The sequence below is a fragment of the Mesorhizobium sp. SEMIA396 genome, assembly GCF_024518615.1.
Lineage (GTDB): Bacteria > Pseudomonadota > Alphaproteobacteria > Rhizobiales > Rhizobiaceae > Mesorhizobium.
In genome coordinates, this window is record NZ_JANIFC010000005.1 from 1 (window position 1) to 56,155 (window position 56,155).

At 63.0% G+C, this 56,155-nt stretch carries 55 protein-coding genes and 1 pseudogene (1 of these 56 cut by a window edge); 25 read left to right on the plus strand and 31 right to left on the minus strand.

What is annotated here, in order from left to right:
• Nucleotides 1–150 precede the first annotated feature (150 nt).
• From NP503_RS13830 to NP503_RS13840, 3 genes are read right to left on the minus strand one after another with little or no spacing between them, the layout of a single operon-like run.
• Nucleotides 151–567 carry a cupin domain-containing protein gene (locus tag NP503_RS13830; protein WP_127268329.1) on the minus strand — a complete coding sequence of 139 codons (417 nt, stop codon included), beginning with the start codon at nt 565–567 and terminating at the stop codon, nt 151–153.
• A gap of 7 nt (nt 568–574) precedes the next feature.
• Entirely contained in the window at nt 575–1,438 is an 864-nt protein-coding gene (locus NP503_RS13835; protein ID WP_127268330.1) for a phosphoenolpyruvate hydrolase family protein, read from the minus strand.
• Nucleotides 1,439–1,451: 13 nt separating this feature from the next.
• A complete protein-coding gene (locus tag NP503_RS13840) occupies nt 1,452–2,648 on the minus strand; it encodes a Tm-1-like ATP-binding domain-containing protein (protein WP_127268331.1) in 1,197 nt (398 codons plus the stop codon).
• A gap of 111 nt (nt 2,649–2,759) precedes the next feature.
• Here NP503_RS13840 and NP503_RS13845 point away from each other — a divergent pair, with 111 nt between their 5' ends.
• From NP503_RS13845 to NP503_RS13875, 7 genes are all read left to right on the plus strand, one after another.
• Nucleotides 2,760–3,455, plus strand: a complete 696-nt coding sequence (locus NP503_RS13845; RefSeq protein WP_127268332.1) for a TetR/AcrR family transcriptional regulator — start codon at nt 2,760–2,762, stop codon at nt 3,453–3,455.
• Between the two features lie 360 nt (nt 3,456–3,815).
• Entirely contained in the window at nt 3,816–5,132 is a 1,317-nt protein-coding gene (locus NP503_RS13850) for an ABC transporter substrate-binding protein (protein ID WP_127268333.1), read from the plus strand.
• 70 nt (nt 5,133–5,202) lie between these two features.
• The gene (locus NP503_RS13855) at nt 5,203–6,108 is read left to right on the plus strand and encodes a carbohydrate ABC transporter permease (protein ID WP_023812446.1); all 906 of its coding nucleotides are present in this window, start codon (nt 5,203–5,205) and stop codon (nt 6,106–6,108) included.
• Between the two features lies 1 nt (nt 6,109).
• Entirely contained in the window at nt 6,110–7,069 is a 960-nt protein-coding gene (locus tag NP503_RS13860; RefSeq protein ID WP_127268334.1) for a carbohydrate ABC transporter permease, read from the plus strand.
• Nucleotides 7,066–7,287, plus strand: a complete 222-nt coding sequence (locus tag NP503_RS13865; protein ID WP_127268335.1) for a hypothetical protein — start codon at nt 7,066–7,068, stop codon at nt 7,285–7,287. The genes NP503_RS13860 and NP503_RS13865 overlap by 4 nt, the downstream gene beginning before the upstream one ends.
• Nucleotides 7,284–8,387, plus strand: a complete 1,104-nt coding sequence (locus NP503_RS13870; protein ID WP_127272298.1) for an ABC transporter ATP-binding protein — start codon at nt 7,284–7,286, stop codon at nt 8,385–8,387. The genes NP503_RS13865 and NP503_RS13870 overlap by 4 nt, the downstream gene beginning before the upstream one ends.
• Nucleotides 8,388–8,493: 106 nt before the next feature.
• Nucleotides 8,494–9,579, plus strand: a complete 1,086-nt coding sequence (locus NP503_RS13875; protein WP_127268316.1) for an ABC transporter ATP-binding protein — start codon at nt 8,494–8,496, stop codon at nt 9,577–9,579.
• A 116-nt stretch (nt 9,580–9,695) separates the two neighbouring features.
• Here NP503_RS13875 and NP503_RS13880 read toward each other — a convergent pair whose 3' ends face one another.
• From NP503_RS13880 to NP503_RS13890, 3 genes are all read right to left on the minus strand, one after another.
• Nucleotides 9,696–10,127 carry a DUF4437 domain-containing protein gene (locus NP503_RS13880; RefSeq protein ID WP_127268317.1) on the minus strand — a complete coding sequence of 144 codons (432 nt, stop codon included), beginning with the start codon at nt 10,125–10,127 and terminating at the stop codon, nt 9,696–9,698.
• A gap of 170 nt (nt 10,128–10,297) precedes the next feature.
• On the minus strand, nt 10,298–11,269 hold the full coding sequence (locus NP503_RS13885; RefSeq protein ID WP_164748935.1) for an AraC family transcriptional regulator: 972 nt from the start codon (nt 11,267–11,269) through the stop codon (nt 10,298–10,300).
• A 515-nt stretch (nt 11,270–11,784) separates the two neighbouring features.
• Complete coding sequence (locus NP503_RS13890; protein ID WP_236383011.1) at nt 11,785–12,363, minus strand: TetR/AcrR family transcriptional regulator; 579 nt, start codon at nt 12,361–12,363, stop codon at nt 11,785–11,787.
• 99 nt (nt 12,364–12,462) lie between these two features.
• Between NP503_RS13890 and NP503_RS13895 the strand changes: the two genes are divergently transcribed.
• On the plus strand, nt 12,463–13,371 hold the full coding sequence (locus tag NP503_RS13895; protein WP_127268320.1) for an SDR family oxidoreductase: 909 nt from the start codon (nt 12,463–12,465) through the stop codon (nt 13,369–13,371).
• A gap of 60 nt (nt 13,372–13,431) precedes the next feature.
• Here NP503_RS13895 and NP503_RS13900 read toward each other — a convergent pair whose 3' ends face one another.
• Nucleotides 13,432–13,779 carry a GFA family protein gene (locus tag NP503_RS13900; protein ID WP_127268321.1) on the minus strand — a complete coding sequence of 116 codons (348 nt, stop codon included), beginning with the start codon at nt 13,777–13,779 and terminating at the stop codon, nt 13,432–13,434.
• Nucleotides 13,780–13,899: 120 nt separating this feature from the next.
• Here NP503_RS13900 and NP503_RS13905 point away from each other — a divergent pair, with 120 nt between their 5' ends.
• Nucleotides 13,900–15,195 (plus strand): amidase, encoded by a 1,296-nt coding sequence (locus NP503_RS13905; protein WP_127268322.1) that lies wholly within the window; start codon nt 13,900–13,902, stop codon nt 15,193–15,195.
• A gap of 18 nt (nt 15,196–15,213) precedes the next feature.
• Here NP503_RS13905 and NP503_RS13910 read toward each other — a convergent pair whose 3' ends face one another.
• The 5 genes from NP503_RS13910 to NP503_RS13930 form a co-directional block, all read right to left on the minus strand.
• Nucleotides 15,214–15,360, minus strand: coding sequence for a hypothetical protein (locus tag NP503_RS13910; protein WP_236383014.1), 147 nt, complete (start codon nt 15,358–15,360; stop codon nt 15,214–15,216).
• A 282-nt stretch (nt 15,361–15,642) separates the two neighbouring features.
• Nucleotides 15,643–16,623, minus strand: coding sequence for a hydroxyacid dehydrogenase (locus tag NP503_RS13915; protein WP_127328209.1), 981 nt, complete (start codon nt 16,621–16,623; stop codon nt 15,643–15,645).
• Between the two features lie 5 nt (nt 16,624–16,628).
• Entirely contained in the window at nt 16,629–17,345 is a 717-nt protein-coding gene (locus NP503_RS13920) for a FadR/GntR family transcriptional regulator (RefSeq protein ID WP_013529506.1), read from the minus strand.
• Between the two features lie 2 nt (nt 17,346–17,347).
• On the minus strand, nt 17,348–18,517 hold the full coding sequence (locus NP503_RS13925) for a mandelate racemase/muconate lactonizing enzyme family protein (protein WP_127272205.1): 1,170 nt from the start codon (nt 18,515–18,517) through the stop codon (nt 17,348–17,350).
• A gap of 60 nt (nt 18,518–18,577) precedes the next feature.
• Entirely contained in the window at nt 18,578–19,465 is an 888-nt protein-coding gene (locus tag NP503_RS13930) for a sugar phosphate isomerase/epimerase (protein ID WP_027037785.1), read from the minus strand.
• A gap of 399 nt (nt 19,466–19,864) precedes the next feature.
• Here NP503_RS13930 and NP503_RS13935 point away from each other — a divergent pair, with 399 nt between their 5' ends.
• From NP503_RS13935 to NP503_RS13945, 3 genes are all read left to right on the plus strand, one after another.
• Nucleotides 19,865–20,920: a sugar phosphate isomerase/epimerase gene (locus NP503_RS13935; RefSeq protein ID WP_127269536.1), complete on the plus strand. Its 1,056-nt coding sequence runs from the start codon at nt 19,865–19,867 to the stop codon at nt 20,918–20,920.
• Between the two features lie 150 nt (nt 20,921–21,070).
• On the plus strand, nt 21,071–22,258 hold the full coding sequence (locus tag NP503_RS13940) for a Gfo/Idh/MocA family protein (protein ID WP_127269535.1): 1,188 nt from the start codon (nt 21,071–21,073) through the stop codon (nt 22,256–22,258).
• Between the two features lie 38 nt (nt 22,259–22,296).
• On the plus strand, nt 22,297–23,151 hold the full coding sequence (locus NP503_RS13945) for a sugar phosphate isomerase/epimerase (protein ID WP_127272206.1): 855 nt from the start codon (nt 22,297–22,299) through the stop codon (nt 23,149–23,151).
• Nucleotides 23,152–23,225: 74 nt separating this feature from the next.
• On the opposite strand, the gene phnE (NP503_RS13950) is transcribed toward NP503_RS13945, so the two are convergent.
• The 12 genes and pseudogenes from phnE (NP503_RS13950) to phnG form a co-directional block, all read right to left on the minus strand.
• Nucleotides 23,226–24,776, minus strand: a complete 1,551-nt coding sequence (phnE, locus tag NP503_RS13950; RefSeq protein ID WP_127272207.1) for a phosphonate ABC transporter, permease protein PhnE — start codon at nt 24,774–24,776, stop codon at nt 23,226–23,228.
• A gap of 4 nt (nt 24,777–24,780) precedes the next feature.
• The gene (gene phnE / locus NP503_RS13955; RefSeq protein WP_127271835.1) at nt 24,781–25,755 is read right to left on the minus strand and encodes a phosphonate ABC transporter, permease protein PhnE; all 975 of its coding nucleotides are present in this window, start codon (nt 25,753–25,755) and stop codon (nt 24,781–24,783) included.
• 74 nt (nt 25,756–25,829) lie between these two features.
• Nucleotides 25,830–26,738, minus strand: a complete 909-nt coding sequence (gene phnD, locus NP503_RS13960) for a phosphonate ABC transporter substrate-binding protein (protein ID WP_127272208.1) — start codon at nt 26,736–26,738, stop codon at nt 25,830–25,832.
• Nucleotides 26,739–26,822: 84 nt separating this feature from the next.
• Nucleotides 26,823–27,680 carry a phosphonate ABC transporter ATP-binding protein gene (gene phnC / locus NP503_RS13965; protein ID WP_127267986.1) on the minus strand — a complete coding sequence of 286 codons (858 nt, stop codon included), beginning with the start codon at nt 27,678–27,680 and terminating at the stop codon, nt 26,823–26,825.
• Nucleotides 27,681–27,992: 312 nt separating this feature from the next.
• Nucleotides 27,993–28,610: pseudogene (locus NP503_RS13970) on the minus strand (DapH/DapD/GlmU-related protein).
• Entirely contained in the window at nt 28,607–29,314 is a 708-nt protein-coding gene (phnL, locus tag NP503_RS13975; RefSeq protein ID WP_127267987.1) for a phosphonate C-P lyase system protein PhnL, read from the minus strand. Before phnL ends, NP503_RS13970 begins: the two are co-directional and overlap by 4 nt.
• Nucleotides 29,315–29,351: 37 nt before the next feature.
• On the minus strand, nt 29,352–30,128 hold the full coding sequence (gene phnK, locus NP503_RS13980) for a phosphonate C-P lyase system protein PhnK (RefSeq protein WP_127267988.1): 777 nt from the start codon (nt 30,126–30,128) through the stop codon (nt 29,352–29,354).
• Nucleotides 30,125–31,024 (minus strand): alpha-D-ribose 1-methylphosphonate 5-phosphate C-P-lyase PhnJ, encoded by a 900-nt coding sequence (locus NP503_RS13985; RefSeq protein ID WP_127267989.1) that lies wholly within the window; start codon nt 31,022–31,024, stop codon nt 30,125–30,127. Before NP503_RS13985 ends, phnK begins: the two co-directional genes overlap by 4 nt.
• Nucleotides 31,021–31,440 carry a FosX/FosE/FosI family fosfomycin resistance hydrolase gene (fosX, locus tag NP503_RS13990; RefSeq protein WP_127267990.1) on the minus strand — a complete coding sequence of 140 codons (420 nt, stop codon included), beginning with the start codon at nt 31,438–31,440 and terminating at the stop codon, nt 31,021–31,023. The genes NP503_RS13985 and fosX overlap by 4 nt, the downstream gene beginning before the upstream one ends.
• Nucleotides 31,437–32,549: a carbon-phosphorus lyase complex subunit PhnI gene (locus NP503_RS13995; protein ID WP_127267991.1), complete on the minus strand. Its 1,113-nt coding sequence runs from the start codon at nt 32,547–32,549 to the stop codon at nt 31,437–31,439. Before NP503_RS13995 ends, fosX begins: the two co-directional genes overlap by 4 nt.
• Before the next feature lies 1 nt (nt 32,550).
• Nucleotides 32,551–33,162, minus strand: a complete 612-nt coding sequence (gene phnH, locus NP503_RS14000; protein ID WP_127267992.1) for a phosphonate C-P lyase system protein PhnH — start codon at nt 33,160–33,162, stop codon at nt 32,551–32,553.
• Complete coding sequence (phnG, locus tag NP503_RS14005) at nt 33,162–33,623, minus strand: phosphonate C-P lyase system protein PhnG (protein ID WP_127267993.1); 462 nt, start codon at nt 33,621–33,623, stop codon at nt 33,162–33,164. Before phnG ends, phnH begins: the two co-directional genes overlap by 1 nt.
• A gap of 131 nt (nt 33,624–33,754) precedes the next feature.
• Here phnG and phnF point away from each other — a divergent pair, with 131 nt between their 5' ends.
• Entirely contained in the window at nt 33,755–34,507 is a 753-nt protein-coding gene (gene phnF / locus NP503_RS14010; protein WP_127267994.1) for a phosphonate metabolism transcriptional regulator PhnF, read from the plus strand.
• A 251-nt stretch (nt 34,508–34,758) separates the two neighbouring features.
• Here phnF and NP503_RS14015 read toward each other — a convergent pair whose 3' ends face one another.
• From NP503_RS14015 to NP503_RS14040, 6 genes are all read right to left on the minus strand, one after another.
• The gene (locus tag NP503_RS14015) at nt 34,759–35,778 is read right to left on the minus strand and encodes a zinc-binding alcohol dehydrogenase family protein (RefSeq protein WP_127272464.1); all 1,020 of its coding nucleotides are present in this window, start codon (nt 35,776–35,778) and stop codon (nt 34,759–34,761) included.
• Between the two features lie 66 nt (nt 35,779–35,844).
• Nucleotides 35,845–36,810 (minus strand): ABC transporter permease, encoded by a 966-nt coding sequence (locus NP503_RS14020; RefSeq protein ID WP_023812479.1) that lies wholly within the window; start codon nt 36,808–36,810, stop codon nt 35,845–35,847.
• The gene (locus NP503_RS14025; RefSeq protein WP_127269847.1) at nt 36,807–38,360 is read right to left on the minus strand and encodes a sugar ABC transporter ATP-binding protein; all 1,554 of its coding nucleotides are present in this window, start codon (nt 38,358–38,360) and stop codon (nt 36,807–36,809) included. The genes NP503_RS14020 and NP503_RS14025 overlap by 4 nt, the downstream gene beginning before the upstream one ends.
• Nucleotides 38,361–38,515: 155 nt before the next feature.
• Nucleotides 38,516–39,508, minus strand: a complete 993-nt coding sequence (locus NP503_RS14030) for an ABC transporter substrate-binding protein (protein WP_127272465.1) — start codon at nt 39,506–39,508, stop codon at nt 38,516–38,518.
• 300 nt (nt 39,509–39,808) lie between these two features.
• Nucleotides 39,809–40,807: an aldo/keto reductase gene (locus NP503_RS14035; protein WP_127272466.1), complete on the minus strand. Its 999-nt coding sequence runs from the start codon at nt 40,805–40,807 to the stop codon at nt 39,809–39,811.
• A gap of 60 nt (nt 40,808–40,867) precedes the next feature.
• Nucleotides 40,868–42,373 (minus strand): UxaA family hydrolase, encoded by a 1,506-nt coding sequence (locus NP503_RS14040; protein ID WP_127272467.1) that lies wholly within the window; start codon nt 42,371–42,373, stop codon nt 40,868–40,870.
• Nucleotides 42,374–42,601: 228 nt separating this feature from the next.
• Between NP503_RS14040 and NP503_RS14045 the strand changes: the two genes are divergently transcribed.
• From NP503_RS14045 to gndA, 7 genes are all read left to right on the plus strand, one after another.
• Nucleotides 42,602–43,504 (plus strand): GntR family transcriptional regulator, encoded by a 903-nt coding sequence (locus NP503_RS14045; RefSeq protein ID WP_127270817.1) that lies wholly within the window; start codon nt 42,602–42,604, stop codon nt 43,502–43,504.
• 196 nt (nt 43,505–43,700) lie between these two features.
• Nucleotides 43,701–44,057, plus strand: a complete 357-nt coding sequence (locus NP503_RS14050; RefSeq protein ID WP_127270815.1) for a DUF2946 family protein — start codon at nt 43,701–43,703, stop codon at nt 44,055–44,057.
• Nucleotides 44,058–44,154: 97 nt separating this feature from the next.
• Nucleotides 44,155–44,694 (plus strand): copper chaperone PCu(A)C, encoded by a 540-nt coding sequence (locus tag NP503_RS14055; RefSeq protein ID WP_127270813.1) that lies wholly within the window; start codon nt 44,155–44,157, stop codon nt 44,692–44,694.
• Nucleotides 44,695–44,735: 41 nt separating this feature from the next.
• Entirely contained in the window at nt 44,736–45,254 is a 519-nt protein-coding gene (locus NP503_RS14060) for a YcnI family protein (protein WP_127272468.1), read from the plus strand.
• A 53-nt stretch (nt 45,255–45,307) separates the two neighbouring features.
• Nucleotides 45,308–46,945, plus strand: coding sequence for a copper resistance CopC/CopD family protein (locus NP503_RS14065; RefSeq protein ID WP_127276181.1), 1,638 nt, complete (start codon nt 45,308–45,310; stop codon nt 46,943–46,945).
• A 182-nt stretch (nt 46,946–47,127) separates the two neighbouring features.
• Nucleotides 47,128–48,273 (plus strand): serine protease, encoded by a 1,146-nt coding sequence (locus NP503_RS14070; RefSeq protein WP_127272125.1) that lies wholly within the window; start codon nt 47,128–47,130, stop codon nt 48,271–48,273.
• A 230-nt stretch (nt 48,274–48,503) separates the two neighbouring features.
• Nucleotides 48,504–49,931: an NADP-dependent phosphogluconate dehydrogenase gene (gene gndA, locus NP503_RS14075; RefSeq protein ID WP_127272128.1), complete on the plus strand. Its 1,428-nt coding sequence runs from the start codon at nt 48,504–48,506 to the stop codon at nt 49,929–49,931.
• Nucleotides 49,932–49,940: 9 nt separating this feature from the next.
• Here the strand turns inward: gndA and NP503_RS14080 are convergent, their stop codons facing one another.
• Nucleotides 49,941–50,996 (minus strand): LacI family DNA-binding transcriptional regulator, encoded by a 1,056-nt coding sequence (locus tag NP503_RS14080; RefSeq protein ID WP_127271211.1) that lies wholly within the window; start codon nt 50,994–50,996, stop codon nt 49,941–49,943.
• Nucleotides 50,997–51,400: 404 nt separating this feature from the next.
• Here NP503_RS14080 and NP503_RS14085 point away from each other — a divergent pair, with 404 nt between their 5' ends.
• The 5 genes from NP503_RS14085 to NP503_RS14105 form a co-directional block, all read left to right on the plus strand.
• A complete protein-coding gene (locus NP503_RS14085) occupies nt 51,401–52,639 on the plus strand; it encodes an ABC transporter substrate-binding protein (protein ID WP_127272131.1) in 1,239 nt (412 codons plus the stop codon).
• 81 nt (nt 52,640–52,720) lie between these two features.
• Nucleotides 52,721–53,608 (plus strand): carbohydrate ABC transporter permease, encoded by an 888-nt coding sequence (locus NP503_RS14090; RefSeq protein ID WP_127322195.1) that lies wholly within the window; start codon nt 52,721–52,723, stop codon nt 53,606–53,608.
• A gap of 2 nt (nt 53,609–53,610) precedes the next feature.
• Entirely contained in the window at nt 53,611–54,543 is a 933-nt protein-coding gene (locus NP503_RS14095; protein ID WP_372337953.1) for a carbohydrate ABC transporter permease, read from the plus strand.
• 5 nt (nt 54,544–54,548) lie between these two features.
• On the plus strand, nt 54,549–55,646 hold the full coding sequence (locus NP503_RS14100; RefSeq protein WP_023812494.1) for an ABC transporter ATP-binding protein: 1,098 nt from the start codon (nt 54,549–54,551) through the stop codon (nt 55,644–55,646).
• 52 nt (nt 55,647–55,698) lie between these two features.
• A protein-coding gene (locus tag NP503_RS14105) for a sugar phosphate isomerase/epimerase (RefSeq protein WP_127268555.1) crosses the window boundary here: on the plus strand, nt 55,699–56,155 show its 5' portion. Its footprint extends 290 nt past the window's final position; 457 of the gene's 747 nt are visible here — the first part of the coding sequence; the start codon lies at nt 55,699–55,701; its stop codon lies beyond the right edge, outside the window.

The window sequence follows — 56,155 nt, forward strand, 5'->3', positions numbered from 1 at the left end:
AAGCTCATTGACGGTTGTAGCCGGAGGGGCAGCGGGCGACTTCGCCAAGCCTCGGGCCGGATGGCCATCCGGCCCGAGGCTCAATCGCTTCCATCGCACATAATCATCTCGTGCAGATACAAGGGGCAGCGCTACCCTAGAACAAGTTCATCACTGCCCCGGCGCGATCAGCCTGAAATCCGGCAGCTCGCGCAAAACCAGTTCAGGCCCGGCCGGCGAATAGACGACGAAAAGCTGCATCGGCCCGTCGCCGGTGTTCAGCGTCGAATGAAAGCGGCTTTCCGGGACATAGATGGTACAGCCGGGGCCGACTTTTGCGACCACCGGATTGCCCTTTTCGTCCTCGACCATCTGCTCGCCATGACCGGAGATGACGAAGATGATTTCTTCCGCGCCCGGATGGTTGTGGCGCGTGTGGCCCTTGCCGGAGGGCAGGTCGACCACGCCGCCGGAAAAGCGGGTCGCGCCATTCACCTCCGGCGCCACCGTCAGTGCCAGTTTTCCCCAGTCGAAACCGAAGGCGCTGACGTCCTTCGGGTAGACAAATACCTTGCTCGTGTCGGTCATCGTCTCATCATCCCTTCTTTTTCTTCGTGGTCTTGTCACCACCAAGTGTCACCGCCTTGAAATCGGCCGTCTGTTTGGCGATCGCGGCTTCCGCCGGCAGCCGTTCCATCGAGCTGGCGCCATAGAAGCCGTGCAGGCCCTTGGCATGGGAGAGGATGTAGCGGGCGTCGTCGGGCATCGAGATCGGCCCGCCATGGCAAAGCAGGATGACGTCCTTGCGCACCGAGCGCGCGGCGTCGGCGATGGCATCGATCTCGACGATGCAGTCGTCGAGCGACTTGGCCGAGGTGGCGCCGATCGAGCCGCCTGTCGTCACACCCATATGGGCGACGACGATGTCGGCGCCGGCTTTTGTCATGGCGCGGGCCTCGTCGGGGTTGAAGACATAGGGCGTGGTCAAGAGATCGAGCTTGTGCGCCTCGGCGATCATGTCGACCTCGAGCCCGAAGCCCATGCCGGTTTCCTCGAAGCTTTGCCGCATGCTGCCGTCGAACAGGCCGATGGTGGGAAAGTTCTGCACGCCGGAAAAGCCCATGGTCTTCAGCTCTGCCAGCAGCAGCGGCATGATGACGAACGGGTCGGTGCCGTTGACGCCGGCCAGCACAGGCGTGTGTCTGACCACCGGCAGCACCTCGTAGGCCATTTCCTTGACGATCTCGTTGGCATTGCCATAGGCGAGCAGGCCGGCGGCCGAGCCGCGCCCGGCCATGCGGTAGCGGCCGGAATTGTAGATGATGATGAGGTCGATGCCGCCAGCCTCCTCGGCTTTCGCCGACAGGCCGGTGCCGGCGCCGCCGCCGACGATCGGCACGCTCTTGGCGATCATTCCCCTGAATTTCTTCAGTATATCCTTGCGCGGTATGGCGGGCATCTTTCTGGATCTCTCACTGTCTGGCGATGTCGAGGAAGGCTGATGTTGCAGCCTTTGCGAATTCCGGGTCGTTGATATGCAGCGGCAGGCGCGTCACGCGGCGCTTGCTGTTGGGTTCGATGGTGCGCTCGATGGCATCGAACAGAACGGCGTCGGCTTCCGGGTTGAAGAAGGCGCCGCCTTCGATGTCGAGCGCCGAGACGCCTTTTTCCGGGATGAGAAAATGCACCGGCCCTCCGCAGCGGGCGAGTCTGGTGCCGATCCACTCGCCGATCGCGCGGCATTCGTCCGCCGTGGTGCGCATCAGCGTGACATTGGGATTGTGTTCGTAGAACAGCCGATCGCGATAGGGCTCCGGAATGGTCGAAGGCGCCCAGAAGTTCACCATGTCGAGCGCGCCGACGGAGCCGACATAGGGCAGCCCCGTGCGAACTATGGCGCCGAAACGATCCTCCGTCGCCGGCAGCACGCCGCCGAACAGCAGATCGCAGACTTCGGTCGTGGTGATGTCGACGATACCGGACAGCAAGCCGCTGTCGGCCAGCTTTTCCATGCTGCGGCCGCCGGTGCCGGTGGCGTGGAAGACCATGCAGTCATATCTGGAACGGAGCTGGTCGGCGATGGCGGTCACGCAAGGCGTTGTGACGCCGAACATGGTGAGGCCGATCGATGGTTTGCCGTCGGGTGGCGGCGCCGGCTTGGTTGCCATGCCTACGATCGCCTGGGCGGCATTGTGCAGCACGACACGGGAGATCCGGTTCAGTCCGGCCATGTCGGTCACCGCAGGCATCATGATGATGTCGGAGACATCGACATAGGGTGCGGTATCGCCGGAGGCGAGCGTCGAGACCATGATCTTGGGCAGGCCGAGCGGCAGGGCGCGCATGCCCGACGTGATGATCGAGGTGCCGCCGCCGCCGCCAATGCCGATGATGCCGGAAATGTCGGCGCGCGACTGGACGAAGCGGGCGAAGGCGATGCCCATCGCGGCGACCGCGGCGCCACGGTCATTGCCGCCGAGCACGGCGTCACGGCCGCCGGGATGATGGTCGGCGATTTCCCTCGCGCCGATATCGACGGGGATGGTTGCGTCGCGCGTTCCGACATCGACACGACAAACGAGGGCGCCCGCAGCAGTGATCGCATCGGCCAGGAAGGCGAGCTCCTCGCCCTTCGTGTCCGCGGTACCCGCCACATAGATACGCTTCATTGCGCTCCCCCGATCCTGGCAGGCGCGATGCCGCCCCCATTGCTCATTGCCCGGGCCACTCGACGATGCGGACACCATTGCAAATTTTTGAGACGCGCGTATCGTATTGGTATGAATGTCTCACGTCAACAATCCACTGCGAGCGACGACGCTGAACGGGCAACCGGCCCGGTGCCCGAACGTGGGCCGCGCGCGCGGACCAAACGGCTGATGCTGGAGACGGCAACGAGGCTGATGCAGGCGGGCGTCACGCCCTCGGTCAGCGAGGTCGCCGAGGCGGCCGAGGTTTCCCGTGCCACCGCCTATCGTTACTTCCCGAGCCAGTCGGCACTGGTGCAGGCCGTCGTCGACGAGGGGCTGGGGCCAATCCTCACCTGGCAATCGACCTCCGCCGATGCCGAGCGCCGGGTCGCGGAGCTGTTCGATACGGCCATGCCGCGCATCGAGGCCTTCGAGGCCACGTTCAAGGCAGCACTGAAGCTGTCGCTCGATCAATGGGCGCGGCGTCAGGCCGGCACGCTGGGCGCTGAGCCCGCCTTTACGCGCGGCCATCGCATCGACTTGCTGAAAGATGCGATCGCGCCGCTCAAGAGCCGTTTGCCGCCGCGCGACTTCAAGCGGCTGGCGCAGGCGCTGTCGCTGATCTTCGGCGTCGAGGTGCTGATTGTGCTCAAGGATATCTGGGGACTGGACAGCCGCCGGACGAGGGCGGTCGCACAGTGGGCAGCCGGGGCGCTGGTGCGTGCGGCAGTCGCGGAATCGGTCGATGAAGGAGGCAGCCCCGATCCGAAGGCAGTCATGAAATAGAGCCTATCTGGTTCGACCAGATTGGCATGCACGCTACTGATCTTAGCCGTTGAGTGGGGTGTCGGACAATACCCAATCATATCACTGAGTAGGAAAATCTTGGTAAAACAGGCAGATAAAGCCGGAATCCGATGGCAATGGCCACGTCAAGCTGTCAAGAAAGGGCTTGACGCGCATGCAAAATTGGTAATACCAGATTGGATCAGAAAAGCGGATCGAAAGTGAGGGCTGCGATCCATTTTCCGGCAGGGGCGAGGAGGCTCGAAACCGGGAAGGTGCGATCACGGGAGGAACTACCAGGGCCGGCCCCGTTGCCGGCTCGCACGATAAGGTAGAACGCGCACAAGGGAGGAAATCATTATGCGCAAGTTAGTGACCAGCGCACTTGCTGGTATCGGCTTAACGCTTGCCTGCGGAACGTCCGTTTACGCGCAGGACAAAGAACTCACCATATTCTGGGCGGAATGGGATCCGGCGAACTATTTGCAGGAACTCGTCAATCTCTACGAGGCCGAGACCGGCGTGAAGGTCACGGTCGAAACCACACCTTGGTCCGACTTCCAGACCAAGGCATTCACCGAGTTCAACGCTAAGGGCAGCGCCTACGACATGGTGGTCGGCGACTCGCAGTGGATCGGTGCCGCATCCGAGGCGGGCCACTATGTCGACCTTACCGACTTCTTCAACAAGCATAATTTGAAGGAGGTGATGGCGCCGGCGACTGTCAAGTACTACGCCGAATATCCGTCGGCCTCTGGCAAGTACTGGTCGATCCCGGCCGAGGGTGACGCAGTCGGCTGGTCCTACCGTAAGGACTGGTTCGAGGACCCCAAGGAAATGGAAGCCTTCAAGGCCAAGTATGGCTACGATCTCGGCGTGCCGAAGGATTTCAAGGCGCTGCGCGACATTGCCGAATTCTTCCACCGTCCCGACCAGAAGCGCTACGGCGTCGCCATCTACACCGACAATTCATATGATGCCCTGGTGATGGGCGTCGAGAACGCCATCTTCTCCTACGGCGGCGAACTTGGCGACTATGCCACTTACAAGGTCGACGGGATCATCAACTCCGATCAGAACGTCAAGGCGCTCGAGGTCTACAAGGAACTCTATTCCTTCACACCTCCTGGTTGGGCCAAGAGCTTCTTCATCGAGGACAACCAGGCGATCACCGAGAATCTGGCTGCGATGAGCATGAACTACTTCGCCTTCTTCCCGGCGCTCATCAACGAAGCCTCGAACCCGAATGCCAAGAACACAGGCTTCTTCGCCAACCCTGCCGGCCCGAACGGCGACCAGTTCGCCGCGCTCGGCGGCCAGGGCATCTCCGTCATCTCCTATTCCAACAACAAGGAAGAGGCGATGAAGTTCCTGGAATGGTTCATCAAAGACGAGACGCAGAAGAAGTGGGCGGAACTCGGCGGTTACACGGCAAGTGCCAAGGTGCTCGAGTCGCCTGAATTCCAGAACGCCACGCCTTACAACAAGGCTTTCTACGAAACCATGTTCAAGGTGAAGGACTTCTGGGCGACGCCGGAATATGCCGAGCTGCTCATCGCGATGAACCAACGCGTCTATCCGTACATCACCGGCAATCAGGGCACGGCCAAGGAAGTGCTCGATGCGCTCGCCGCGGACTGGAACGCGACGTTCAAGAAGTACAACCGCGTGAAGTAAGCGGTACTAACGCTCGGAAGGGGTGGGAGCCCACCCCTTCCGTTTTCTTTTCTCAAGGAAGGAACTGGCCTTGGCCACTGCAGTCATGACCACGCTGGATCCCAACTCGCGCTCCGCCACCCGCGGCATGAGCGATCTCACGATCCGAAATCTCTTCATCATTCCGACGATCGTTTTCCTGATCGTCTTCAACATCTTTCCACTGCTCTATTCGCTCGGCTATTCGTTCACCGACTTTCGCGCGTCGAGCCCGGCGGCGGCCAATTTCGTCGGACTGCAGAATTACCGCGAACTGCTGAACGACCCGTTCATCTGGTCGAATTTCGCCATCACCGCCAAATATGTCATCGTCTCCGTGGTCGGTCAGGTCATCGTCGGCTTTGGCGTGGCGTTGCTGCTCAACCGCGATATCCCGCTGAAGGGCCTGCTGACGACACTGCTGCTGTTGCCGATGATGCTGTCGATGGCCGTCGTCGGTCTGTTCTGGAAACTGCTCTATGATCCATCATGGGGTGTCATCAACTATGCACTCGGCCTCGGCAATTTCGAGTGGCTGTCCAACCCTGACATGGCGCTCTACGCGGTTGCCATCACCGACATCTGGATGTGGTCGCCCTTCGTCATGCTGCTGTCGCTTGCCGGCCTGTCGGCAGTGCCGAAGCACCTCTACGAGGCGGCGGCGATCGACCGCGCCGGCTCGTTCTATACCTTCTTTCGCATTACGCTGCCGCTGGTCGCGCCGATTCTGATGATCGCGATCATCTTCCGCACCATGGAGGCGTTCAAGACCTTCGATCTCGCCTACATCCTGACCAGCCAGCCAACCACCGAGGTGATCTCGATCCGGCTCTACAAGATGGCGTTCCAGGAATGGCAGACCGGGCGCTCCTGCGCGCTTGCCTACATCGTGCTGATCATGGTGCTGGCTATCACCAACATCTACGTCAAATACCTCAACAAGGTGAAGGAGCGCTGAGATGGCCGCCGTCCGCACTTCTTCCGAAATCGGCTTCAATCGCGTCGCCATCGTCGTCGTCCTTTTGGTGACGATCATCTTCCTGGCGCCGATCTACTGGATCGCCTCGACGGCGTTCAAGCCGCGCAATCTTGCCACGACCATCCCGCCGACGGTGGTGTTCCAGCCGGAGATATCGCCCTTCGTCAAACTGTTCACCAAGCGCTCGCAACTGCGCAGCGCGCCGACGCCGGAAGAGTATGCGGCAGCGCCCTGGTGGGAGCGCGTCGTCTTCGACGGCGGTGAAAAGATCGTGCGCGACGGCAAGGGCCAGGTGCAATGGTCCGGCTATCCGAGCCGCTTCATGAACTCGCTGATCATCGCCATCACCTCCACGGTGCTGGCGGTCGGCATGGGCACCTTCACCGCCTATGGCTTTTCGCGCTTCAAGGTGAAGGGGGAGGCTGACCTGCTCTTCTTCATCCTGTCGACACGCATGCTCCCGCCGGTGGTGGTGGCGATCCCGATGTTCCTGATGTACCGGGCGGTCGGCCTCAACGACACGCATGTGGGCCTGATCATCCTCTACACCGCGTTCAACCTGTCCTTCTCGGTGTGGCTGATGAAGGGTTTTATGGATGAGATACCGAAAGAGTATGAAGAGGCGGCCCTGGTCGACGGTTACACGCGCATGGAGGCCTTCTTCAAGATCGTGCTGCCCGAGGCGGCCACCGGCATCGCCGCCACCGCGGTGTTCTGCTTCATCACCGCGTGGAACGAATATGCCTTCGCACTGATCATGACCAACCGCCGCGCCCAGACCGCACCGCCCTTCATCCCGAGCCAGGTCGGCTCGGGCCTGCCGGACTGGACGGTGATCGCCGCCGGAACCTTTCTATTCCTGCTGCCGGTCGCGATCTTCACGTTCCTGCTCCGCAACCATCTGCTGCGCGGCATGTCCTTCGGAGCGATTCGCAAATGAGCTTTCGTGCCATCAACCAGAAATATCTGGAGCCCGGTTCGCAGGTGCTGATGGTGCTCGGCATCATAGCACTCTGCCAGCCCTGGAACCTGTTGTTGCACACATATGGCCTGACCATCATCCTGATCGGGCTGGTCGGCTTCAACGTAACCTCCAAGATCGCGCCTGAGGAAAAGGCCGGCACCGGCCAGGTGCGCAATCCGGGAGCACAGCATTGACCCAGATCGAGCTTCGCGGCGTCCAGAAATTCTTCGGCGCCGTCCAGGTCATCAAGGACCTGAACCTCAAGATCGCCGACAACGAGTTCATCGTTCTGCTCGGCCAGTCGGGCTGCGGCAAGACGACGACGCTGCGGGCCATCGCCGGGCTGGAAACGATCGACGAGGGCGACATCCTCATCGACGGCAAACCGATCCAGCATCTAAAGGCCGCCGACCGCGACATTGCCATGGTCTTCCAGTCGTTCTCGCTCTATCCGCATATGAGCGTCTACGAGAACATCGCCTTCCCCTTGCGCGCCACGCGCAAGAGCAAGACGGAGATCGACAGCGAGGTTCGCTCCGTCGCCAAGACGCTGCAAATCACCGATCTGCTGGACAAGAAGCCATCGGCGCTCTCGGGTGGCGACATGCAGCGCGTCGCCATTGGCCGGGCGCTGGTGCGGCGGCCGAAGGCCATGCTGATGGACGAGCCGATCGGCGCGCTCGACGCCAAGCTGCGCGAGGAGATGCGCGCGGAAATCAAGCGGCTGCACATCAAGCAGGGGTCGACAACCATCTATGTGACGCACGACCAGATCGAGGCGATGAGCCTCGCCGACCGCATCGTCATCATGCATGAAGGCGTGCTGCAGCAGGTCGGCTCGCCCGACGAGGTCTATTCGCACCCGGCCAATCTGTTCGTGGCGCAATTCGTCGGCAGTCCGGTGATGAACGTCGCCGATGCGGCAGTCGCCGAGACGGCGTCCTCGGTCTCGGTGACGGTCGGCGGGGCTCCCGCCGGCTTCGAGTTCCCGCGGGCGCTGCTGTCGAAGCTCAACGGCCATGCAGGCGGCCAGCTCGCGCTCGGCATCCGGCCGGAAGGCGTTCTCATCCGCCGCGAGGCGACGGAGGGGTTTTTGCCGGTCGAGACGCAGATCGTCGAGCCGCTTGGCTCCTTCGACATTGTCGATCTCAAGGTCGGCTCAAAGATGCTGCGCGCACGCACCAAGAGCGGCTTCGTCGCCGGTCCCGGCCAGAAGGTGTTCGCCAGGATCGATCCGGCCCAAGCGCATTTCTTCGACACGGCAAGCGGCAAGTCGCTGGGAGTGAGATTGTGATGGCCGAAGGACACGAAAGGCCAATGACTTGGCCTTTCGAACAATCGAACGCCCGGAGCTATAGCGGAGGGCAGACACCCTCGAAAAAGAGATCGGGACGATAGACATGGCCCATATCCAGCTCAAGAACATCTCGAAGACTTTCGGCAACCACACTGCGCTCACCGGGCTCGATCTCGATATTGCCGATGGCGAGTTCTTCGTGCTGCTGGGCGAGACGGGCGCCGGCAAGACGACGACGCTGCGGCTTATCGCCGGCCTGGAAAAGCCGAGCGAAGGCCAGGTCTTCATCGACGGCGTCGACGTCGCCGACTGGGGTGCGGCCGAGCGTGACGTGGCGCTGGTGCTGCAGCAATACTCGCTCTATCCGCGCTACACGGTGCGCGAAAATCTCGAATTCCCGCTGAAGCCGAAAATTCGCCGGCTGCCCGACGCCGAGATCAAGGATCGCGTCGACCGTGCCGCCCGTACGCTGCGGATCGAGCACCTGCTCGACCGCAAGACGGATCGGCTGTCCGGCGGCGAGATGCAGCGCGTCTCGATCGGCCGCGCCATCGTGCGCAAGCCGCGTGTGTTCCTGATGGACGAGCCGCTGTCTGCGCTCGACGCCAAGCTGCGCGAGGCGCTGCGGACTGAACTGAAGAACCTGCAGATGCAGCTCGGCGCCACCTTCCTGTTCGTCACCCACGACCAGATCGAGGCGATGTCGATGGGCGACAAGGTCGGCGTGCTCAACCATGGCCGCATCGTTCAGACCGGCACGCCGCACGAGATCTACAACAATCCGCGCGATACCTATGTGGCGAGCTTCGTCGGCTCGCCGCCAATGAACCTCATCGACGGCAAGCTTGTGAACGGCCGCGCGGTGATGGCGCCGTTGAACTTCGAACTGCCTTTTTCGGGGGGAGCCAAAGCGGGCGGGGCGACCGACGGTCGCCCGCTCGTCTTCGGCATTCGTCCCGAGGACGTCTATCTCGAGAGCGGCGCGCCGGTCGAGGCGCATGTCCACGACGTCGAGAACCACGGCGTCGAAAAGATCCTGACGCTGCGCGTCGGCGACGCGACACTGCGTGCCACCGTGCCGGCCAGGACCGACGTCGCCATCGAGCAGGCGGTGCGCTTTGCCTGGAACCCCGACAAGGTGGTGCTGTTCGACAAGGGCAGCGGCGTCAGCTTGCGGCACGCCTCATAAAGCGCGTCGCGCTGAAACGGATTCATGCGACGCGCTTTAGGTCTTTGTTTTTGTGCATGTCGTTCTCCCAAAACCGAGGTCACTTTTGGGCGACATGCGTGAGGCCGCATCCCAGCCTATTTCTGGAAGTAGGTTTCGTAGGGCGTGTCGTTGATCAGCAGGATCACGCATTCCGTGTCGGAGACGCAGGCGTCGTCATGCATCTCATTGGCTTTCTGGGTCCAGTAGGATCCAGGAGGCAGTTCGACCTTGGTCGCCTCGCCGCCATCCATCTGCCAGTGCGCCCACAGCCCCTTTATGACCACCGCGCGATAATCCGCGGTGTGCGCATGGACCGGTGCACGCCAGTTGCCGGGAACCTTCAGCAACGTGCCTGCCGGGCCCTTGGCCCGCTCGCCCCACAATGGGCCAAGACGATGCGGCTGGTCGGGTACTTCCGCCACATAGGGGATCTTGTCGGCCGGCAGGTAGCTGTCCTCGAGGGCAAAGGCGCGCCCGGGAACCGCAAGCATGACGGCGAGTGCGATGACCTTCAGATGATCTGGCATGGTTCTCCTCTTCGGACCGACTGGACGCCGGCCTCTGGCTGCCTGGTTATGGCAAGCTATTGCATGCGGGTGGCCCGGCAATGGCATTGCGTCCGGAAGGCTTGGCAATTCATCCAGACCCGGCAATTCATCCAGACCCTGCGATCCATGGCCGCGGATCCGGGATCGCCTCAGCGGTTTTCGGAGCTGCCGTCGACGGTGCGCAGGTGGCTGGGCGCGATGCCTATGATGCGCTTGAACGCCCGGCTGAACGACGCTTCGGAATCGTAACCCAGTCTGGCGGCGACCACCGAAACCCGCATCCGATCATCGATCAGCCATTGCCGCGCCTGGTGCATGCGTATCCGGGCGACATATCTCGCCGGTGTTTCGCCAACGACGGCCGTGAAGCGTTCGGCGAAGGCCGATCGCGAGGCGCCCATTTCGCGCGCCAGCGCTTCGACAGTCCAGTTCCTGTCGGGCTGCAGATGAATGGCGGCAACTACGCGGCCGATGTCGCGATCCCTGATCGCCGCGATCCAGCCTCTGGTGTCGCCGCCGCTGTTTTCCACCCATGAACGGATGATGCTTGCAGCCAGTACGTCGGCCAGCCGCGCCAGCATGCCGCCGGAACCGGCGCGGTTCATGGTGATCTCGCCGGCCATGGCTTGCAGCAGATGCGGAATACCTGGCTCGCCAGCCATCAATTCCTTGGCGCGCATCATGTCCGGCATCATGCCCAGCAAGGGGTGCGATCCGTCCAGGTTGAAGTGCATGCTGCCGCAAAACAGCAAGATTTTCGGGCCGTGGCCGCCATTGGAGACATTGAAGACATTGTCCTGCAAAGGCTCGACAGTGTAGCTTTCGATCGGCACGGCAGGAATGCCAGGCGCGCTGGCAACGACATGCTCGGCGCCGCGCGGCAAGAGCAACGCATCGCCGGGTGTCAGCTCAATCCATTCTCCGGCTGGCGAGAACAGCCAGCATCCGCGGCGGCCAATGAAGTGAAATCTTGCTGCCTTCTGGGCAGGAAACAACACGGCCCATGGCTCTGAAAGTTCGCAGCGGCCATAGTCGACGCCATCAAGCCGCAATCCGCGCAAGATGTCGGTGAGCGGACCCTCCGAGGCCGGCAAGGCAGTCTTGGGCGAGGTGAAAACCATGCGGATTTTTCTAGAGCAGTTCATCGTTTAACGGAAACGTTGAACCGCTCTATCTCTTTGTTTTGACGCAATTCCGGACGGAAAAACCGCTTCACACTTTTCCTGGAATTGCTTTAGCCTGGAATCACCAGTCCGTCACGGCCTCCATGCGTCGGCTCAGGGCAACGAACTCGGGTCAACGGGTTCCTTCGGAGCTTTCGCCAGGCGTAGGGACGGAGCATCAAACGAAAAACCCGCCTGTGCGGCGGGTCACTGGCGCAAATCAGCACCATAGACAGAAATGTAGCATAGCTGAGGTCACCGAGTCAAGAAAAAATTCCTATCGCGAAAAGCTGCCGGGACCACCGAACTGGCTGCTGCCTTTGGCAAGCTGAGTTCGAAACCCTGTGCGTCAGCTGGCCTGGCGGATATCGGCCTGTTCCTCGGCCCGGAGATGGCTGCGCGCCGAGCCGATGACGCGCTTGAAGGCGCGGCCGAAGGCGGCATCGGATTCATAGCCGAGACGCCAAGAACCATCACGGTTTTCGGGCCGGCGCCGTTGTGATGGCAGCGACGAAGCGGTTCAGGCTGTCCTCGACATAGGCGGCCACTTCGATCGCCGGGTCAAAGCTCCACCACAGCAACGAGCCTTGCCAATGCGAGGCCATCAGCAGGCCGATGTCGCGTGGCGGGTTGGGCGTCTTGGCAAAACAGGCTGCAAGTGTGTCGCACAGGAACGCCTTCCAGGCCGCACCCCGCGCCCTGAGCACGGGATCGCGCAGATCCTCGCGCAGGACAAGCAGGCCTTCGGCATAGGATTCGATGCCGCCATAGGATTGCGACAGCGCCACCAGCAACGCGACCGCACCGGTGGGGGTTCTGGGAACGGTGGCTGCCAGCTTTCTGGTGTTCTCGTCGAGACCGTCCCAGGCGTGCAGCAAAGTGCGCTGTTTCAGCTGCACCTTGTTCTTGAAGCGCTGCACCAGCGTTGCACCGGAGAGACCGCAGGCCTTTGCCAGACGCTCGAAGGTGAGTGCTTCGGGACCATGCTCGTGGATTAGCCGGTGCGCGGTCTCCAGCACCTGCTCGTCGGACTGGGTTTTTGGCCGTGTCATCTTGACATCCCGATATAACCGAATGATCATTTATATATATGGCGCGAACAGCACAAGCCAGCCTTGTCTGATCGATGAGTCCGTTTTTGGGAGAGTTCAATGACGCTGCAAGGGAAAGTTGCTCTGGTCGCCGGCGGGACGCGCGGCGCCGGACGGGGCATAGCGATCGAACTCGGCGCAGCCGGCGCCACCGTCTATGTCACCGGGCGCAGCACGCGCGCCCAGCAATCCGAATATGCCCGGCCCGAAACCATCGAGGAAACAGCGGAACTGGTCTCGGCGAACGGAGGCAAGGGCATCGCCGTTCAGATCGATCATCTGGTGGCCGACGATGTGCGCAAACTGGTCGAGCGCATCCGCACCGAACAAGGCCGGCTCGACATACTGGTGAATGACATCTGGGGTGGCGAGAAACTGTTCGAGTGGGACAAACCGGTCTGGGACCACAATCTGGACAATGGCCTGCGCATGCTGCGGCTCGGCATCGACACGCATCTGATCACCGCGCACCATGCGCTGCCGCTGTTGATCGAACGTCCGGGCGGGCTGCTCGTCGAGGTCACAGACGGCACGGCCGAATACAATGCCGATCACTACCGGCTGTCGCCATTCTACGATCTCGCCAAGGTCGCGCTGACGCGCATGGCATGGGCGCATGCCCAGGATCTCGCAAAACACGACGCAACGTCCGTGTCGCTGACGCCCGGCTGGCTGCGTTCGGAGATGATGCTGGAAGCCTTTGGCGTGAGCGAGGGCAATTGGCGCGACGCCACCACTGAGGTGCCGCATTTCGTCATTTCCGAGACGCCACGTTTCGTCGGCCGCGCCGTTGCGGCTTTGGCGGCGGATCCGGACCGCTCGCGCTGGAACGGACAGTCGCTGTCCAGCGGCGGGCTGGCGCAGGTCTACGGCTTTACCGACCTCGACGGCTCACGGCCCGACGCCTGGCGTTATGTTCCCGAGGTTCAGGACGCCGGCAAGCCCGCCGATGCGACGGGCTATCGATAGGTAATTGGTTCCTGCGCAATTCCGGACGGAAAACCGCTGCGCACTTTTCCTGGAATTGCGTCAGGCGGACCGCCCGTCGAAATCGAAGACCGACAGGGTCGAGGGATCGAGATCGGCCACGCAGTTGATATTGATGTAGGCGCTGCGTTCACGCCCTTCGCGGACATCCTCTGCAAAGGGATGGATGCCGCAGGCCCGGCAGAACCGGTGCGCGATGGCATGGTTGCCGAATGTGTAGGTGCCCAAATCGTCGCCCCAGGCCAGGACCCGCAAGGTCTCATGCGGAATGGCACACAGCAGGGCGCCCTTGCGCGTGCAGATCGAACAATTGCACCTGATGGCACCGGTCAGTTCGGCCTTGAATTCGAAGGCCACCTTGCCGCAGTGGCAGCTGCCTTTGTAGAGCATCGGGCTTTTCCTCGTATTCGACAGGGTGCAAAACTGCCTGCGCCGGGTTAAGTCTGGGCAAGCCATGCACTGGCCGCACCCCCTTAAGACGTTCGAGGCGTCCGGAGTCCGACACCGAAAATGCAATCCGTTCGTGATCATCTGGAAATCATTCTTGCGCGCCTCGCCGCCCGTGCCGGCGAAGAGCACGTGTTCACGAAGCTCTATGCCGAAGCCGCACGGGCCGCGGCTGATGCCAGCGATGCCCGCAAGCGGGCAAGTGTGACGCTAGGGCCGCTCGACGGCACCGTCGTCTCGATCAAGGACCTGTTCGATGTCGCCGGCGAGCCGACCACGGCCGGTTCGCTGATGCGCAAGACCGCGGCGCCCGCCCAAAGCGACGCGGCCATCGTCAGCCGGCTGCGGCAGGCCGGCGCGGTCATCATAGGCAAGACCAACATGACCGAATTCGCCTTCACCGCGATCGGCGACAACAGGCATTTCGGCACGCCTGGCAATGCCGTGGACGCCAGCCGCATTCCGGGCGGCTCTTCCTCGGGCGCAGGCGTTTCCGTCGGCGAGGCGACAAGCGAAATATCGATCGGTTCCGATACCGGCGGTTCGATACGCATACCGGCTTCACTCAACGGTGTCGTCGGCTTCAAGCCGACAGCGCGACGTGTGCCGCTCGCCGGCGCGTTCCCATTGTCCGCCACGCTGGACTCGATCGGGCCGCTTACCCGAACCGTCGCCCAGTGTGCCGCCGCCGACGCCGTGATGGCCGGCGAGGTGCCGACCGCGCTGGCGCCGATTGCCCTTGCAGGGCTTCGCATAGGCATTCCGCGCGGCGTCCTTTTCGAAGAGACGGAAGACGAGGTGGCGACCGCGTTCGACCGCTGCCTTGGCAAGATCGAGCAGACAGGCGCGCGGATCGCCGACCTGTCGATCGACGATCTGCTCGCCGATTTGCGCGCGGCGACCAAGCGTGGCTCGATCGCTGCGATGGAAGGGGCCGAAGTGCATGCCGACTGGCTGGCGACAGGAGCGTCGGTGCCGGTCGACCCGCATGTCAGCGGACCTTTGTCGCGGGCGGCAATGCTGCCGACGCCTGTCTACATCAGGGCAATGCGTCGTCGCGCAGCACTTGCCGCCGCCATGGACGAGCGGCTGGCATCGGTCGATGTGCTGGCTCTGCCGACCACGCCGGTGACGGCGCCGACCATCGTCTCGATGGCTGACGACGCCGAGCTGCGCGACCGCACCGAGGGCCTGCTGCTGCGCAACACGCAGGTCGCCAACCAGTTCGATCTCTGCGCGATCTCGCTACCGATGCCGGGCACTCCGCTGCCCGCCGGATTGATGCTGGTGGCGCGCAACGGGCATGACCGGCGCCTGCTGCGGATTGCTGCCGAAATAGAGCAGCTGCTTGGCGCGTGACCAGGGCTGAACTGCCTATCAGTGCGACGAACAGTGCTTGCGTTCGCTGTCCTTGGCGGTCCGCACGATACGGGTCGCGACCAGCCAGGGCAGATTGTACTTCTCGCCGGTGATGGTCTGGGGTGCGGTGCTCGATCGAGCCCCTGACGACGATCTTGCCGGCATAAAGCGCGTCGGAAAGATCGGTTATCGCCTTGTCGGCCTGCGGCAATCCGCTTGGATCGATCGAGACGCCCTTGATGATCGCCCCGGTGGCAAGGTCGAGCACGCTGTTCGACGGGCAGGGCGCCTTGAAGCAGCGCAGTCCGTTGTCGCAATAGACATAACTGCTTTCGGCCGCGAATGACGGCATGGCGCAGAGCGAACAGACGACGACTACCAGGAATGCGAGCCGTGGATCGGCATGGCTCTCAACGTCGCGGAGAATTGGGGCGAAACCGCGATGTGTTACGGGCTCGCCGGAAACCGCCGCCGATAGTGATCGACCACTTCCGGATTGCGCAGATTGACCGGCAGCTTGTTGGCCAGCACCAACAAGGCTTCACCCGCCGCGCCGACGCCCATGCGCATCATCGATTCCTCGGTGATCCCGGCCAGGTGCGGCGTGATGATGACATTGTCGAAGCCGAAATAGGGATGGTTCGACGGCAGCGGCTGTGTCGCAAAAACATCGAGCGCGGCACCGCCGATACGGCGTTTCTGCAATGCCTCGATCAGCGCATCGTCATCGATGACCGGTCCGCGCGACACGTTGATCAGCAGCGCATGCGGCTTCATGCGGGCGATCCGCTCACGGTTGATCAGGCCGCGCGTTTCCGGCGTCAGCGGGCAGCACAGAACGATGATGTCGCTCTGCTCGACGAGAGCGTCGATCGACAGGAAGCCGACCTTGTCCGGCGCCGGCTGCATGCTGCGCGTCGTTGCCACCACCTTCAGGTCGAAGCCGTGCGCCGCGATATGGCCGACCGCCTGGCCAACGGCGCCGAGGCCGACGATGCCGATCGTCTTGCCGGCAAACTCGCTGTTGGAATTGGCGTGCTCGCGGCCGGCAAGCCAGCCTTTGGTGCGCAGGTCGCGGTCAACGACGCGGAAGTTGCGCAGCAAAGCCAGCGCCGCGAACATGACGTGCTCGGCAACCGAGCGGGCATTGACCGCCGGCACATTCGCCACCAGCACGCCGGCGGCCGTCGCTGCTTCCATGGGGATCATGTCGAGCCCGGCGCCATGACGGATTGCCGCCCGCAGCAGCTTTGCGCCGTCGAAAAGCTGTGGTGGCAGCGGCGCGCGCACGATGACGATGTCGGCATCCTTCGCCTCGGCGGCCAGCGTGGCCGGATCGATGGCGGAGGCGACGACGAGTTCTCCGGCGCCGGCCAGCATGGCCGAGGCGCGCGGGTGCAGGGCGTGGGTGGTGAGGATTCGGGTCATGTCGGTCAAGCTTTTTCGAGCGCCGGGCTTTGAGGTTCCTCGCCATGGCCCTCGATCAGGCCTTTCCAGTAGCTCTCAGCCCCTTGCAAATGGGCGCTCATCAGCGCCTGGGCGAGATTGCCATCGCGGCGCAGCAGCGCCTCATAGATCTGGATATGCTCGGCATGCGAGCGCACGTTGCGCTCGGGGTCGTTGAAATAGATCGGCAGGCGCTGCTCGCCCATCATATAGTAGACGCTGCAGACATTGTGGAAGACGCTGTTCTTGGTGGCGCGCACGATCTCGAGGTGGAATTCACGGTCTTCCCTGGCAAGCCCTTCGCCGGCGGCAATGCGCTCTTCCGAAGCTTTCAGTATCTCGCGCAGCCGCTCGAAATTCTCCTCTGTGGCGCGCGAACAGGCAAGTTCGGCCGCCTTGATCTCGTGGATCTTGCGCAGTTCGACCGTTTCGTAGATCTGGATCGGGTCGAGCGGCAGGCCCGCGCGGGCAAAGAGCGCCATGGCCTCCACGCTGGCCTGCTTGGTGTCGATGTAGATGCCGGACTTGGCCCGGCGCTCAACGATGCGCATGGCCTCAAGGATGGCCAGCGCCTCGCGGATCTGGCCGCGGCTGACAGCGAAATGCTCCGCCAGTTCGCGTTCCGAAGGCGTACGGCCGCTCTCCTTGTCCGAATGGGAGAACAGGTAGGCAGCGAGTTCCGCGAGGAGGTTCTTTTCTTTCATCGTCAACCGCGCTGCGCGTGCGCCTCCAGGAATCGCTCCGAAATGGTGAATCCCAGACCCGGTTTTTCCGGGATCGCTATCATGCCGTCCCTGGCTTCGACAGTCTCTTCGACCAGATCGTGGATCATCGGGTTGGCGCCGAGCGAATATTCGACGGTAAAACTCGACGGCGAGGCGGCGCAGACATGCAAGCCTGCGAAAAAACAGGGCGCGCCGGCCCACAGATGCGGCGCAAAGCGCAGATTGAAGGCGCTGGCGATGGTGCCGATCTTCATCGCCTCGCTGATACCGCCGCAGAAGGCGGGATCCGGCTGGAAAATATCGGCGGCTTTCAGCACCGCGAGATCGCGGAAGGCATAGCGTGTCGCCTCGCTTTCGCCGGTGGCGATCGGGACGGCACCTGACGCCCGCACTTCAGCCATGCCGGGCTTGTCGTCGGCGATGATAGGTTCCTCGAACCAGGCGAGGTCCAGATCGTTGACAAGGTGGATGAAGCGCTTGGCCTCGGCCACCGTGTAGGTGCCGTGCGCGTCGACCATCAGTTCGACATCGGGGCCGAGCGCCTGCCGTGCGGCCCGCACGCGGCCGGCCGAAATGTGCGCCGCGCCATCCATGGCGCCAACCCGCATCTTCAGTGCCCTGAAACCGCCCTTGGCGATGTAGGATTTCAACTGCTCGCCGATGGCGTCGGCAGCCGCCCAGCCGCCGGACGCGTAAGCCGGCATGCGATCGAGCTTGCGGCCGCCCAGCAGCCGCCAGACCGGAACGCCAAGCGATTTGCCAAGAATGTCCCACAGCGCGATGTCGACGGCGCTGATGGCAGCGATGCTCATGCCGCGCCGCGCCAGTTGCGGCATGGCGTGGCCGCCGCGCGCGGCGCTGTCGTGGCGCACGCCATTGTAGAGCATCTCCCATATGACGCCGATATCCGCCGGATCGCGGCCGACCAGCTGAGGCCCGACCTCATGGTTCAGCATGTGGACGAGTGCACCGTAGCTGCCGGCACTGCCGGCGGCGTTCTTGCCTTCGCCCCAGCCGACCAGCCCGTCATCGGTTTCGATGCGCAGGATGGCGGCGTCGAAGGTCGTCACCTGACCGAAGTCGCTGCGGTGCTGCCGAGCGGCTTCGATCGGAACGCGGATCCACCAGGCTTGGACGGACTTGATACGCATATTCTTCCCCAGCCCCGCCGCCGGTCAGGGCGGAAGGGCGAATTTCCCAGAGGCAGTCGGCTACTTGATCAGCGGCAGCAACGTTTCGGCGTTGATGCGCATCTGGTCGGTGTAGAATTTCTCGGTGAGCACGCTGGAGCCGTGGTCCTGGATGAACTTCAGCTGCTCGGGCGAGATGTCGACCGGATTGCGCTCGACCATGTCGGGATAGGGGGCTGCCGGCGTCCGGTCGACGGGCGCGACGAACTCATTGGTCAGCGCGCCGTCGTAGCCGATCTCGCGCAAGGTGGCGACGATCTTCGGCCAGTCGATCTGGCCGAGGCCGGCGGCAAACCGGTTGTTGTCGGCGACGTGGAAGTCGAACAGGCGCTTTCCGACCTGCCGGATCGCGTCATGGACGTTAAATTCTTCCATGTGGATGTGGTAAGCGTCGAGGCACACGCCGCATTCGGGGCTGACCGCGTCAGCCAGCGCCAGTGCCTGGGCGCCGCGATTGAACAGATAGGTCTCGAAGCGGTTGAGGGGTTCGACAGCGATCTTGACGCCGACCTTCTTGGCGTGGGTGAAGCATTCACGGGTGGCGTCGACGACCCACTTCCATTCCTCTTCTTCGGTCCCGTCAGGCACCACCTTGCCGACGGTGGCCGGAACCAGCGTGATGATCTCGCCATCGAGTTCGCTGACCATGGTCAGCACGTCCTTGACATACTGAACGGAACGCTCGCGCTGGCCCTGGTTCCTGGCGGCAAGGTTGCGCTCGCCCAGCATCAGGGTCACCGCGCCCCAGCAGCGAATACCATGCTCCTTCAGCAGCGCCCGGGTCTCCTTGGTCTTGTACTGCTCGGGCTCGCCGGAAATCTCGATCGACTCATAGCCGAATTTCTTGATGCGCTTGAGCGTCGTCTCCAAGGGTTCCGCGCGCATCCAGTTGTGCGTCGAAAGATGCATGGTCTGTCCTTCCCAAATCGTCTCTATGGTTCGCCTGCGACATGCATCGCCAAAAGGCGACACAAAGGTTCCTCCCCAAGGCGTTCCCAGCCTTTTTTCGCAAACTGGTTCGACCAATTGGGCCTGAGGCGAGGTCTACAGCAAATTCTCCAGATCGGCAAGAAGCGCTGGGGTGCAACTTTCTCTGTAGATTATTTCATTGATTATATTGAGATATATAGGCCTGCAACAGGTGATTTTGGGGTCTTGATGGCGCATTGCGCGGCTTGACCAAATTTCCACATTTGGTAATACCAGAATGGCGGTGCGTGCAAGCACCCGTTGAGAAAAGACCAAAGTGGCTGGCCCTGCTTCCAATCGGCGCTATGCTCGGTCGAGAGAGAAATGAGGGAGGATGCGATGCCGACGACAATGAAGGGCCCTGGGCTGTTTCTGGCGCAGTTCGCGGGCGACGCCGCGCCGTTCAACTCACTGGCGTCGATCACCAAATGGGCGGCCGGTCTCGGCTACAGGGGCGTGCAGATCCCGACCTGGGACGCGCGGCTGTTCGACCTCAAGAAGGCGGCTTCTTCCAAGGCCTATTGCGATGAGGTGAAGGGCATCTGCGCTGACGCGGGCGTCGAGATCACCGAACTGTCGACGCATCTGCAGGGGCAGTTGGTCGCGGTTCATCCAGCCTATGACGCGCAGATGGATGGCTTTGCGCCGCCGTCGGTGCACAACAATCCCGCAGCCCGGCAGGAGTGGGCTGTCGAGCAGATGAAGTTCGGCGCTAAAGCATCGCGCAATCTGGGCCTGAATGCTTCAGTGTCGTTTACCGGCTCGCTGGCTTTCCCTTACCTCTATCCGTTCCCGCAGCGACCGGCTGGACTCATTGAGGAAGCGTTTGGCGAGCTCGGCAAACGCTGGAAGCCGATCCTCGACGTCTACGAGGACAACGGCGTCGATGTCGGCTATGAAATTCACCCCTCTGAGGACGTGTTCGACGGCGCCACTTTCGAGATGTTCCTCGACGCGGTCGGCGGCCACAAGCGCTGCAATATCAACTACGATCCGTCGCACTTCCTGCTGCAGCAGCTCGACTATCTAGAATTCATCGACATCTATCACGAGCGCATCAAGGCGTTTCACGTCAAGGACGCCGAGTTCAACCCGACCGGCCGGCAAGGCGTCTATTCCGGCTACCAGAGCTGGACCAACCGCGCCGGGCGCTTCCGTTCGCTGGGCGATGGACAGGTGGATTTCGGCGGCATCTTTTCCAAGCTGACGCAGTACAATTATGATTCCTGGGCGGTACTGGAGTGGGAGTGCTGCCTGAAGCATCCGGAGGATGGTGCGGCCGAAGGCGCGCCTTTCATCGAGCACCATATCATCCGGGTGACCGAAAAGGCATTCGACGACTTCGCCGCCGGCACCACCGACAAGAAGATGCTGCGCGCCATGATGGGCATCTAGCGCGGTTTCCCCTCCCCCTCGAGGGGAGGGTGGCCCGAAGGGCCGGGAGGGGTCGGTTCATGCCGAGCTCTGCCTCAACGACCCCACCCGATCCGCTGCGCGGATCGACCTCCCCTCAAGGGGGAGGTGAGCAACAGCGAGGAGCAAGATATGGTCGGCGCATCGAAGTCGGAAACGGGAGGCGGCCCGATCCGCTACGGCATGGTCGGCGGCGGGCAAGGCGCGTTCATCGGCGCGGTGCACCGGATCGCGGCGCGGCTGGACAATGATTTCGTGCTGGTTGCCGGTGCTTTGTCAGCCGACCCGGCCCGTGCCAAGGCCTCGGCCGCCGAACTGGGGCTCGACCCCGCACGCAGCTATGCATCCTATGCCGAGATGGCCAAGGCCGAGGCGAAGCGCCCCGACGGCATCGAGGCAGTGGCCATCGTCACGCCCAACAATGTCCATGTGCCGGCAGCAAAAGCTTTCCTCGAGGCCGGCATCCACGTCATCTGCGACAAGCCGTTGGCGACGACGCTGGCCGAGGCGAAAAAGCTTGCGGCGATAGTCGAGAAGACCGGCAAGGTGTTCGTGCTGACGCACAACTACACCGCCTATCCGATGATCCGGCAAGCACGCGAAATGGTCGCCAAAGGTGTTCTCGGCGACATCCGCATCGTGCAGTCCGAATATCCGCAGGACTGGCTGACCGAGGATTTGGCCGCGACAGGCCAGAAGCAGGCGGCGTGGCGCTCCGACCCCAAGCAGGCAGGCGCCGGCGGCGCGCTGGGCGATATCGGCACGCATGCCTACAACCTCGCCCGCTTCGTCTCGGGGCTGGAACTGGACTCCCTGTCGGCCGATCTCGACGCCTTCGTGCCGGGCCGGCTTCTCGATGACAACGTCAACGTCATGCTGCGCTTCAAGCCTATCGGCAAGACGCATCCGGCCAAGGGCATGATCTGGGCAAGCCAGGTGGCGCCCGGCCACGAGAACGGGCTGAAGCTGCGCATCTATGGCTCCAAGGGTGGGCTGGAATGGGTGCAGGCCGACCCGAACTATCTCTGGTACACGCCGTTCGGCCAGCCGAAGCAATTGATCACCCGCAACGGCGCCGGCGCACTGCCGGTGGCGGGCCGTGTCAGCCGCGTGCCGTCGGGCCATCCCGAGGGCTACCTCGAAGGTTTCGCCAACATCTACCAGGAGGCCGCACGCGCCATCCGGGCGGCACGCCGCAAGGGTGGCAAGCCGCCCAAGGATGTCGTCTTCCCGACCATCCAGGACGGCGTAGAAGGCATGGCCTTCATCGAGGCCTGCGTGAAGTCGTCGAAGAAGAATGGGGCGTGGACGAAGCTCTGAAATAGAGGCGGCCGGGGGATTCAAGGGGAGGGGCGTCGATGAAAATCGGCATGTGCATGTTCTTGTGGACGACGGCCGTGTCGAAGAAACACGAGCCGCTGTTGCGCGACATCAAGGCAACGGGCTTCGATGGCGTCGAGATACCGATCTTCGCCGGCGCGCCGGACGATTATAAAAAACTCGGCGATCTGCTCGACCGCATCGGACTGGAGCGGACCTCGGTTTCGGCCATGGGCGATCCGGCGATGAATTTGATCTCGGCCGACGCGGCGACGCGCAAGGCCGGTGTCGACTATATGAAATGGGCGATCGACTGCGCGCAGGCACTTGGCGCCGACACGCTGAGCGGCCCGCTGCATTCGACGCTCGGGTCGTTTTCCGGCTCCGGACCGACCTCTGCCGAGAAAAAGCGCTCCGTCGCCTCGCAACGCGCGATCGGCGACCATGCCGGCAACAAGGGCGTCACCATCGGGCTCGAGGCGCTGAACCGCTTCGAATGCTATCTCCTCAACACGATGGCGGATTTGTCGGAGCATATCGACGCCATCGACCGGCCGCACATCAAGGCGATGTACGACACCTTCCACGCCAATATCGAGGAGGCCGACCCGATCGGCGCCTACACGAAACACCGCAGGAATGTCGTGCATATCCATATTTCGGAGAATGATCGCGGCGTGCCGGGGCGCGGCAACATTCCCTGGACCGAAACGTTTTCCGCCATCCGCAAGAGCGGCTATGACGACTGGCTGACGATCGAGGCGTTCGGCCGTTCGCTCAAGGATTTGGCGGCGGCAACGAAGGTGTGGCGCGATTTTTCCGAGAGCCCTGAAGCGGTTTATCGGGATGGGTATAAGCATATCAGGAACGGGTGGAAGAGGGCCGGCGCCTGAGACGCGAGCCGAAGGTCGGCGAAGCAAAACCGGTACCACCTTTGCTTCGTCGACCTTCGATTCAGGATCGTGGTCTAAGCCGCCGGCAGCAGGCGGGCGGAGGCGCCCCGCGCGCGCTCGTCGTTGCCGTTTCCGACGGTCCCCATCAGTTTGCGGCGGAGATAGTTGGAGATATTGTCGAAGACAAAAACGACAATCAGGATCAACAGCACCATGTAGAAAACATTGGCCCAGTTGGTGCCGGTGCGCATGGCTTCCCATAATTTCAGACCGATGCCGCCGGCACCGACGGCGCCGATGATTGTCGCCGAGCGGGTGTTCGATTCCCAGAAATAGAGGGATTGGCTAAGGAACACTGGCAGAACCTGAGGCAGCACGCCGTAGCGTTGCACCATTGTTGGTGTGGCGCCCACCGAGCGGATGCCTTCGCGCTGCTTGTCGTCGATGTTTTCCAGCGCCTCGGAATAGAGCTTGCCCAGGGTTCCGGTATCGGTGAAGAAGATCGCCGACATGCCGGCCAGCGGCCCCGGACCAAAGCCGCGGGTGAAGAACAGCGCCCAGATCAGCATGTCGACAGACCGCAGGAAGTCGAAGAAGCGTTTTGTCGCCTGGTTGGTCAACCAGTTCGGCGTGATGTTGCGCGCAGCCAGGAAGGCGAGCGGAAAGGCGACGACCGAGGCCAACACTGTGCCGACAAAAGCCATGACGATGGTTTGCAGAAGCTTCAGCCACACGTCGCCGTGTTGCCACTCGGCATTGTAGAGGATGTTGTCCCAGGCAAGCGCTGCGTTTGACCTCGACGGATCGATGCGTTCTCCGGAGACGATCAATGAAGCGACCTCGCCAAACGATTTTCCCCAGAATGGCGAATTCGTGTCAAACACAAAATTCGCCCAACCAAAAAACCGCCTCCAGGCGATCACCTCGTCATTTTGCACTTCAGCGCGGCCCAAAAATCCGAACGAGACATAGGCTGTCGAACCTGGCTTGCGTTGCTCTATCCAGTCAGGCAGCGGTGTGCGCGGCGTGACAGACCTGTCCTTGGCAATGTCGAAGACGACGCTTTCGGCGCCGCGCGTCACCGTGACAAGATTTGGCGCAATGGCGATCTGGCCGCTGCCAAGGACGACGGTCGCCGCCACCACGGCCTTTTCGCGCACCGTTTTGGGCGCGGCCGGAACTGGTTTGTCTGGCGAGGGGGCCGGATTCTCGGCCGTTGGCGCGCCAGCCGCCATGAACGAACCCTGCGACGACTTGTCGGTCGCGGTCGCCGGTGCCGGTGCGGCGTCGACCCGCCGCTCGACCTCGGCAATCTGCTTGATAACCCAGTCGGGATTTGGATTGGATCCCAGTTTGGAGAAACGAGAGTAGTCGATGGTCAGATAGCCGTCCTTGAATTCGATGTCCGGGCGGATTTCGTAAGACACCCAGTCGGCGAGATAAGCGCCGGCCAGGTTCCAGTTCGCCTTTCCGAGAACGATGCCGATCGAGAAGAACCACGAGCAGTAAAAGGTGTAGAGGATGCATAGAAGGATGCCGAACGGGGCGGCATAGCGCTTCCATAAAGGCCGCTGAAACGCATCGGGATAGCGAGCGGCGATGTCGTTGATGGCGTCGGCGTTCATTGCGTTACTCTCCGCGCCCGTATGCGAACGCCTGCCTGCCGACGAGACGTTGTCTCAGCCATGCCGAAAACTGGTCAACGGCGACAATCGTGCAGAACAGCAGAAACACGATGGCTATGGTCTTGGCCTCATGGCCCCGGCTGATCGAAAGACGCAGGGATTCGCCGATGCCGCCGGCGCCGACGGCACCGAGAATGGTCGAAGCGCGCACATTGATCTCGAAGCGGAGCAGGAAATAGCTCATGAAGTTGGGCAGAACCTGAGGCACCATGCCGAACCACACCCGTTCGACCCAGTTGGCGCCAACGGCCCGCAAGCCTTCGTCAGGCTTCATGTCGGCGTTCTCGACCACTTCGTAGAACATTTTTCCGAGCGCGCCGACGGTGTGGATGCTGACCGCGAGGATCGCTGGAATGGGCCCAAGCGAGAAAATCGCCAGAAAAAAGCCGGCAATGACGATTTCCGGAAAGGCGCGGACAATTTCGAGGAAGCGGCGCGTGGTGAAGCGGAGCCAGCGGCTGGCCGTCACGTTGCTTGCAGCCAGGAAGCAGAGCAGGAAACCGAAGGTGGAGCCGACCAGGGTCGAAAACAGCGCAATGTTCAGGGTCTCGATCATCCGGTAGAAATACTCCGGAATGTAGATGCCTTGGGTCAGGTAGACCCGGCCTTCGGGATAGTCGAATTTGAGGCTGCCATCGTCATAGGGCGACGGCAGGTCGAACAGCGCGCGCACCGGGTCGAACCAGTCGCGCGGCTTCAATTCGACGAAAAAGTCGGCGATGTGGGGAAGGCGGTCGAAGAACTTTCCGGCGTTGGTCTCATTGGCGAACCAGAGCGAGCCCGAGAGCGCAAGCAACAGGAAAACCAGGCCTCCGATCGTGTAGAGGCGCCGGCGAGCGGCGAGGTCGCGCCAGTGCCGCTCGGCTAACGCTCCTTCCGTGGAGAGCGCAGGCGCGCGGTAAATTTCGGTCGCACTCATCGATGGTTCCCCAGCCCGTGACGCGGCAACGCCGCCGGCGGCACTTTGGCCCCGGCGGCGTCGTGCCTTTTGGCTTACGAGCCGATCTTCGCCTTACGAGCGTCGATGATCGCCTGATAGAATTCCGGGGTGACCGGCGAATAGCTCTTGAAGTCGCCGCCTTGCACCGCCGCGAAACAGGCCGGGTCGGTCTGCGGAAGCTTGGTCAGGAAATCGGTGATCTTCTGCTTGGTGTCGGCGTCGAGCGAGGTGCGTATGACCAGCGGGCCGTTCGGGATCAAGGGGGACTGCCACAACTCTACGAGGTCGTCCATCTTGAGGACACCCTTGTCGACCATCTTGCGCAGATTGCCGGAGCTGTAGCCATCCTTGAAGTCGCCGACGCCGGAGGCCCAGGTGGTGCCGGCATCGAAGGTGCCCTTCAGAACTTCAAGGACAAGCTGTTCATGGCCGCCGCCGAAACCGGTCGACGCGAAATAGCTCTTCACATCCATGCCGATGTCTTTGGGCAGCGAGGTGACCGGGACCAGGTAGCCGGAAGTCGAATCGGGATCGGCGAAACCGAGTTTCTTGCCCTTCATGTCAGCGAGTGTCTTGATGCCGGAATCCGCACGGGCGACCATAACCGAATGGTAGCCGGTCGAACCGTCGGTCTGGACCGTCGTCAGGATCGGCTGAACCGCGTCCTTGTTCTCGAGGTAGACCTTGGCGTAGGCGGAAGCGCCGAGTTCGGCATAGTCGAGCGTGCCGCCGAGCAGACCCTGGATGACGCCGTCGTAGTCGGCGGCCGGGAACAGCGAAACTTTCTCGACGCCGAGAACTTGCTTGATGTGGTCGGCGAAGCACTGGTAGTTGCGCAGACGGTCGGCTTCGTTCTCGCCGCCCAGAATGCCGACGCGGAATTCCTTCAGATCCTGTGCCTGGACCGAGCCCATCGCCATGGCCATGACGGAAACGGCACCGAAAAGTATCTTTCTAAACATCTCGTCTCTCTCCTGTTGGTCCCGGCATCGCGCCGGCTGCGTTGGGATATGATGCCCTTGACGCGGGCTGGCGATCCAGGTCGCTCAGTAACCAGGAAAGGCTGGCTCAAGCGGTCCGGCGGATGCGGCGATTTTTTGCTTGATGATGACACTGGTCGAGGTGATGGCCTCGGAGATTTCGCCGCCGCTGCTGTCGGCGCCGTAGACCATGCGCACGGCCTCGCGGTTGAGCTCTTCCGGCGGGCCGTCGAAGACGACCTTGCCGGCAGCCATGCCGATGATACGGTTGCAATAGGTGCGGGCCGTGTCCAGCGTGTGCAGGTTGGTGATCACGGTGATGCCTTCGCGCAAATTGATATCCTGCAGCGAATCCATAACCACCTTGGCGTTGAGCGGATCGAGTGACGCGATCGGCTCGTCGGCGAGGATCACCTTCGGCTGCTGCATCAACGCGCGGGCAATGGCGACGCGCTGCTGCTGGCCACCCGACAAGGTGCCGGCGGCCTGCAGCGCGGTGCGGGCGATATCGAGACGCTCCAGCGCTGCTATCGCCTCGGCTCGTTCCTCGCGGGAGAAGATGCCGAGCAGGTTCGACATGGTGGAGCGGTGATTCAGCCGGCCGAGAAGCACATTGGTCAGCACGTCGAGGCGCGGCACCAGGTTGAACTGCTGGAAGATCATGGCGCAATCGCGCTGCCAGCGCCGTAGTGGCGAACCGCGCAGCTGGGAGACCTCGGCGCCGTCAAAAAAAATCGACCCCTGGCTGGGATCGATGAGACGGTTGATCATGCGAAGAAGGGTCGATTTGCCGGCGCCCGAACGGCCGATGACGCCAACCATCTGACCCTGCGGGATCGCGATGTTGATGTCGCTGACGGCAGTGTTCTTGCCAAATCGTCGGGTGACACCGCGGATTTCGAGCGTGGCGGAATTTGCTGGCATGGGGGCAGGTTCCAGGTCCGGACCATTGATCGTCAGGCTCTCGCCTAGCGCAGCCACATGAACCTGCCGTGTCGCGGTGATGTCAGTTTTGTTACGCTCCACAGGCTGGAGTCTAGTGTCGACCCTGGGTCAGCAGTCGAAGGTGATTTGGAACGCGGGCCTGGCGAGCTGGTGCCATCAAGCGTTCCAGACAAGGGCCGTCATGGCGCCGATGCTGGTGTCGAGAGGCATGTCATGCGGATAGTAGGGGCCGGGGCGGTTTGTGATAATGCCCCGCTGCCCCGCGTCAGTGACCGCCATTCCTGGACGTCGCTATCCACCATATTTCTCTAGGAACGTCTCGGCCTCAAGCTCCCGGAAATCATCCAACGCGGCGCGCAGCCTTGCATGGTCCCAGTCTCACCAGGCGAGCGCCTGGTAGCGTTCGGCCGTGCGGCGATCGAAGCGCTCGCGGATCGGTTTGGCCGGCACGCCGCCGACAATGGTATAGGGCGCGACATCTTTCGAGACCACCGCACCCGCGCCGACCGCGGCGCCATCGCCGACGGTGACGCCGGGCAGGATAGTCGAGCCGTGACCGAGCCAGGTGTCGTGGCCGATGGTGACGCGTTTGGCGCGGCGCTGGGCGAAGAATTCTGTCTCGTGCTCGGCATCGTCCCAGTAGTCCGAGGCGCGATAGGTGAAGTGATGCAGCGTCGGCCGCCAGGTCGGGTGGTTGGTGGCGTTGATGCGAACGCTGGCCGCGATGTTGGCGAACTTGCCGATCGTCGCGCACCAGACGGAGCAGTCCTGCATCATGTAGGAATAGTCGCCGAGTTCGCTTTCCGAGACCCGGCTGCGGTCGGCGATCTCGGTCCAGCGGCCGAGCGTCGAATTCTGTACATCCGCCGTCGGGTGGACCAGCGGCGTCTCGGACAATTTCCTGGTCATGCGGCGATTTTTCCGGACGCGAACGCGGTGACGTCGATGATGCGGTCGGCAACCGCCTCGCGCACGTCGTGGTCATGGAAGATGCCGAGCAGGGCGACATCAGCCGCCTTCTTGGCGGCGATGAGTTCGATCACGACGTCGCGGTTCCTGGCGTCGAGCGAAGCGGTCGGTTCGTCGAGCAGCAGGATCGGATGCTCGGTGATGAAGCCGCGCGCGATGTTAACGCGCTGCTGCTCGCCGCCGGAAAAGGTCGCAGGCGGCAAAGCCCAGAGTTTCTCCGGCAGGTTGAGCTGTGCCAGCAAGGCGCGCGCCTTGCCGCGGGCAATCTCGCGATCCTCGCCGCGCTCGACCAGCGGTTCGGCGACGACATCGAGCGCCGAAACGCGCGGCACGGTGCGCAGGAACTGGCTGACATAGCCGATCGTTTGCCGGCGCACCGCAAGCACGGTGCGAGGGCTGGCGGTGGCCAGGTCGATCAGCCCGTCATCATGCGTGACGATGATCTGGCCTTCGTCGACGGCGTAGTTGCCGTAGAGCATCTTCAGGATCGAGCTCTTGCCGGCACCGGACGGGCCGCCGAGCACGGTGCATTCGCCGGCCCTGATCGAGAACGAGACACCGGCGACAACAGGCAGTTTGATGCCGTCACGCAGATGCATGGTGAAGCTCTTGGCAACGCCGGAAACAACGAGCGGGGTTGCCATCAGAAGGTTCTCCAATCGTCAGTCGTTTGCGTCATCGTCAAACCTGCAGAATCGAGGAAACAAGCAATTGCGTGTAAGGCGCGCGCGGGTCGTCGAGCACGCGGTCGGTGAGACCGCTTTCGACGACGCGGCCGTCCTTCATCACCATCATGCGCTGCGACAAAAGCCGCGCCACGGCAAGGTCATGGGTGACGACGATGGCCGCCAGACCAAGATCGGTGACCAGACCGCGCAGCAGGTCGAGCAGGCGCGCCTGGACCGAGACGTCGAGGCCGCCGGTTGGCTCGTCCATGAACACCAGACGCGGGCCGGTGACGAGGTTGCGGGCAATCTGCAGGCGCTGGCGCATGCCGCCGGAAAAGGCGCGGGGCTCGTCGTCGATGCGGTCCTCGTCGATCTCGACGCGCGATAGCCAGTCGACGGCGGTGGCGCGGATCTTGCCGTAGTGGCGGTCGCCGACCGCCATCAGCCGCTCGCCGACATTGGCGCCGGCCGACACCGTCATGCGCAGGCCGTCGGCCGGGTTCTGGTGGACAAACCCCCAGTCGGTGCGCATCAGGAAGCGGCGCTCGGCCTCACTCATGCGGTAGAGCTCGCGGAACTGGCCGTCGCGCATGCGGTAGCTGGCGCTGCCGGAGGAGGGCAGCAGCCGCGTCGACAGGCAGTTGAGCAATGTCGTCTTGCCGGAGCCGGACTCGCCGACCACAGCCAGGACTTCGCCCGGCCACAGGTCGAAGGAGACGTTGTCGCAGCCGACGCGCGAGCCGTAGAATTTGGAGAGCGCCGAGACGCGCAGCAGCGGTTCGTCGGTCATTGCGCCGGCTCCATTTTTTCCGAGGCAAGATGGTTCTCTGAAGCAAGGTGGCCGTGATGGCCGTCCGCCCGCCGCTTCTCGCAATGATCCGTGTCGGAGCAGACGAACATGTGGCCTCCATGGTCGTCGAGGATGACCTCGTCGAGATAGACATTCTCGGCCGCGCACAGCGCGCAGGGCTGGTCGAAGGTCTGCACCTCGAACGGATGATCCTCGAAGTCGAGGCTGACCACTTCGGTGAAGGGCGGCACCGCATAGATGCGCTTTTCGCGCCCGGCGCCGAACAGCTGCAGCGCCGGCGAGCGGTGCATCTTGGGATTGTCGAATTTCGGCGTCGGCGACGGGTCCATCACATAGCGGCCCTCGACCTTGACCGGATAGGCATAGGTGGTGGCGATGCGGCCGTGTTTGGCGATGTCCTCGTAAAGTTTCACATGCATGAGGCCGTATTCTTCCAGCGCATGCATTTTCCGCGTTTCGGTCTCGCGTGGCTCGAGGAAGCGCAAGGGTTCCGGGATCGGCACCTGGTAGACCAGCACCTGGCCCGCCGTCAGCGGATGCTCGGGAATGCGGTGACGGGTCTGGATGATGGTGGCGCTGGCGGTGTCGGTCGTCACCGCGACGTTGGCGACCTTCTTGAAGAAGGCGCGGATCGAGACCGCGTTGGTGGTGTCGTCGGCGCCCTGGTCGATCACCTTGAGCACATCGTCTGGGCCGATGATCGAAGCGGTGACCTGGACGCCGCCAGTGCCCCAGCCATAGGGCATCGGCATTTCGCGCGAGGCGAACGGCACCTGATATCCCGGGATGGCGATGCCCTTGAGGATCGCGCGGCGGATCATCCTTTTGGTCTGTTCGTCGAGATAGGCGAAGTTGTAGGTGGCGATGTCGGTCATGATGCGACCTCAAATCCCTTGGCGTAGCGCGCCAGCCGCTCATTGAGCGTGCCCGTGTGCAGTTCGAACATGTGGTTGTCGTCGTCGTAGAAATAGATCGAGCGGCCCTCGCCCTCGACGCGCGGGCGCGGCGGGCGCATGTCGAGGCCGAGCTTGCCGATGCACTCGGCATAGTGGTCGAAATCGGCGTCATCGATCTTGAAGGCGATGTGGTTGTAGCTGCGCTCCGGCAAGGGCTCGCCCTCCATGATGGCGACCCAGATGTCGCCGATCAGGAAGAATTTTTCGCGCGACACCGAGAACTGCTCGGCATCGCTGGCATAGATTTCGCGTGCGTCGAATACGCCCTCGAGGATCTTGGTCATCCGCTCGAGATCGCGGACGATGAAGGTCATGTGGGAAAGCCCTTCGATCATTCCGCGGCCTCCCGCTTCTCTTCGACCTTCACGGGGTTTTGGTGGGCGTCGTGTTCGGCGCGCATGCGGCGCACGAGGTCGAGTTCGGCCTGGAAATCGACATAGTGCGGCAGCTTCAGATGCTCGACGAAGCCGGTCGCCTGGACATTGTCGGAGTGTGAGATGACGAACTCCTCGTCCTGGGCCGCGGCGACGACATCCTCGCCGAGCTCCTTCGCGCGCAGCGCCCGGTCGCAGAGCGCCATCGCCATCGCCTTGCGCTCGCTCTGGCCGAAGACCAGGCCGTAGCCGCGGGTGAACTGCGGCGGCGCCTTGGCCGAGCCTTTGAACTGGTTGACCATCTGGCATTCGGTGATGCGGACAGTGCCGAGCGGGACAGCGAAGGGCAGTTCGGGAACGTCGAACTCGAGCTCGACCTCGCCGATGCGGATCTCGCCGACGAAGGGATGGTTGCGGGCATAGCCGCGCTGGGTGGAATAGCCGAGCGCCAGCAAAAAGCCCTCGTCGCCGCGCGACAGCGCCTGCAGGCGGATGTCGCGCGCCATTGGGAATTCCAGCGGCTCGCGGGTGATGTCGCCGGGGACATGGTCCTGCGGCATGTCGCCATCCGGTTCGATCAAGCCTTCGCGGGCGAGGATGGCCGAAACGCGCGGCATGGCTTGCGCTTCCGTCTCGCGCAGCAAGGGCTCGGCGACCTCGGCCCCCGCGGCAAGCTCGGGATCGAGCAGTCTGTGCGTGTAGTCGAAGGTGGGCCCGAGCAATTGGCCGCCGGGCAGATCCTTGTAGGTCGCCGACACGCGCCGCTCGACCAGCATGGTGGCGGTGTCGATCGGCTTGGAGTAGCCGAAGCGTGGCAGCGTGGTGCGATAGGCGCGCACCAGGAAGATCGCCTCGATCATGTCGCCGCGCGCCTGGACGATGGCGAGCGCGGCCAGCTCCCGATCGTAGAGCGAGCCTTCGCTCATCACCCGGTCGACGCCGAGCGCCAGCTGCTCGACGATCTGGTCGAGGCGAAGCGCCGGCACCGAACGGTCGCCGCGCCGGCGGTCGGCAAGCAGGCTGTGGGCGTTGGCGATTGCGGCTTCGCCACCTTTTACCGCGACATACATCTTACGCCTCCATCGTCTTGATGCGCGTCGTGCGCGGCAGGCAGGCAATGCCGCCTGATGTGACGAGGATGATGTCGACGCCACGCGGAAAGCGCTTGATGTTCTGTTTCCACTGCTCGACGAAATGGCGCGGCATCTGTGCCGGCGCGATCGTGGCGCTGGTTTCGATGCCGGGACCTTCGAGCAACAGCGGCGTGCCGGAGACGAGATCGCCGACTTGCAGGATCAACGTGGTCGAACGGTCGGGATAGTCCTGCGTGCCCTGCGAAAAACCATCAAGCGACATCATCTCGGCCGGGGCCGCGATGAAGGCGAAATGCGCATCGGCCGGTGTGTTGGCCACGGGCGCGCCAGTGTGGAACCCAAGCCAGGATCTGATCGCGGCGGAAGCTTGCAGGGCCTGGTCGAGCCAGAGCGGGGTGTCGTTATCGCACAGCGCCAGTGCGATGGCGCCGGCGGTCGCCGAGAGCGGCGCCGGCGGGCGGGCGAAGGCCGGCAGCGGCTGCACGCTGCCCGGCCGAGCCATTGCGTCCATGACGGCGCGGAACACGGTCTGGGCGTCGAAGACCGGATCGGCGAAACCGCCCTCGATCGATTGCGCTGCAATGTCCATCAGTCTTCTCCGCGAACCATGGTGAAGAAATCCACCTTCGTTGCCGCCGTCTCGGCGCGGCGTTTTTCATGCGCTGCGGTTAGAGCCGACCGCAGGGGCGCTATCAGCCCGGTCTCGACCTCATTGCGGCGGGCAGGGTCCTGCCACAGCGCGTCGGCGATGGCCGCCAGCTTCGCCTTCTGCTTGTCGCGGCCAAGCGCATAGCAATGGCCGACCTGACCGGAGGGCAGCCGGACGGTGGCGCGGGTAACGGTCGCCTCGCCGACATTGAAAGGGGCGCCGCCGCCGCCGATGCGGCCGCGCAGGGTGACAAGGCCGGTTTCGGGGCCGCGCAGCAACTCGGCGTCCGAAGGCAGTCCGGCCTCATTCCAGAGCCGTACGATGTCATCGCCGCTGGATTGCGCAAGGGTTGCCATGGCGGCCTTGCGCTCGGCCTGGTCGCGGGCTTCCTGTCCTCGCATAAGCTATCGTCCTCGTGGCTAAATTTGTCTATTGATATAGACAACTATACAAATTATACCTATTATCTAGCGCGTGTCCATGACGGGTGGATGACAGCGATAGAAGACTGGGCGCTGGAAGGTGGGGGGCAATGAGGGTCGGGCGGCTGTCAGCGGACGGCATCGAGCGGCGCAGTGGCGTTTCGCTGTGGCGGCAGATTGCCGACAAGATCCTGCATGCGATCGCCATCGGCGATTTCACGGAGAATGCAGCGCTGCCGCCGGAGGTGGCGCTGGCAGAACGCTATGGCGTCAACCGTCACACGGTGCGCAGCGCCATATCGGCCCTTGTAAGGGAAGGCGTGCTGCGGGCCGAGCAGGGGCGCGGCACCTTCGTGCTGTCGCGCAAGCGGCTGTCCTATCCGATCGGGGCGCGCACACGCTTTTCGACAGGACTGCAAGGGCAGACGACGGAACGGCACATCGTCCTGCTCGCCTCGTCGGTCGAGCCGGCCAGCCAGCGCGTCGCCGAGGGACTGGGTCTTCCCAAGGGAGCCGATGTGATCCGGTTGGAAACGCGCGGCGAAGCCGACGGACGGCCGGTGTCGCGCGCTGCCGGCTGGTTCGAGGCCCGGCGCTTTGCCGGCATCGATGCCGCGATGGCGGAAACAGGCTCGATCACCGCATCGCTGGCGCGGTTCGGCATAGACGACTATCTCAGGCAATCGACCGTGCTGTCGGCGCGCCATGCCGATGCGGCGGACCTTGCCGACCTCGACCTGCAGCCGGGCGCCATCGTGCTGGTCACGGTTGCCGTCAACGTCACGCCGGACGGCCAGCCGATCCAGTTTTCCGAGTCGCGGTTTCCGGCCGAACGGGTGGAGCTGAAGCTGTCGGCGCTGTAGGGAGTGGACAGCTCGGTCGCGCTTATTTTTCAGCGACTTGGCGTTTGAGGACCGCCTTCCCCCACTCCGTCTCGGCTTCGCCGAGCCACCTCTCCCCCCTCCGGAGGGAGAGGAAGGAGCCCGCCTTGCTAAGCTCGCACCCTTCCTCTACCCCGTCGATCGGGGGAGAGGTGGCTCGGCGAAGCCGAGACGGAGTGGGGGTCGACCTGCGCGGGCGTCTTCAATTCGGACCGGCTTCGCCGTCTGCCATGTTATGATCCGACCTCGATCACAGCCTTGATCAGGCCCGATTTCTCATGTGCCCAACGAGCCAGATCGCGCGGCGTGCCGGCGAGTGTGGTGCGGTGTGTGACGAGCTTGGCCAGGGGAACGGCGCCGTTGCGGATCGAGGCGGCGACGTGATCGAAGTCGGCGCGCAAGGCGTTGCGGCTGCCGATCAGCGTCATCTCGCGCTTGTGGAATTCCGGATCGGAAAAGCTGATGTCGTCCTTGACAACAGAGACCAGTACCAAGGTGCCGCCATGCGCGACATGGGCAAAGGCCGACTGCACCGACTGGGTGTTGCCGGTGGCGTCGAAGACCACATCGAAGCCTTCGCCTGATGTCGCTTGCCTGACCAGATCGGGCACCGCGCCGCGCGAGCCGTCGAGGGTCTGGAAACCAAGCTCATTTGCGGCGAAGGCGAGCCTTTCACTGCTCATGTCGAGCAGCGTCACGTCGAGTTCGGCGATGCGGGCGAAGATGGCGGTGCCGAGCCCGATCGGGCCGGCGCCGATGACCAGCGTGCGGGCGCCGGGGTCGGCGCGGGCGCGCCGCACGGCATGCGCGCCGATGGCCAGGAACTCGACTGCGGCGGCGTCGGCCAGCGACAGGCCGTTGGCCGGATAGAGATTTTGCGCCGGCACCAGGATCTGTTCGCACATGGCGCCGTCGCGATGCACGCCCAGCACCTCGATCCTGAGGCAGCAATTGGGCTTGCCGTGCCGGCAGGCGATGCACTTGCCGCAGGAAAGATAGGGGTTGATCACCACGGGCTCACCAACGGCAAGATCGACGCCGTCGCCGGTCTCGACGATCGTTCCCGACACCTCATGGCCCATGATGCGAGGATAGGCGAGGAACGGGTGCTTGCCCTCGAAAATGTGGTAGTCGGTGCCGCAGATGCCGACATGGCTGACCGCCACCAGCGCCCAGCCGGGAGGCGGTGCCTCTGGTGCGGGCCGGTCTTCAAGGACGAGATCGCCGGGCGAACGGCAGAGGACGGCTTTCATGCGCTAATCCAGTCATGAAATCGCCGGCCCGTTGGTGTGGCGGGCCGGCGGTTGATTGCGGGATCGCTACTTGCCGCGGCGGCGCAGGCCGTCGAAGTAGACGATGATGATGATCAGCGCGCCGGTGATGATGCGCTGCCAGAACGAATTGACGTTGAGCAGGTTGGCGCCGTTGTTGATGGTGGCCAGGATGAAGGCGCCGAGCAGCGGCCCATGCACCGAGCCGACGGCGCCGAACAGCGAGGTGCCGCCGATGACCGAAGACGCGATCGCCTGCAGTTCCCAGCCCTCGGCCTGCGTCGGGTTGCCGATGCCGATGCGGGCGGCCAGCAGCACGCCGACAAAGGCGGCGCACAGGCCCGACAGCGTGTAGGCCATGTAGATGGTGCGCTGGACATTGACGCCGGACAGACGCGAAGCCTCGGCGTTGGAGCCGACCGAAAACAGGTATCGGCCCCAGCGGCTGTGGTGCAGGAAGATATAGGCCGGAATGCCGACCAGGATCACCATCCAGAACAGGTTGGGGATGCCGATGAAGGAATTGCGCGAGAAGGCGGTGAAGGTGTCGCTGTTGATGTTGATCGAATTGCCGTTGGTCATCAAAAGGCCGATGCCGCGCAGCGAGGTCAGCGTTGCCAGCGTGATGATGAAGGGTGGCAGGCCCATCTTGACGATGCCGAAGCCGTGGAACATGCCGATGGCGACGCCGACCAGCAGCGTCACCAGAATGGCGAGCCAGATGGGGAAGCCGGCATTGATCATCATGGCCACGACCACCGTGGCGAAACCGACCACGGCGCCGACCGACAGGTCGATGCCGCCGGTGATGATGACGAAGGTCTGGCCGACCGCCATGATGGCGATCATCGAGCCCTGGCGCAAGAGATTGGCCATGTTGTTGGCGGAGGCGAAGCTCGTCGTCGCCACGGAGAGAAGAATCCAGAGCAGAACCAGCAGCGCCAAAAGCGTCAGCCCAAACAGGACGTTGTAGTTGCGCTTCGGTTTTTCGACGGCGATCGCCTCGGTGCTCATATCTGTCCTCCCAGCTTTTCTTGTTTCTCGGCGAGCGCCTGAGTGAGAATATCCTCGTGGCTGGCGGCGTGAAAACCGTGCGTCGCCACCAGTTTGCCGCGCCGGAACACATGCAGCGTGTCGGCGAGTTCATAGACTTCCGGCAGATAGGACGAGATCAGGATGATGCCGGCGCCCTTTGACAAAAGTGCGCTGAACAGGCGGTAGATCTCGGCCTTGGTGCCGACATCGACGCCGACCGTCGGTTCGTCGAAGATGAACAGCTTGGCGCCGTGCGCCAGCCATTTGCCGATGACGATCTTCTGCTGGTTGCCGCCCGACAGGCTGGATGCCAGCGCGCCGCGCGTCGGTGTCTTGATGCGCAGATCGGCGATCTGGCGATCGGCTTGCGTCTTCTCCTGCGTGCTCGAAATCAGCAGATTGTTCGAGATACGCTTGTAGATCGGCAGGTTCAGGTTGAAGCCGACTGGCAGATTGAGGCAGAGGCCCTGGTCGCGGCGGCTTTCCGGCGCCAGCGCCATGCCGAGCTTGATCGCGTCATGTTCGGAGTTGACCTGAACTTCCTTGCCTTCCCACAGAATCTGGCCGGCCGATTTGCGATGGCGGCCGTAGAGCGTGGTGACGAACTCGCTCCGTCCGGCGCCGATCAGGCCATAGAGACCGACGATCTCGCCGGCGCGAACCGTCATCGAGACATTTTCGAAGCCCTTGCCGGACAGGCTCCTCGCCTCGAGGATCGCGGCGCCCGGCGTGAAATGCTCCTTGTGATAAACCTGCTCGATCGAGCGGTTGATCATCATTTTGACCAGCTCGGCATCGTTGGTCTCGGCGATGTTGCGGGTGCCGACCAGCGTGCCGTCGCGCAGCACGGAAACACGGTCGGCGAGTTCGAACACCTCCTCCATGCGATGGCTGATGTAGATGATCGTCACGCCTTCGCCCTTCAGCCGGCGGATCAGGGTGAAGAGCTGGTCGGCCTCCTTGCGGGTGAGGTAGGCGGTCGGCTCGTCGAAGATCAGGAATTTGGTGCCGCGCACGGTGGCGCGTGCGGCAGCAATCAGCTGCTGTTGGCCGATAGTGAGGTCGCCCAGCGTGACATGCGCCGGCAGGTCGAAGCCGAGATCGTCGATGATGGTCTGCGCTTGCCTGACCATGGCACGCTGCTGCAGGATGCCGAAGCGCGAATTCTCCTCGCCGAGGAACATGTTGGCGGCGACCGTCAGGTGGCGGCACAGCACGACTTCCTGGTGCACGGCATTGATGCCGAGCGCCATCGCCTCATGCGGCGTCGCCAGGGCAGCCGGCTGGCCCTCCCAGGCGATCTCTCCGGAGGTGCGCGGCATGACGCCGGTCAGAAGCTTGATGAGCGTGGATTTGCCGGCGCCGTTCTCGCCGACGATGGCGTGGATCTCACCGGACTTGAAGGCGAGGTCGACCGGCTTCAGCGCGTGGGTGCCGGGATAGCGCTTCTCCAGCCCGCGCAATTCGAGGATGGTCCGCCCCGGTTCCAGCACAGGGGCCGGATGCAGTTCCTGCGCCGTCGATGTCATGACAATCCTCCCAGATTGGCCTCACGATTGGCACGCGGCGAGACAAGGATATGTCTCGAAAACAGCCTAGCCTACGCTTATGGATTGCCAAGCCGTTTGTGCGGCAGCTTGTCTCCGGGGCGAGGTGCCCCGGAGACCATTGCGGATGCGACGGCTCAGAGCTTCGGATTGAGCAGCGCGTCGATCTTGGGGTCTTTCATGTTGTCCTTGGTCACCAGATTGGCGCCGGTGTCGACATTGGCTTCGACCTTCTCGCCCTTGGAAGCGGCGAGTGCGGTCTTGATGCCGTCATAGCCCATCCGGTACGGATCCTGGACGACGAGGGCGGAAATGACGCCGTCGTTGAGGAACTTGATCAGCTTCTCGTCGCTGTCGAAACCGACCAGCGCCAGCTTGCCGCCAAGGCTGTTTTCCGCGACAGCCTGACCGACGCCCTGCGCCATGATCAGGTTGGAAGCGAAGATGCCCTTGAGGTTCGGGTTGGCGGTGATCAGGTCGGTGGCGATGTTGAGGCCGGTGGTGGCCTGGCCGTCGGCATATTTATCGGCGACCAGCTTGAGGCCCGGATATTTGGCGGCCAGCTGTTCGGTGAAGCCCTGCTTGCGCTGTTCGAGCGAGCCGGCGCCCGGCGCGTTGGTGATCAGGGCGACGTCGCCCTCGATCTTGCCGCCGTTGGCGGCGCCGATGGCGGCTGCGAGGCCGTCGGCAGCGACGCGGCCGCCCTGGACGTTGTCGGTGGTCAGGAACGAGGTGAAGGCCTTGGAGTCGGCGCCGGAGTCGATGCCGATGACCTTGACCTTGGCAGCGGCTTCATCGATCGGCTTGCCAAGCGCCTTGAACTCGGTCGGCGCAATGACGATCGCCGCCGGGTTGCTGGCAACGGCGTTCTCGAGGATCGAGACCTGGCCGTTGACGTCGGTTTCAGCCTGGGCACCGAGTTCCGGCACGTTGACGCCGAGATCCTTGCCGGCCTTGCGGGCGCCGGCCAGAACGATCTGCCAGTAGAACGACGTGGTGTCCTTGACGATGATCGGAATGGTGACGTCCGCCGCCGAAACCGGCGCCGAATGCATGACGCCGGCGAGCATCGAAGCTGCTGCCAGCGCCATGACGGCGCGGCGGTTGAGAATGCTGGTCACGAATTTCATGAGGTTTCCTCCCTAAGTCGCCCGGTGAACGATACGGAAGCTCCGTCCGGATAGGCGTGATCCAAAACAGAACTTTATCAATAAAAAACAATTGCCATGTTTTGATAATGCATCGAACAGATCGATGCAAGCGCTGTTTGATCAGTCCTTGCGAGGCCTGGCAGAGGCAAATCCACCGCGCTGCTCCCCATTGGCGCCGTCGCACTTCCGTTCCGTTCCGGGAACGTATGGAATATTAATTCCATCATTTCGTCAATATAGAATGTCCATTCCTTCGTGTGACCGCAAGAATATGGAGTTTCACACCAGCTCCTGCACCAGCGTGTGGGGACGATATCTGGCGTATTCCGTCTCCGGCACGTCGATGTCGAGCAGTTGGAGGTTGCGCGTCAGGTTCGCCAGCTTGGCGGTGCCGGTCAGCACGGTGGCGACGGCAGGTTCATGCAAGGGGAATTGGAACGCTGCGGCGGCGAGCGGATAGCCACCCTCGGCGGCGATCCTTTCCATTGCGCCGACGCGGTCGAGCACGTCATGGCTGGCAGGGCGGTAGTCGAAATGTGCGCCTTGCACCGGCCCGGTCGCCAGGATACCGGAGTTGAACACGCCGCCAATGACCAAGGAGGTCTGCCGCGCCCGGCATAGGGGCAGCAACTCCGCTTCGGCGCTGCGGTCGAGCAAGGAATAGCGGCTGGCGAGCAGGATGCAGTCGAGCGGCGCCTCGCGCATCACGTCCAGACAGATCTGCACTTCGTTGACGCCAAGCCCATAGGCGGAAATGACGCCGGACCGTTTCAGCTCTTCAAGTGCCTTGAGGCCGCCGTCCATCAGGTCGCGAAAGTGCAGCTTGGTCTTCTCGACACCATGGGTGTAGGCGCCGATGTCGTGGACAAACAGGATGTCTATCCTGTTTAGGCCAAGCCGCGCATAGCTGAATTCGACCGACCGCATGATGCCGTCATAGGAATAGTCGTAGTCGAGCGCGAAGGGCAGCGGATCGACATAGGAGTGATCGGGAACCTGATCGTCCGGCACCGGGCGGAACAGCCGGCCGACCTTGGTCGACAGCACATAGGAATCGCGCGGCTTGTAGCGCAGGAAGTCGCCGAAGCGGCGCTCCGACAGTCCGAAACCGTAGAAGGGTGCGGTGTCGAAATAGCGCAGGCCGGCATCCCAGGCGCCCTGCAGCGTCTCCATCGCCGCTTCGCGCGAACAGGCGCGGTAAAGGCCGCCAAGTGCAGCGCCGCCGAAGCTGACCTCGGTGACTTCCAGCGCTGTCTGGCCGATGCGGCGTCTTTCCATGCACAACCTCCCCGTTGCCCGCCGCTGACCGGCGCGCAGTCTACTTTACATCAGTAAAATCTAAAGTGTTGCGCCCAGATGCCAGGGCACGAACTCGTTGTCGCCGTAGCCGAAGTCCTCGCTCTTGGTCTTGCGGCCGGAAGCCGTCTCGACGATCAGTTCGAAGATCTCGCGACCCATGCCGGCGATGGTCTTTTCACCCGAGGCGATGACGCCGCAATTGACGTCCATGTCCTCTTCCATCTGGTGGTACATGGTGGAGTTGGTGGCGACCTTGATCGACGGCGTCGGGCGGCAGCCGAAGCATGAGCCGCGGCCGGTGGTGAAGACGATGACGTTGGCGCCGCCCGCCACCTGGCCGGTCGCCGAAACCGGGTCGTAGCCGGGCGTGTCCATGAACACGAGGCCGCTGCCAGTGACTTTTTCGGCGTAGCCGAAGACGCCGTTGAGGGGCGTCTGACCGCCCTTGGCGACCGCGCCGAGCGACTTCTCCAGGATGGTGGTGAGACCGCCGCGCTTGTTGCCGGGCGAGGGGTTGTTGTCGATCGAGGCGCCATGCTTGGCGACGTGGTCCTCCCACCATTTCACGAAACCGTCGAGCTTCTGCGCAATCTCAGGCGTTGCCGCGCGATAGGCAAGCAGATGTTCGGCGCCGTAGATCTCCGTGGTCTCGGAGAGGATGCCGATGCCGCCGACGCCAGCCAGGATATCGACAGCCGCGCCCAGCGCCGGATTGGCCGTGATGCCCGACATGCCGTCGGAGCCGCCGCATTGCAGGCCGACGACGATCTCGCTGACCGGGATCGGCTCACGCTTCAGCTGGCCGACTTCCTCGGCGATCTCGGCCAGCACGCCCATCGCCTTTTCCACCGATTTGCGCGATCCGCCGGCGTCCTGGATGTTGAAATGGCGCTTGCCGGCAGCGACGCCCTTCTGGCCGTAGAGGGTGAGCTGGTTGACCTCGCAGCCGAGGCCGACCATCAGCACGCCGCCGAAATTCGGGTGGCGGGCATAGCCGGCAAGCGTGCGGTGCAGCACCATCATGCCGTCGCCGGTGCCGCTCATGCCGCAGCCCTGGCCGTGGACGATCGGCACGAAGCCGTCGATGCCGGGATATTTAGGCAGCAGCGTGCGGTTGGCGGTGTCGGCGATGGAATGGCAGACGGTGGCCGAGCAATTGACGCTGGCGACGATGCCGATGAAGTTGCGCGTGCCGGCGCGGCCATCGGCGCGGCGATAGCCCATGAAGGTGCGGGCCCGGTCGGCCTCCGTCGCGTGCTCGGCCTCGCTCGGCGGCACGACCGGCAAGCGGCCGGATTCGAAAACCAGATTGTGCGAATGAACGTGCTCGCCCGCTGCAATATCCTGTGTCGCGCGACCGATCGCCTGGGCGTATTTTACCACGGCCTCGCCGACGGCGATCGGCTGGATCGCCACCTTGTGGCCGGGCTCGATCAGCGCACTGGCGACGGCACCGCCCGGCAGCGCGGTGCCGATCTCGATGCGGCCATTGGCGACGGCGACATTGTCGGCGGGGGACAGGAGAATGCAGTTGGAGGCGTTCACGGGCGGTTTCCTGGGTGATCCTGGGTTGCGCGGACGGATTGACACGCGTCTGTTTAGAGATATTGTCTTTTATCGTGAAAAAACAGTTTTGCGTCAATTGTTTTTTCACTGGGGAGTTCCGCATGTCCTTGGTTGTTCCGGGAAGCAATTTCGCTTCTCAGGGCCATGGGAACGTCATATTGCGCTTCAAACCGGCCGCCGCAAGCGACGGCGTGCAACGGGTCAGGGATGTCGAAGAGCAACAACGTCTACAAGGATGCCTACAACCGCTGCCTGCGGCTGCTCGACGAAACGCGCAGCCTGCCTTCGGAGCCGGAACTGGGCACCTTGCTTGGCGTCAGCCGTACGACCGTCCGCACCATTCTTGCGCGCATGGAAGAGACAGGGCTGATCGCCTGGGACAAGCGCGCCAAGACGGTGCTGCGCGAAGCGCGTCCGGACGATTTTTTCCCCGAAGAAGAGACCGACACGCTGGCCGAGATCATCGAACGGTCGTTCATGCGCAGGCTGCTCGCCGGCGGCGCCGAAGCCGGCATGCAGATCAACGAACTCGAACTGGCGCGTGAGATCGGCGTCGGCACCACCAGCGTGCGCGAGTTCCTGATCCGCTTCTCCCGCTTCGGCCTGATCGAGAAGCGCCGCAACAGCCATTGGGTGCTGAAGGGCTTTACGCGCGCCTTCGCGCTGGAGCTGACCGAAATCCGCGAAATGTTCGAACTGCGCTCGGCGGCCGCCTTCACCGCTCTGCCGCAGGACAGCGCGGTCTGGGCCGATCTCGACCGTCTGGAAGACGAGCATCGCCAGCTGGCAAACGAGATCTCCACCCGCTTCAACGAATTCTCCGAGCTGGATGAGCGCTTGCACAGACTCATCCACCGGGCATCGCATAACCGCTTCATCGTCGATTTCTACGATGTCATCGCCATGATCTTCCACTACCACTACCAGTGGAACAAGGCGCAGGAACGCGAACGCAACGAAGTCGCGATCGGCGAGCATCTGGTCTATATCGAGGCGCTGAAATCGCGCGACCTCGGCAAGGTCGACGCCGCCTGCCGCAAGCATCTGAAGTCGGCGCGCCAGACATTGCTGACCTCGATCCCGGAGAGCCGGTCGCTACAAAAATCCTGAGCCGCGCTGAGGCTCAGAGTCTTGTTTCATGCATGTCGTTGTCCCAAAACCGCCGCACCCTTTTGGGCGACATGCATTGATATGCCGCGTTGCCGCAGCGGTGATTTGGCGATTTTCCACCCGCCAGCCCCGTGCTAGGTATGTCGCGTTGCTGTGAAGAGGCAGGGCTTTGGGCGTATCGAGGAGACGGTGGAGCATGCCGGTCGCGCTTGTCGCGGCCTACTTGCTGTTGCTCCAGTCGACGCTTGGCGCATTCGCCTTCGGCGCCGGTCCCAACGCATCGCAGCTCGATGCGTTCGGCAACGTCATCTGTACCCATGATGGCGCCACCCAGCTTCCGGGCGGCGACCAGCGTCCCTCCCATCTTCCGGCATGCTGCGTGCTCGGCTGCAGCATGGTTTCGGCGGCCTTTGCGCCGCCGCCCGATGCCGGGCTAGCATTGCACAGCCTTTCCTTTGAAACGGTCGCCTTTGTCTTCCCGGCGGCCATTCATCTCGACTTTGCGCGTGAGCGCTCGCCGTCGAACCCGCGCGCGCCGCCGCTGACGGCCTGAGCCTGTTTGCCCGGCGGAACCTTTCGTGGGCGTACCCATCCAAAGATCAAACTGCTCGCGACCGGCAACGGCGCGACCATCACTTCATGGAGCAACCATGTCCTATTTTTTCCCTGACGCCGCGCGTCCTGCGCCCGGCGGCATTCTACGCGGCATCGAAGAGCGTGTCGGCATTGCCGTGCTGGCTCTTGCGCTGCTGTTCACAGGCGCCCAGTCCGTCCTCGCGCATGAGTTCAAACTTGGCGATCTCGAGATCGGCCACCCCTGGTCGCGCGCCACACCTGCCGGTGCCAAAGTGGCCGGGGGTTATTTCACCGTCACCAACAATGGCAGTGCACCGGACCGGCTGGTGTCGATTTCGTCCGATGTTTCTGAAAAGGCCGAGCTGCATGAGATGGGCGTCAAGGACGGCGTCATGACCATGCGGCCGGTTGCCGGCGGCCTGGAAATTCCGGCCGGCGGCAAGGTCGCGCTTGCCCCTGGCGGCTATCATTTGATGTTCATCGGCCTGAAGCGGCAACCCAAACAGGGCGAAAAGTTCTCCGCCGTCCTGACCTTCGAAAAGGCCGGCGCCGTCAGCGTCGATTTCGCTGTCGAAGGCATGGGCGGTGGCGCCATGGACGATCACGCCAATTGATCCGGCCGGTTCGACAAATTTTGAAAATCCGAGGGACCATCATGAACAAATATCTTTTGTCGGCCGGCGCACTTCTCGCGCTCGGAACCAGCGCCGCCTTCGCGCATATCACGTTCGAAACCCAGGAGGCGGCGGTCGGCTCGACCTACAAGGCCGTTCTGCGCGTGCCGCATGGCTGCGAAGGCAAGGCGACGACCGCCGTGCGCGTGCAGATTCCGGAAGGGGTGATCGCGGTGAAGCCGATGCCGAAGCCAGGCTGGACGCTGCAGACCAAGAAGGGCAAGTACGAGAAATCCTACCAGCTCTACGGTCAGGCGGTTGCCGACGGGGTCAAGGAAGTCGACTGGAGCGCTGGCAGCCTGCCGGACGAATTCTACGACGAGTTTGTCTTCCGCGCGACGTTGACGGCGGATCTGCCGGCGGGCCAAAAACTCTACTTCCCGGTGGTGCAGGAATGCGACGGCGCCGCCGATCGCTGGATCGAGATCCCGGCGGCAGGGCAGGATGAAGACGCGCTGGAAAGCCCGGCACCCGGCATCAAGCTGCTGCCGAAGAAATGATCTCCCAGGCGGCGCGCCCTTTCGAGCGCGCCGCTCCTTTTCGTGGCGGTGACATGGGCACGACCTCCCTCCTGCAAACGGCTTCCATGACCGGCCAACGCGCCGGCCGGCTTGCCGCCGGCCTGTTGGCCGTGATCGTGTTTCTTGCCGGCCTTGCCGTGTCGGATCAGGCCTTTGCCCATGCCGCGCTGATCAAGACCGACCCGGCCGACGGCGCGGTGCTGGCACAGGGGCCGGCGCAGTTCTCGCTGACCTTCAGCGAGCCGGTCTCGCCTCTGGTGCTGACGCTGGTGAAGCCCGACGGCAAGCCGGTTCCGCTAACGTCATTCCGGCTCAGCGACCAGACCGTCGAGATCGACAATCCGCAGCTACTCAAGTCCGGCACGCATGTCTTGAGCTGGCGCGTCATCTCCGCAGACGGTCATCCCGTCGGCGGATCGCTGCTGTTTTCCATCGGCGCGCCCAGCGAGCCGCCCGCCGTATCCGAAGCCGTCGACTGGCCGTTGCGGTCGGCTATCTGGACGGGCAAAATCTTTCTCTACGTCGGCCTTTTCCTCGGCGTTGGCGGCGCCTTCGCGCTTGCCTGGTTGGCCGGAAGTGGCCGTGCCGGGCAGCGCTTCGTTGCAGCTGCAATCCTGAGCGGGCTGGTCGCGTCGTGCCTGTCGCTCGGCTTGCAAGGTCTGGACGCATTGGGGGCGCCGCTCTCCCATCTGGCACAATCGGTCGTCTGGCGGACCGGGCTCGACACCAGTTTCGGCTGGACAGTGCTGGTCGCGCTGATCGCGCTGGGCCTTGGCCTGCTGTCGCTGGCCGGTCCCCGCGCCACCGCCAAACCATCGGCGCTGGCCGGCCTGGCCGGGGTGGGGGTCGCCCTTGCCGCCAGCGGCCATGCCAGTGCCGCCGAGCCGCAATGGCTGACGCGGCCGATGGTGTTCCTGCACGGCGTCGGCATCGCGTTGTGGGCCGGCGCATTGATCCCACTCGGGCTGGCGCTGAAGGGGCAATCGGCGGGGGCCACGCCATTCCTGCGGCGGTTTTCTTGGGCGATCCTGCCCGTGGTGGCCGTGCTTGCCGCTGCCGGCATCGTGCTTGCCGTCATCCAGGTGCAGACACCCGCGGCTTTGGTCGAGACCGCCTATGGAAGGCTGCTGCTTATCAAGCTGGGGCTGCTGGTCTTTCTGTTCACGCTTGCTGCCGTCAATCGCTGGAAACTCACCGCATCGGCCGAGGCGGGATCGACGGAAGTTCAACGCAGGCTGGTCCGCTCGATCGGCGTCGAGACGTTGATCGTGTTGGCGATTTTCGGCGTTGCCGCGGGCTGGCGCTTCACGCCGCCGCCACGAGCCCTGGCGATTGCGGCAGCGCAACCGGTGTCGGTCCATATCCACGCGCTGCAAGCGATGGCCGATCTCAGCATCACTCCCGGCCATGCCGGCCCGGTCGTTGCCTCGATGGTCATCATGAGCGGCGATTTCGGCCCGCTCGACGCCAAGGAGGTGACGCTTGTGCTGTCAAAACCCGATTCCGGCATCGAGCCGCTGAAGCGCGCTGCGAGCAAGCCCGGTGACGGCAGCTGGCGCGTCGACAACCTCGTCATCCCGGTGCCGGGCCGGTGGACGGTGCGCATCGACATACTGGTCTCGGACTTCGAGATGGTGAAGATCGAGGCGCCCGTCGATATCAGGCCGTAGCGTCGGCCTTATGGTCCTCACGAAATAGCACCCGCAAAAAGGAGCGACCCAGTCGGCAAATGACGACTGTCAAAATGGTCGCTTTCGTTCGACTTTGGCGGCCATCACTTCGGTTTCGATGCCAATCGCGGTCGTCTCGCCCTATCGAGGCGCATTGGCAAGGGCAAGCGAGGACAAATCGCATGAAGAAGGAGCAACGCCTCTCCACTGCGGGGAACGAGAATGCCGGGCGCAATAGGCGACAACCAAACTTCAGGGCGCTGGCTGCGCACAACGACCTTGGCGCTCTCATCGAAAAACTTGATCGTGATCCGACGGAGCCGATGCCTGTCGACATCATCAATCATCTCAGCCTGGGCCGATTTCCGGACGCCCGCAAGGTGGCTGAGCGGGTCTCTGCGCCGAAGGGCTATGTGCCGCGATTGGAATCGAGGCTCAACCTGCCTGTTGCGAAGGCCGTCGCGCGGCCTGAGGGCAAGCCGACGCGCACGGGCAGGCGAAACGAGGATCTGCTCAAGGCCTATGTTCCTCGCCATCTCGCTGTGCGAACGGTCCCACGGTTGCGACCGTTCTTTGCTGGACCGGACGGCGATATTGCCGTCAAGCGGTCGGGGCTTACGGCTATCGGCATGGATCTGGTGGCGTTTCCCTGGTCGGCGATAGGCCACATCCGCACCTTCTCCGAAGGCAAGGAGCTTCCAGGAGGCACCGCCTTCATGGTTGGGCCGAACCTGTTGATGACAGCCAGCCATGTCATGCCGTGGGACTACAGCGGCAACTGTCAAATCGAATTCACGCCGGCTATGTACCCGGGTCACTCCCCTCGCTTCGGCTCCACATGGGTCAGCGACTGGTATGGCGTCAGGCATGACGGCTTCTGGGATATGGCGTTCAAAGCGGATGCCAGCGACTATGCAATCTGCAGGACGATTGATCCGATTGGCAACGTCTGCGGCTGGCTGGGTACGCAGGCCTTCGACGACCACGATGAGTATTTCGACCATCTTTACATGAGCGCTGGCTATCCTGATTTCGCCGCCGGATACCCGGCTGTCGAGCTGGCTGCCTTCATAAGAGATGTCGACGGAGACAAGCATGCGCGCGAGCTTGAAACGACAAACTTCGCCGGCCACGGGTGGTCGGGAGGACCTCTGTTCGGCTTCATCCGCGACGACTGGCGCGTCGTGGGAGTTTGCCATGGCCAGGAAACCGAGTTCGTGGTTCCCTTCCCGCCTTGGAACCCTCCTTGGAACGTGAATCTGCTCTTTGCCGGAGGGGACGCAATGGTGGATTTGGTCTACCATGGCTATGCCAACTACAATTTCTGAACCCGCTTCTCCCTCGACGCCGGCACCTGAACTTCCCGGCGGCCGCGCCGATTGCCAATCTTCTCGGGCTCTGGTCTTCACGTTCGATCCGCGCAACACAATTCGGCGAGGCGGTTGACGCGGCCCGAAAGGCCCGTCAATCATCCCGTGAAGAATGGCATCCCGTGATGAATGGGCATCCGCGCAAATCGCGGGCTCGAACCAACAAGATCCGAAGCAGGGAAGAAACGATGGAAAATGCCGAAATCGGCCTGATCGGCCTTGGCACGATGGGCTCCAACCTGGCGCTCAACATCGCCGAGCACGGGCACCGCATCGCTGTCTTCAACCGCACCAGGGCGCGCACCGACGCTTTCATCGAGAACGCCGGCGCGCTCAGGGACATGGTCGTGCCCTGCTACAGCCTGGAAGAGCTTGCCGCCGCCATCCGGCCGCCGCGCCCGATCATCATCATGGTGCTGGCCGGCAAGCCGGTCGACGAACAGATCGCTGCGCTGCGCGGCGTGCTGTCGGCCAATGACATCGTCATCGATGCCGGCAACGCCAATTTCCGCGACACGATGCGGCGCTTCTCCGAGCTTTCCGGCTCGGACCTCACCTTCATCGGCATGGGCGTGTCCGGTGGCGAGGAGGGCGCGCGCCACGGGCCGTCGATCATGGTCGGCGGCACAGAGGACTCATGGAAGCGCGTCGAGAAGGTGCTGACGGCGATCTCCGCCAAGTTCAAGGACGAACCCTGCGCGGCATGGCTCGGCACCGACGGTGCCGGGCATTTCGTCAAGACCATCCACAACGGCATCGAATATGCCGACATGCAGATGATCGCCGAAATTTACGGCATCTTGCGCGACGGCCTGGGCATGGGCCCGAAAGAGATCGGCGCGGTGTTTGCCAACTGGAACAAGGGCCGGCTCAACTCCTACCTGATCGAGATCACCGCCAAGGTGCTGGCATCAGACGATCCGAAGACCGGCAAGCCGGTGGTCGACATCATCCTCGACCGCGCCGGCCAGAAGGGCACCGGCAAATGGTCGGTCATCGAGGCGCAGCAACTCGGCATTCCGGCGACGGCGATCGAGGCGGCGGTGGCGGCACGCGTTCTGTCATCGATCAAGGACGAGCGGCTGGCGGCGGAAAAGGCCTACGGCAACGTCGGCGTGACGAAGATTTCCGGTGACAAAGATGCCCTGCTGGAAGATCTGGAGTTGGCGCTGTTCGCCGGCAAGATCGCCGCCTACGCCCAAGGTTTTGCGGTGATGAGCGGCGCCTCCAAGGAATTCAACTGGAACCTGCCGATGCCGACCATCGCCAGGATCTGGCGCGCCGGCTGCATCATCCGCTCGCAGATGCTCGACACCATGGCGGAAGCCTTCAGCAAGGGCGGCGCCTCGACCAACCTCCTGATGGCCCCGGCCTTCATCGCGCTGATGCAGGAGGCGCATCCGTCGCTGCGCCGCATCGTGGCGAGGGCTTCGGAGGCCGGTTCGCCGGTGCCGGCGCTGTCTTCCGCACTTGCCTATTTCGACAGCTACCGCCAGGGCCGCGGCACCTCGAACCTGATCCAGGCGCAGCGCGACTTCTTCGGCGCGCACGGCTTCGAGCGCATCGACGACAAGGGCGCGTTCCATGGGCCGTGGGGAAGCGGTGCGGCTGGCTAGCCCAAGGGCCTAAACGGAAACCGGCGGGCTGAACGCCCGAACCTCGCTGGTGGCGACCAGGCGCTGCAACGAGCCGGGTGCGGCGCCGCCGATCCAGCCGAGCACGGAGCGGGCGAGATCGGAGCCGGCCAGGCGGAAGTTCTCGTTGACGACGAGCAATTCCGGCCGGAACAGATGCAACAGGTCCGACGACTGCTTGGACACGACATCGACGTCGCGGCCAAGCTTGAGGCCGGCATCCTCGATGCCGGCGACGATCGCCAGTGTCGCGGCGGCAGCGCTGCTGACGAAGCCGTCCGGCCTGTTCTCGCGGCGCATCACCTGCGCGGTCCTGGTCCTGATCTGCTCGATCGTGTGATCGATGGAAACGGTGTTGAACGGAATTTCGCTGGCTCCGACCTCGCTCAGCGCATCGGCAAAGCCGTTCAGCGTGTGGCCATAATAGGTCAGCCCGGGCGGCGGCGACAGAAGCGCCAGCTTGTGCCTGCCCATGCTCGCCAGGCGGCGCACGGCCTCCATCGCGAAAACATGGTTGTCGAAGTCATGGTAGGGATGGACGAGGCCCATGTCGGTGCGGCCATGCGTGGCAAAGGGCATGCCGTGCTCGAGCATGTAGCGGGCGCGCGGATCGTTCGGTTGGGTGCGCGAAATGATGACGCCGTCGGCCGAGCCGGTCTCGACGAGATAGCGGATCGGCTCCATCGGATCCTGCGAGCGGGAATAGGGCGTGACGATCAGGTGATAGGGCGTTTCGGCGAGCACTTCCGAAACGCCGTAGATGATGTCCGAGACAAAGCTCATGATCTCGCGGTCAGTGTTGAGCACGAGGCTGATGACATTGGTCCTGCCGGTGCGCAGACGCACGCCGGCGCGGTTCGGCCGGTAGCCGATCTGCTTGGCGACGAGCTGGACGCGGCGCCTGGTTTCGGCGCCGATTTCCGGGGCATCCTTCAAGGCGCGTGACACGGTGGTGACGCCGAGCCCGGTCATGAAGGCAAGCGTCTTCAACGTCGGCCGTCCCTGTGCCGAGGTCTCCCCGCTCTTGTCCGTACGCTGTCTGTCCATTCGTCCCGCCCGTCAGGCGCATAGCAGCCGCGAGCCATGTCGGCAATCGCCGTCATGGCGATACGATATGCGTTCCAGCCCCGGTAAAGTCTCAATATACTGAAACGTTACAGATTGCCATATCGAGTTACATGTCCCTCGCCCACGAGGTGGATGGTTCTTTTGCGAAACGCTTGGGATTCCAGGAGAAATTGCCTCTGCCGCCGCCTTTTTGCCCGTATCAGGCGGCATTTCGGTGTTTGCGCCGCAGCAAACCATGCTGCAGTGCATGAGAAGCGCGATCATCCATGCGAATTTGTTCGCAGCCCGAAAAAATATCGAGGGTGCTTCGTTGATGGGTTGCACAGCCCGCGCAATTGCCGTATCGAAAATCTGTAACGTTTCAGATTCTGGGAGGAGCCGAAATGCGATACAGATTTTTGACCGCTGCGCTGGCAGCGACGGCCGGGTTGCAGTTTGCCGGCCATGCGGCCGCGACGGACCTGGAAGTCACCCATTGGTGGACGTCGGGCGGCGAGGCGGCGGCGGTTGCGGAACTTGCCAAGGCATTCGATGCGACCGGCAACCACTGGGTGGACGGCGCCATTGCCGGCTCCGGCGGCACGGCGCGGCCAATCATGATCAGCCGCATCACCGGTGGCGATCCGATGGGCGCCACGCAATTCAACCATGGCCGGCAGGCGGAAGAGTTGGTGCAGGCCGGCCTGATGCGCGACCTCACCGATGTCGCCACCAGGGGCAAGTGGACTGATGTCGTCCGGCCGAAGAGCCTGCTCGACGGCTGCACCATCGACGGCAAGATTTATTGCGTGCCCGTCAACATCCATTCCTGGCAGTGGTTGTGGCTGTCCAACGAGGCCTTCGAGAAGGCCGGCGTGCCGTTGCCGAAGGACTGGAATGAATTCGTGGCGGCAGCGCCGGCGCTGGAAAAGGCCGGCATCATCCCGCTCGCCGTCGGCGGACAGGCCTGGCAATCCTCCGGTGCCTTCGACGTCCTGCTTGCGGCTGTGGGCGGCACGGACACGTTCCTCAAGGTCTACAAGGACAAGGATGCCAAGTTCGCCGCCGGGCCCGAAGTCGCCAAGGTCTTCAAGGCCGCGGACGATGCCCGCAAGATGGCGAAGAACACCAATGTGCAGGACTGGAACCAGGCGACCAACCTGGTCATCACCGGCAAGGCCGCTGGCCAGATCATGGGCGACTGGGCACAGGGCGAGTTTCAGGTTGCCGGCAAGACCGCGGGCAAGGATTACACCTGCCTGCCAGGCCTTGGGCTGAACGAGGTGATAGCCACTGGCGGTGACGCCTTCTACTTCCCGCTGCTCAAGGATGCCGACAAGAGCAAGGCGCAGGAGGTGCTGGCCGAGACGCTGCTCGATCCCAAGACGCAGGTTGCCTTCAATCTGAAGAAGGGATCCCTGCCGGTGCGCGGCGACGTCGATCTCAATGCGGCCAACGACTGCATGAAGAAGGGCCTCGCCATCCTTGCCAAGGGCGCCGTCATGCCGTGGACGGACCAACTGCTTTCACAGGACACCCAGAAACAGAAGGAAGACCTTTTCGCCGAATTCTTCGCCAAGCCGGAACTGACCGTCGAAGACGCGCAGAAGCGCTTCGCCGACCTCATCGCTTCGGCGGACTGACGCTGGAGGCAACCCGCCTCGCTCCCGGCCTTGCGAATGCGGGGCCGGGAATGCACCGCCCTTACCCAGCCGGCTGACGAGATGAGCAAGAGCGCACGCCCCAACCTTCTGTTCCGCAACCTCAATGCGAAGGTCGCCTCGATCCCGATGATCCTCACCGCCATGGTGGTTTTCGTCGGCGGCACCGTTTGGACGGTGCTCTATTCCTTCACCAATTCGAAGCTCCTGCCGCGCCTGAATTTCGTCGGGCTCGACCAGTATTACCGCCTGTGGGCGGCGCCGCGCTGGCTGATCTCGATCGAGAACCTGTTGATCTACGGCGCGATCTCGCTGGTGTTCTCGCTGGTCATCGGTTTTCTGCTTGCCGCGCTGCTCGATCAGAAGATCCGCTTCGAGGACACGTTCCGCACCATCTTCCTTTATCCTTTCGCGCTCTCCTTCATCGTCACCGGCCTGGTCTGGCAGTGGTTGCTCAATCCGGATTTCGGCATCCAGCATGTCGTGCGGGACTTAGGCTGGACGAGCTTCAGCTTCGACCCGCTCTATAATTCCAGCATCGTCATCTACGGCATATCGATCGCTGCGCTGTGGCAAGGCACCGGGCTCATCATGTGCCTGATGCTGGCCGGCCTGCGCGGTATCGACGAGGACATCTGGAAGGCGGCGCGGGTGGATGGGATCCCGATGTGGAAGACCTATCTGTTCATCGTCATCCCGATGATGCGGCCGGTCTTCATCACCACGCTCGTCATCATCGCTTCCGGCATCGTCAAGGTTTATGACCTGGTCGTGGCCCAGACCAGCGGCGGCCCGGGCATCGCATCCGAAGTGCCGGCCAAATACGTCTACGACTATATGTTCTTCGCCCAGAACCTCGGCCAGGGTTTTGCCGCCTCGACCATGATGCTGCTCTCGGTGGTGATCGTCATCGTGCCTTGGGCCTATCTCGAGTTCGGGCGACGCAAATGAGCATTGCAGACATCACCGCTCAAGCAAGCGTTGCCGCCGGCGCGCGCCAGGACATCGCAGGGCCCTACGGTCCAAAGCCGCGCCGCATGATTTCGCGCCGCAACGTCTTCCTCTACGGCACATTGTTCGTCATGGCGGTCTACTACCTCTTGCCGCTCTATGTCATGGTCGTCACCTCGCTCAAGGGCATGCCGGAGATCCGGCTCGGCAACATCTTCTCACCGCCGCTTGAGATCACCTTCGAGCCGTGGGTCAAGGCGTGGTCAACGGCCTGCACCGGCCTTAACTGCGACGGGCTCTCGCGCGGCTTCTGGAATTCGGTGCGCATCACCGTGCCGTCGGTGCTGCTGTCGATCGCCATCGCCTCGGTGAATGGTTATGCACTGGCCAATTGGCGCTTCAAGGGCGCCGATACGTTCTTCATCATCCTGATCGTCGGCGCCTTCATTCCCTACCAGGTGATGATCTATCCGATCGTCATCATCCTGCGCGAAATCGGCCTCTATGGCAGCCTCAGCGGGCTGGTGATTGTCCATTCCATTTTCGGCATGCCGATCCTGACGCTGCTGTTCCGCAATTATTTCGCCTCGATGCCGGAGGAGCTGTTCCGGGCGGCACGCGTCGACGGCGCCGGCTTCTGGGGCATCTTCCTGCGCATCATGCTGCCGATGTCGCTGCCGATCTTCGTCGTCGCCATCATCCTGCAGGTGACCGGCATCTGGAACGACTTCCTGTTCGGCGTCGTCTACACCCGCCCCGACACCTATCCGATGACGGTGCAGCTCAACAACATCGTCAATTCGGTGCAAGGCGTGAAGGAGTACAACGTCAACATGGCCGCAACCATCCTGACCGGGCTTGTGCCGCTCATCGTCTACTTCATTTCCGGCAAGCTTTTCGTACGCGGCATCGCCGCCGGCGCGGTGAAGGGGTGACGGCGATGACGGCAGCCAATGATACCAGCGTTTCGATCCAGGACCTGTCGCTGAACTTCGGTGCGGTGACCGTCCTGGAGACGCTCAATCTCGATGTCGCCGATGGCGAGTTCATCGTGCTGCTCGGGCCGTCCGGCTGCGGCAAGTCGACCTTGCTCAACTGCATTGCCGGCCTGCTCGACGTTTCCGAGGGCCGCATCTTCATCAAGGGCAAGAACGTCACCTGGGAAGAGCCCAAGGACCGCGGCATCGGCATGGTGTTCCAGTCCTATGCGCTCTATCCGCAAATGACGGTGGAGAAGAACCTGTCCTTCGGGCTGCGTGTCGCCGGCACGCCAAGAGAAGAGATCGCCAAGCGGATCGCGCGGGCGGCTGAAATCCTGCAGATCGAACCGCTGCTGCAGCGTAAGCCGGCCGCCCTTTCCGGCGGCCAGCGCCAGCGCGTCGCGATCGGACGGGCGCTGGTGCGCGATGTCGACGTGTTCCTGTTCGACGAGCCGCTGTCCAATCTCGATGCCAAGCTGCGCGCCGAACTGCGCGTCGAGATCAAGCTGCTGCATCGCAAGCTGCAGAACACCATGATCTACGTCACCCACGACCAGATCGAGGCGATGACGCTGGCCGACCGCATCGCGGTGATGAAGGGCGGCGTCATCCAGCAGCTCGATGCGCCGCAGACCATCTATAACAGGCCGGTCAACCGTTTCGTCGCCGGCTTCCTCGGCTCGCCCGCAATGAACTTCGTCGATGGCCGCCTGGAAGACGCCGACGGCGGCTGGCGGTTCGCGGCCGAGGATATCAAGATCCCGCTCGGCACTTACGACTTTGCCAAGCCTCCGGCTCCCGGCCCCGTCACATTCGGTATCAGGCCCGAGCATGTCAGCCTGAACAGCGGCACCGGCTGGCCGTTCTCGATAGCCGCCAATGTCGAGGTGGTCGAACCCATGGGCTCCGACACGCTGGTCTGGCTGAAGCTTGCCCAGCAGAATTTCAGCGTCCGAGTGACCTCGGAACGCACGCCCAAGAATGACGAGGCGGTGACGCTTGGCTTCGATCCGATGCGCGCTTCGCTTTTCGACACCGCAACGGGCACACGCATCTAGCTTTTGAGAACAACCCTCATACGACAATCCCCAAGCAAAACGGACAGAGATGATGAACTGGTCATTCCAACTTTACAGCGCCCGCAATTTCCAACCCTGGGACGGTGTGCTCGCCATGCTCGGCAAGCTCGGCTACGCCCAGGTCGAAGGTTTTGGCGGCGTCTATGATGACCCCAAGGCATTCCGCGCCGAGCTCGACAAGAACGGGCTTGCCATGCCGACTGGGCATTTCTCGATCGATGCGCTCGAGAACGATTTCGACGGCGTGCGCAGAACTGCCGACGCACTCGGTATCACGCTGCTCATCTGTCCCTTCCTGATGCCCGATCAGCGGCCATCCGACGTGGCCGGCTGGCGCGGCTTCGGCGAACGCCTGGCCAAGGTCGGCGACGCCGCGAAAAAGGCCGGCTACGGCTTTGCCTGGCACAATCATGATTTCGAGTTCAAGAAACTTGCCGACGGATCGGTGCCGCAGGACCACATCCTGTCATCCGCGCCCGATGTCAGCT

Bases quoted from the DNA above. Each gene is read 5' to 3' on its own strand.
- NP503_RS14065 (WP_127276181.1), top strand. From the start codon at position 45,308: ATGGGCACGACCTCCCTCCTGCAAACGGCTTCCATGACCGGCCAACGC.
- NP503_RS13945 (WP_127272206.1), top strand. From the start codon at position 22,297: ATGAAAATCGGCATGTGCATGTTCTTGTGGACGACGGCCGTGTCGAAG.
- phnH (WP_127267992.1), bottom strand. From the start codon at position 33,162: ATGGACATTGCAGCGCAATCGATCGAGGGCGGTTTCGCCGATCCGGTC.
- NP503_RS14090 (WP_127322195.1), top strand. From the start codon at position 52,721: ATGAGCAAGAGCGCACGCCCCAACCTTCTGTTCCGCAACCTCAATGCG.
- NP503_RS14020 (WP_023812479.1), bottom strand. From the start codon at position 36,810: ATGAGCACCGAGGCGATCGCCGTCGAAAAACCGAAGCGCAACTACAAC.
- NP503_RS13940 (WP_127269535.1), top strand. From the start codon at position 21,071: ATGGTCGGCGCATCGAAGTCGGAAACGGGAGGCGGCCCGATCCGCTAC.
- phnD (WP_127272208.1), bottom strand. From the start codon at position 26,738: ATGTTTAGAAAGATACTTTTCGGTGCCGTTTCCGTCATGGCCATGGCG.
- phnG (WP_127267993.1), bottom strand. From the start codon at position 33,623: ATGCGAGGACAGGAAGCCCGCGACCAGGCCGAGCGCAAGGCCGCCATG.
- NP503_RS14080 (WP_127271211.1), bottom strand. From the start codon at position 50,996: ATGGACAGACAGCGTACGGACAAGAGCGGGGAGACCTCGGCACAGGGA.
- phnE (WP_127271835.1), bottom strand. From the start codon at position 25,755: ATGAGTGCGACCGAAATTTACCGCGCGCCTGCGCTCTCCACGGAAGGA.
- fosX (WP_127267990.1), bottom strand. From the start codon at position 31,440: ATGATCGAAGGGCTTTCCCACATGACCTTCATCGTCCGCGATCTCGAG.
- NP503_RS13865 (WP_127268335.1), top strand. From the start codon at position 7,066: ATGAGCTTTCGTGCCATCAACCAGAAATATCTGGAGCCCGGTTCGCAG.
- NP503_RS14030 (WP_127272465.1), bottom strand. From the start codon at position 39,508: ATGAAATTCGTGACCAGCATTCTCAACCGCCGCGCCGTCATGGCGCTG.
- NP503_RS13910 (WP_236383014.1), bottom strand. From the start codon at position 15,360: ATGCCGGCAAGATCGTCGTCAGGGGCTCGATCGAGCACCGCACCCCAG.
- NP503_RS14060 (WP_127272468.1), top strand. From the start codon at position 44,736: ATGAACAAATATCTTTTGTCGGCCGGCGCACTTCTCGCGCTCGGAACC.
- NP503_RS13905 (WP_127268322.1), top strand. From the start codon at position 13,900: ATGCAATCCGTTCGTGATCATCTGGAAATCATTCTTGCGCGCCTCGCC.
- phnL (WP_127267987.1), bottom strand. From the start codon at position 29,314: ATGGCAACCCCGCTCGTTGTTTCCGGCGTTGCCAAGAGCTTCACCATG.
- NP503_RS13995 (WP_127267991.1), bottom strand. From the start codon at position 32,549: ATGTATGTCGCGGTAAAAGGTGGCGAAGCCGCAATCGCCAACGCCCAC.
- NP503_RS13835 (WP_127268330.1), bottom strand. From the start codon at position 1,438: ATGCCCGCCATACCGCGCAAGGATATACTGAAGAAATTCAGGGGAATG.
- NP503_RS14055 (WP_127270813.1), top strand. From the start codon at position 44,155: ATGTCCTATTTTTTCCCTGACGCCGCGCGTCCTGCGCCCGGCGGCATT.
- gndA (WP_127272128.1), top strand. From the start codon at position 48,504: ATGGAAAATGCCGAAATCGGCCTGATCGGCCTTGGCACGATGGGCTCC.
- NP503_RS13860 (WP_127268334.1), top strand. From the start codon at position 6,110: ATGGCCGCCGTCCGCACTTCTTCCGAAATCGGCTTCAATCGCGTCGCC.
- NP503_RS14025 (WP_127269847.1), bottom strand. From the start codon at position 38,360: ATGACATCGACGGCGCAGGAACTGCATCCGGCCCCTGTGCTGGAACCG.
- NP503_RS14015 (WP_127272464.1), bottom strand. From the start codon at position 35,778: ATGAAAGCCGTCCTCTGCCGTTCGCCCGGCGATCTCGTCCTTGAAGAC.
- NP503_RS14100 (WP_023812494.1), top strand. From the start codon at position 54,549: ATGACGGCAGCCAATGATACCAGCGTTTCGATCCAGGACCTGTCGCTG.
- phnC (WP_127267986.1), bottom strand. From the start codon at position 27,680: ATGCCAGCAAATTCCGCCACGCTCGAAATCCGCGGTGTCACCCGACGA.
- NP503_RS14085 (WP_127272131.1), top strand. From the start codon at position 51,401: ATGCGATACAGATTTTTGACCGCTGCGCTGGCAGCGACGGCCGGGTTG.
- NP503_RS13840 (WP_127268331.1), bottom strand. From the start codon at position 2,648: ATGAAGCGTATCTATGTGGCGGGTACCGCGGACACGAAGGGCGAGGAG.
- NP503_RS13875 (WP_127268316.1), top strand. From the start codon at position 8,494: ATGGCCCATATCCAGCTCAAGAACATCTCGAAGACTTTCGGCAACCAC.
- NP503_RS13850 (WP_127268333.1), top strand. From the start codon at position 3,816: ATGCGCAAGTTAGTGACCAGCGCACTTGCTGGTATCGGCTTAACGCTT.
- NP503_RS13880 (WP_127268317.1), bottom strand. From the start codon at position 10,127: ATGCCAGATCATCTGAAGGTCATCGCACTCGCCGTCATGCTTGCGGTT.
- NP503_RS13845 (WP_127268332.1), top strand. From the start codon at position 2,760: ATGAATGTCTCACGTCAACAATCCACTGCGAGCGACGACGCTGAACGG.
- NP503_RS14045 (WP_127270817.1), top strand. From the start codon at position 42,602: ATGTCGAAGAGCAACAACGTCTACAAGGATGCCTACAACCGCTGCCTG.
- NP503_RS14070 (WP_127272125.1), top strand. From the start codon at position 47,128: ATGAAGAAGGAGCAACGCCTCTCCACTGCGGGGAACGAGAATGCCGGG.
- NP503_RS13920 (WP_013529506.1), bottom strand. From the start codon at position 17,345: ATGAAAGAAAAGAACCTCCTCGCGGAACTCGCTGCCTACCTGTTCTCC.
- NP503_RS13885 (WP_164748935.1), bottom strand. From the start codon at position 11,269: ATGGTTTTCACCTCGCCCAAGACTGCCTTGCCGGCCTCGGAGGGTCCG.
- phnK (WP_127267988.1), bottom strand. From the start codon at position 30,128: ATGACCGACGAACCGCTGCTGCGCGTCTCGGCGCTCTCCAAATTCTAC.
- NP503_RS13985 (WP_127267989.1), bottom strand. From the start codon at position 31,024: ATGACCGACATCGCCACCTACAACTTCGCCTATCTCGACGAACAGACC.
- NP503_RS13915 (WP_127328209.1), bottom strand. From the start codon at position 16,623: ATGACCCGAATCCTCACCACCCACGCCCTGCACCCGCGCGCCTCGGCC.
- NP503_RS13895 (WP_127268320.1), top strand. From the start codon at position 12,463: ATGACGCTGCAAGGGAAAGTTGCTCTGGTCGCCGGCGGGACGCGCGGC.
- NP503_RS13925 (WP_127272205.1), bottom strand. From the start codon at position 18,517: ATGCGTATCAAGTCCGTCCAAGCCTGGTGGATCCGCGTTCCGATCGAA.
- phnE (WP_127272207.1), bottom strand. From the start codon at position 24,776: ATGAACGCCGACGCCATCAACGACATCGCCGCTCGCTATCCCGATGCG.
- NP503_RS13935 (WP_127269536.1), top strand. From the start codon at position 19,865: ATGCCGACGACAATGAAGGGCCCTGGGCTGTTTCTGGCGCAGTTCGCG.
- NP503_RS13930 (WP_027037785.1), bottom strand. From the start codon at position 19,465: ATGCATCTTTCGACGCACAACTGGATGCGCGCGGAACCCTTGGAGACG.
- NP503_RS13900 (WP_127268321.1), bottom strand. From the start codon at position 13,779: ATGCTCTACAAAGGCAGCTGCCACTGCGGCAAGGTGGCCTTCGAATTC.
- NP503_RS14050 (WP_127270815.1), top strand. From the start codon at position 43,701: ATGCCGGTCGCGCTTGTCGCGGCCTACTTGCTGTTGCTCCAGTCGACG.
- NP503_RS14035 (WP_127272466.1), bottom strand. From the start codon at position 40,807: ATGGAAAGACGCCGCATCGGCCAGACAGCGCTGGAAGTCACCGAGGTC.
- phnF (WP_127267994.1), top strand. From the start codon at position 33,755: ATGAGGGTCGGGCGGCTGTCAGCGGACGGCATCGAGCGGCGCAGTGGC.
- NP503_RS13830 (WP_127268329.1), bottom strand. From the start codon at position 567: ATGACCGACACGAGCAAGGTATTTGTCTACCCGAAGGACGTCAGCGCC.
- NP503_RS13890 (WP_236383011.1), bottom strand. From the start codon at position 12,363: ATGACACGGCCAAAAACCCAGTCCGACGAGCAGGTGCTGGAGACCGCG.